The sequence below is a fragment of the Pseudomonas sp. 8O genome (genome assembly GCF_902506495.1).
Classification (GTDB): domain Bacteria; phylum Pseudomonadota; class Gammaproteobacteria; order Pseudomonadales; family Pseudomonadaceae; genus Aquipseudomonas; species Aquipseudomonas chaetocerotis.
Genome location: NZ_LR733264.1, coordinates 1,715,956 through 1,773,626, shown reverse-complemented (window position 1 = coordinate 1,773,626; position 57,671 = coordinate 1,715,956). Strand labels below are relative to the sequence as shown.

The 57,671-nt window shown below is 62.6% G+C and carries 50 protein-coding genes and 2 pseudogenes (2 of these 52 only partly in view); 22 read left to right on the top strand and 30 right to left on the bottom strand.

Features of this window, described 5'->3' with window-relative positions; translation table 11 throughout:
- A protein-coding gene (locus tag GV002_RS10900; protein ID WP_160018337.1) for a hybrid sensor histidine kinase/response regulator crosses the window boundary here: on the top strand, positions 1–1,129 show its 3' portion. The gene continues 620 nt to the left of window position 1, outside the view; only the last 1,129 of its 1,749 coding nucleotides appear in the window; the start codon falls outside the window, past its left edge; the stop codon is at positions 1,127–1,129.
- Here the strand turns inward: GV002_RS10900 and GV002_RS10895 are convergent, their stop codons facing one another.
- The 4 genes from GV002_RS10895 to GV002_RS10880 form a co-directional block, all read right to left on the bottom strand.
- Positions 1,130–1,741, bottom strand: a complete 612-nt coding sequence (locus GV002_RS10895) for a response regulator transcription factor (RefSeq protein WP_160018335.1) — start codon at positions 1,739–1,741, stop codon at positions 1,130–1,132.
- 63 nt (positions 1,742–1,804) lie between these two features.
- Positions 1,805–3,064, bottom strand: coding sequence for an OmpP1/FadL family transporter (locus GV002_RS10890; protein WP_160018333.1), 1,260 nt, complete (start codon positions 3,062–3,064; stop codon positions 1,805–1,807).
- Positions 3,065–3,214: 150 nt separating this feature from the next.
- A complete protein-coding gene (locus tag GV002_RS10885) occupies positions 3,215–3,694 on the bottom strand; it encodes a hypothetical protein (protein ID WP_160018331.1) in 480 nt (159 codons plus the stop codon).
- Positions 3,695–3,894: 200 nt separating this feature from the next.
- The gene (locus GV002_RS10880; RefSeq protein ID WP_160018329.1) at positions 3,895–4,749 is read right to left on the bottom strand and encodes a sulfurtransferase; all 855 of its coding nucleotides are present in this window, start codon (positions 4,747–4,749) and stop codon (positions 3,895–3,897) included.
- A 324-nt stretch (positions 4,750–5,073) separates the two neighbouring features.
- Between GV002_RS10880 and gdhA the strand changes: the two genes are divergently transcribed.
- Complete coding sequence (gdhA, locus tag GV002_RS10875; protein ID WP_160018327.1) at positions 5,074–6,411, top strand: NADP-specific glutamate dehydrogenase; 1,338 nt, start codon at positions 5,074–5,076, stop codon at positions 6,409–6,411.
- Between the two features lie 173 nt (positions 6,412–6,584).
- Positions 6,585–7,265 carry a spermidine synthase gene (locus GV002_RS10870; RefSeq protein WP_160018325.1) on the top strand — a complete coding sequence of 227 codons (681 nt, stop codon included), beginning with the start codon at positions 6,585–6,587 and terminating at the stop codon, positions 7,263–7,265.
- Between the two features lie 42 nt (positions 7,266–7,307).
- On the opposite strand, the gene GV002_RS10865 is transcribed toward GV002_RS10870, so the two are convergent.
- Positions 7,308–8,369: an SMP-30/gluconolactonase/LRE family protein gene (locus GV002_RS10865; RefSeq protein WP_160018926.1), complete on the bottom strand. Its 1,062-nt coding sequence runs from the start codon at positions 8,367–8,369 to the stop codon at positions 7,308–7,310.
- 131 nt (positions 8,370–8,500) lie between these two features.
- On the opposite strand from GV002_RS10865, the gene rnd reads away from it, so the two are divergent.
- The 8 genes from rnd to GV002_RS10825 all read left to right on the top strand — a co-directional run bounded on the left by rnd (position 8,501) and on the right by GV002_RS10825 (position 17,268).
- Positions 8,501–9,634, top strand: coding sequence for a ribonuclease D (gene rnd, locus GV002_RS10860; RefSeq protein ID WP_160018323.1), 1,134 nt, complete (start codon positions 8,501–8,503; stop codon positions 9,632–9,634).
- The gene (locus GV002_RS10855) at positions 9,631–9,924 is read left to right on the top strand and encodes a YcgL domain-containing protein (RefSeq protein WP_160018322.1); all 294 of its coding nucleotides are present in this window, start codon (positions 9,631–9,633) and stop codon (positions 9,922–9,924) included. Before rnd ends, GV002_RS10855 begins: the two co-directional genes overlap by 4 nt.
- Positions 9,925–10,119: 195 nt before the next feature.
- Positions 10,120–11,052 carry a D-2-hydroxyacid dehydrogenase gene (locus GV002_RS10850; RefSeq protein ID WP_160018320.1) on the top strand — a complete coding sequence of 311 codons (933 nt, stop codon included), beginning with the start codon at positions 10,120–10,122 and terminating at the stop codon, positions 11,050–11,052.
- Between the two features lie 183 nt (positions 11,053–11,235).
- Positions 11,236–11,685, top strand: a complete 450-nt coding sequence (locus tag GV002_RS10845) for a YcgN family cysteine cluster protein (RefSeq protein ID WP_017677444.1) — start codon at positions 11,236–11,238, stop codon at positions 11,683–11,685.
- 101 nt (positions 11,686–11,786) lie between these two features.
- Positions 11,787–13,013 carry a hypothetical protein gene (locus tag GV002_RS10840; RefSeq protein WP_160018318.1) on the top strand — a complete coding sequence of 409 codons (1,227 nt, stop codon included), beginning with the start codon at positions 11,787–11,789 and terminating at the stop codon, positions 13,011–13,013.
- 127 nt (positions 13,014–13,140) lie between these two features.
- Positions 13,141–13,665, top strand: a complete 525-nt coding sequence (locus GV002_RS10835; protein ID WP_160018316.1) for an RNA polymerase sigma factor — start codon at positions 13,141–13,143, stop codon at positions 13,663–13,665.
- Positions 13,662–14,612: a FecR family protein gene (locus GV002_RS10830; RefSeq protein ID WP_160018314.1), complete on the top strand. Its 951-nt coding sequence runs from the start codon at positions 13,662–13,664 to the stop codon at positions 14,610–14,612. The genes GV002_RS10835 and GV002_RS10830 overlap by 4 nt, the downstream gene beginning before the upstream one ends.
- A 97-nt stretch (positions 14,613–14,709) precedes the next feature.
- On the top strand, positions 14,710–17,268 hold the full coding sequence (locus tag GV002_RS10825; protein ID WP_160018312.1) for a TonB-dependent receptor: 2,559 nt from the start codon (positions 14,710–14,712) through the stop codon (positions 17,266–17,268).
- Between the two features lie 3 nt (positions 17,269–17,271).
- Here GV002_RS10825 and GV002_RS10820 read toward each other — a convergent pair whose 3' ends face one another.
- A complete protein-coding gene (locus tag GV002_RS10820) occupies positions 17,272–17,625 on the bottom strand; it encodes a YajD family HNH nuclease (protein WP_160018310.1) in 354 nt (117 codons plus the stop codon).
- Positions 17,626–17,697: 72 nt separating this feature from the next.
- Between GV002_RS10820 and GV002_RS10815 the strand changes: the two genes are divergently transcribed.
- Positions 17,698–18,015, top strand: a complete 318-nt coding sequence (locus tag GV002_RS10815) for a hypothetical protein (RefSeq protein ID WP_256667061.1) — start codon at positions 17,698–17,700, stop codon at positions 18,013–18,015.
- 70 nt (positions 18,016–18,085) lie between these two features.
- Here GV002_RS10815 and GV002_RS10810 read toward each other — a convergent pair whose 3' ends face one another.
- The gene (locus tag GV002_RS10810; protein WP_160018308.1) at positions 18,086–20,128 is read right to left on the bottom strand and encodes a S9 family peptidase; all 2,043 of its coding nucleotides are present in this window, start codon (positions 20,126–20,128) and stop codon (positions 18,086–18,088) included.
- A gap of 105 nt (positions 20,129–20,233) precedes the next feature.
- Between GV002_RS10810 and GV002_RS10805 the strand changes: the two genes are divergently transcribed.
- The 4 genes from GV002_RS10805 (at position 20,234) to GV002_RS10790 (ending at position 22,524) form a co-directional block, all read left to right on the top strand.
- The gene (locus GV002_RS10805; protein ID WP_160018306.1) at positions 20,234–20,707 is read left to right on the top strand and encodes an MFS transporter; all 474 of its coding nucleotides are present in this window, start codon (positions 20,234–20,236) and stop codon (positions 20,705–20,707) included.
- 63 nt (positions 20,708–20,770) lie between these two features.
- Positions 20,771–21,217, top strand: coding sequence for an HIT family protein (locus GV002_RS10800; protein ID WP_160018304.1), 447 nt, complete (start codon positions 20,771–20,773; stop codon positions 21,215–21,217).
- 4 nt (positions 21,218–21,221) lie between these two features.
- The gene (locus tag GV002_RS10795; protein ID WP_160018302.1) at positions 21,222–21,995 is read left to right on the top strand and encodes a class II glutamine amidotransferase; all 774 of its coding nucleotides are present in this window, start codon (positions 21,222–21,224) and stop codon (positions 21,993–21,995) included.
- Positions 21,996–21,999: 4 nt separating this feature from the next.
- On the top strand, positions 22,000–22,524 hold the full coding sequence (locus GV002_RS10790; RefSeq protein ID WP_160018300.1) for a DUF2937 family protein: 525 nt from the start codon (positions 22,000–22,002) through the stop codon (positions 22,522–22,524).
- A 37-nt stretch (positions 22,525–22,561) separates the two neighbouring features.
- Here GV002_RS10790 and GV002_RS10785 read toward each other — a convergent pair whose 3' ends face one another.
- Genes GV002_RS10785 through GV002_RS10775 form a run of 3 tightly spaced genes read right to left on the bottom strand, consistent with a single transcriptional unit; the run spans position 22,562 to position 26,999 of the window.
- The gene (locus GV002_RS10785; RefSeq protein WP_160018298.1) at positions 22,562–23,905 is read right to left on the bottom strand and encodes a TolC family outer membrane protein; all 1,344 of its coding nucleotides are present in this window, start codon (positions 23,903–23,905) and stop codon (positions 22,562–22,564) included.
- A 1-nt stretch (position 23,906) separates the two neighbouring features.
- Entirely contained in the window at positions 23,907–25,253 is a 1,347-nt protein-coding gene (locus tag GV002_RS10780) for an HlyD family type I secretion periplasmic adaptor subunit (protein ID WP_160018296.1), read from the bottom strand.
- Positions 25,254–25,259: 6 nt separating this feature from the next.
- A complete protein-coding gene (locus tag GV002_RS10775) occupies positions 25,260–26,999 on the bottom strand; it encodes a type I secretion system permease/ATPase (RefSeq protein ID WP_160018295.1) in 1,740 nt (579 codons plus the stop codon).
- Positions 27,000–27,667: 668 nt separating this feature from the next.
- Here GV002_RS10775 and GV002_RS10770 point away from each other — a divergent pair.
- Positions 27,668–36,856 (top strand): annotated as a pseudogene (locus tag GV002_RS10770) (peroxidase family protein); the annotation flags it as partial.
- 1 nt (position 36,857) lies between these two features.
- On the top strand, positions 36,858–38,132 hold a 1,275-nt coding region (locus tag GV002_RS10765; protein WP_160018924.1), incomplete at its 5' end, for an aspartate aminotransferase family protein.
- 133 nt (positions 38,133–38,265) lie between these two features.
- Here the strand turns inward: GV002_RS10765 and GV002_RS10760 are convergent.
- The 7 genes and pseudogenes from GV002_RS10760 to GV002_RS10730 all read right to left on the bottom strand — a co-directional run bounded on the left by GV002_RS10760 (position 38,266) and on the right by GV002_RS10730 (position 42,275).
- The gene (locus tag GV002_RS10760) at positions 38,266–39,282 is read right to left on the bottom strand and encodes an alpha/beta hydrolase (RefSeq protein ID WP_160018294.1); all 1,017 of its coding nucleotides are present in this window, start codon (positions 39,280–39,282) and stop codon (positions 38,266–38,268) included.
- Positions 39,283–39,318: 36 nt separating this feature from the next.
- Positions 39,319–39,579, bottom strand: a complete 261-nt coding sequence (locus GV002_RS10755; protein ID WP_160018293.1) for a DUF2790 domain-containing protein — start codon at positions 39,577–39,579, stop codon at positions 39,319–39,321.
- 60 nt (positions 39,580–39,639) lie between these two features.
- Positions 39,640–39,780: pseudogene (locus tag GV002_RS10750) on the bottom strand (organic hydroperoxide resistance protein); the annotation flags it as partial.
- Positions 39,781–40,161: 381 nt separating this feature from the next.
- A complete protein-coding gene (locus tag GV002_RS10745; protein ID WP_160018292.1) occupies positions 40,162–40,614 on the bottom strand; it encodes a MarR family winged helix-turn-helix transcriptional regulator in 453 nt (150 codons plus the stop codon).
- 60 nt (positions 40,615–40,674) lie between these two features.
- On the bottom strand, positions 40,675–40,992 hold the full coding sequence (locus GV002_RS10740) for an I78 family peptidase inhibitor (protein WP_160018291.1): 318 nt from the start codon (positions 40,990–40,992) through the stop codon (positions 40,675–40,677).
- 17 nt (positions 40,993–41,009) lie between these two features.
- The gene (locus GV002_RS10735; protein ID WP_160018290.1) at positions 41,010–41,660 is read right to left on the bottom strand and encodes a YceH family protein; all 651 of its coding nucleotides are present in this window, start codon (positions 41,658–41,660) and stop codon (positions 41,010–41,012) included.
- Between the two features lie 48 nt (positions 41,661–41,708).
- The gene (locus tag GV002_RS10730; RefSeq protein ID WP_160018289.1) at positions 41,709–42,275 is read right to left on the bottom strand and encodes a TetR/AcrR family transcriptional regulator; all 567 of its coding nucleotides are present in this window, start codon (positions 42,273–42,275) and stop codon (positions 41,709–41,711) included.
- A gap of 89 nt (positions 42,276–42,364) precedes the next feature.
- Here GV002_RS10730 and GV002_RS10725 point away from each other — a divergent pair, with 89 nt between their 5' ends.
- From GV002_RS10725 to GV002_RS10715, 3 genes are all read left to right on the top strand, one after another.
- Entirely contained in the window at positions 42,365–43,096 is a 732-nt protein-coding gene (locus GV002_RS10725) for an SDR family oxidoreductase (RefSeq protein ID WP_160018288.1), read from the top strand.
- A 43-nt stretch (positions 43,097–43,139) separates the two neighbouring features.
- Positions 43,140–43,733 (top strand): 2-hydroxychromene-2-carboxylate isomerase, encoded by a 594-nt coding sequence (locus tag GV002_RS10720; RefSeq protein ID WP_160018287.1) that lies wholly within the window; start codon positions 43,140–43,142, stop codon positions 43,731–43,733.
- A 68-nt stretch (positions 43,734–43,801) separates the two neighbouring features.
- A complete protein-coding gene (locus GV002_RS10715; protein ID WP_003243834.1) occupies positions 43,802–44,017 on the top strand; it encodes a DUF3820 family protein in 216 nt (71 codons plus the stop codon).
- Between the two features lie 153 nt (positions 44,018–44,170).
- Here the strand turns inward: GV002_RS10715 and GV002_RS10710 are convergent, their stop codons facing one another.
- The 7 genes from GV002_RS10710 to fnr form a co-directional block, all read right to left on the bottom strand.
- On the bottom strand, positions 44,171–44,419 hold the full coding sequence (locus tag GV002_RS10710; RefSeq protein WP_160018286.1) for a hypothetical protein: 249 nt from the start codon (positions 44,417–44,419) through the stop codon (positions 44,171–44,173).
- A gap of 248 nt (positions 44,420–44,667) precedes the next feature.
- Positions 44,668–45,552 carry an SDR family NAD(P)-dependent oxidoreductase gene (locus GV002_RS10705; RefSeq protein ID WP_160018285.1) on the bottom strand — a complete coding sequence of 295 codons (885 nt, stop codon included), beginning with the start codon at positions 45,550–45,552 and terminating at the stop codon, positions 44,668–44,670.
- Entirely contained in the window at positions 45,549–47,102 is a 1,554-nt protein-coding gene (locus tag GV002_RS10700; protein WP_160018284.1) for a flavin-containing monooxygenase, read from the bottom strand. The genes GV002_RS10705 and GV002_RS10700 overlap by 4 nt, the downstream gene beginning before the upstream one ends.
- Positions 47,103–47,158: 56 nt before the next feature.
- Complete coding sequence (locus GV002_RS10695) at positions 47,159–47,995, bottom strand: metal-dependent hydrolase (protein ID WP_160018283.1); 837 nt, start codon at positions 47,993–47,995, stop codon at positions 47,159–47,161.
- 237 nt (positions 47,996–48,232) lie between these two features.
- Positions 48,233–49,048, bottom strand: a complete 816-nt coding sequence (locus GV002_RS10690) for an ion transporter (protein WP_160018282.1) — start codon at positions 49,046–49,048, stop codon at positions 48,233–48,235.
- A gap of 84 nt (positions 49,049–49,132) precedes the next feature.
- Positions 49,133–49,681, bottom strand: coding sequence for an adenine phosphoribosyltransferase (locus GV002_RS10685; protein ID WP_160018281.1), 549 nt, complete (start codon positions 49,679–49,681; stop codon positions 49,133–49,135).
- A gap of 41 nt (positions 49,682–49,722) precedes the next feature.
- A complete protein-coding gene (fnr, locus tag GV002_RS10680) occupies positions 49,723–50,457 on the bottom strand; it encodes a fumarate/nitrate reduction transcriptional regulator Fnr (protein WP_061239107.1) in 735 nt (244 codons plus the stop codon).
- A gap of 153 nt (positions 50,458–50,610) precedes the next feature.
- Between fnr and GV002_RS10675 the strand changes: the two genes are divergently transcribed.
- A complete protein-coding gene (locus tag GV002_RS10675; RefSeq protein ID WP_160018280.1) occupies positions 50,611–51,054 on the top strand; it encodes a hypothetical protein in 444 nt (147 codons plus the stop codon).
- Positions 51,055–51,100: 46 nt separating this feature from the next.
- Here the strand turns inward: GV002_RS10675 and hemN are convergent, their stop codons facing one another.
- The 6 genes from hemN to ccoG form a co-directional block, all read right to left on the bottom strand.
- Positions 51,101–52,483 (bottom strand): oxygen-independent coproporphyrinogen III oxidase, encoded by a 1,383-nt coding sequence (gene hemN / locus GV002_RS10670; RefSeq protein ID WP_160018279.1) that lies wholly within the window; start codon positions 52,481–52,483, stop codon positions 51,101–51,103.
- A gap of 200 nt (positions 52,484–52,683) precedes the next feature.
- A complete protein-coding gene (locus tag GV002_RS10665) occupies positions 52,684–53,367 on the bottom strand; it encodes a sulfite exporter TauE/SafE family protein (protein ID WP_160018277.1) in 684 nt (227 codons plus the stop codon).
- A complete protein-coding gene (ccoS, locus tag GV002_RS10660; protein WP_160018275.1) occupies positions 53,360–53,566 on the bottom strand; it encodes a cbb3-type cytochrome oxidase assembly protein CcoS in 207 nt (68 codons plus the stop codon). The genes GV002_RS10665 and ccoS overlap by 8 nt, the downstream gene beginning before the upstream one ends.
- 74 nt (positions 53,567–53,640) lie before the next feature.
- Complete coding sequence (locus GV002_RS10655) at positions 53,641–56,049, bottom strand: heavy metal translocating P-type ATPase (protein ID WP_160018273.1); 2,409 nt, start codon at positions 56,047–56,049, stop codon at positions 53,641–53,643.
- An 8-nt stretch (positions 56,050–56,057) separates the two neighbouring features.
- Entirely contained in the window at positions 56,058–56,576 is a 519-nt protein-coding gene (locus GV002_RS10650; protein WP_160018271.1) for a FixH family protein, read from the bottom strand.
- Between the two features lie 13 nt (positions 56,577–56,589).
- Positions 56,590–57,671, bottom strand: partial view of a cytochrome c oxidase accessory protein CcoG gene (ccoG, locus tag GV002_RS10645; RefSeq protein ID WP_160018269.1) — the 3' portion only. 331 nt of this gene lie beyond the right edge of the window; 1,082 of the gene's 1,413 nt are visible here — the last part of the coding sequence; its start codon lies off the right edge, out of view; it ends in the stop codon at positions 56,590–56,592.

The following is a 57,671-nucleotide window of genomic DNA, read 5'->3' as shown; positions in this document are numbered from 1 at the left end:
CTTGCTCGACCTGGCGCGCCAGCGCGCCGAAGCCGATGACGCACGCAAGTTGCGCCTGCTGGCGGCTGCCAGTCACGACCTGCGTCAGCCGCTCAACGCCATGGGGTTGTACGCTGAACACCTGGTGGAGCAGGGCGGTGACCAGCAGACTCGGCGCATCAGCGCGCGTCTGGCCGCTTCGGTAGAGCAGCTGGGGCGTCTGTTGCAATCGTTGCTCGACTACACCCGCCTGACCTTGCCCGGTGGCGTGCAGGCCAGGCCCCATGCGTTCGCCCTGCGCCCATTGCTCGAGCGGTTGATTGTCGAAGTGGCCCCGGAGGCGCAGCAACAGGGGCTGCAACTTGAGCTGCACTGTGACGAGTGCGGGGTGTACAGCGATCCACTGCTGCTGGAGCGACTGCTGCGCAATCTGCTGAACAATGCGCTGCTACACGCACAGGCGCGGCACCTGAAGCTGAGTGCGCGGCGTGATGGCGACGAGATCGTGCTGGAGGTGGCGGACGATGGCCGCGGTCTCAGCGAGGCGGAGCAGGCGTTGGTGTTCGAGGAGTTTCGTCAGTTGGACAATCCCGGGCGCAATGCCGAGCGTGGGCTCGGTCTCGGCCTGGCCATCGTGCGGCAGCTGGCTGAGGTGCTGGAGCATCCCCTGCGGCTGCATTCCCGACCTGACGCCGGTGCGCGTTTCGTCCTGCGCCTGCCATTGGCTGAGGTATCGGCGCCGGCGTCACGTGTCGATGCTGCGCTGGCATTGCGCGGGCGCGTGCTGTTGCTCGAAGACGATGCCACCGGGCGCGAAGCAATGGCCGGCTTGCTGCGTCGCTGGGGTTGCCAGGTGCAGGTCTGCGCCGATCTGGCCGGTGCGCTGCAGGCGCTGCGTCAGGAGGTGCCGCAGTTGCTGATCAGCGACTATCGGTTAGCCGAGCGGGGCGACGGGCTGCAGGCCATCGAGCGACTGCGCGAGGCGGCAGGGCAGATGTTGCCGGCGTTGCTGATCACTGCTGATCTGAGCCCGGAACTGCATGAACGCTGTCTGCCGGCGCACGTCATTCCCCTGGGCAAGCCCTTGTTGCCGGCGCGTTTGCGTCAGGTGCTGGCCACTCAGTTGCAAGTGCGCCAGGCACTCAACTGATCACAGCCAGCCGCGCTGACGGGCGGCGCTGACGCAGGCGGTGCGGGTATGCACGGCGAAGGTTTCGAACAGTGCCTTGAGGTGAGTTTTCACCGTGTCTTCGGCCAGGCCCAGCTCGCGGCTGATGGCCTTGTTCGGCAAGCCTTCTGCCAATAACTGGAGAATCTCCAACTGCCTGGGCGTCAGCGGTGAGGCGCTGCTTGGCGCCGGCAGGGTTTCACCCAGCAAGACGCGGGTCACCGCCTGGCGCAGGGCGTTTCCATCGGAGCTCTTGGGGATGAAGCCGAGTGCGCCAGCGGCCAGCGCCGCTTGTGCCTCCAGCGCGGAATCACTGGCGCTGAGAATCGCCACCGGCGTGCTCTCACCGCGCGCCAGCCAGCGCTGCAGCAGCTCGATGCCAGGTTCGTCAGGCAGGCGCAGGTCGAGCAGGATCAGGTCGTAGCCATGCTGGCGTAGACACTGTTCTGCTTCTGCAGCGCTGTGCGCGGTGTGGATCTGCAGGTTCTGGCTCAGTGGCGACAAGGCCAGGGAAAGGCCGTCGAGGAAGATGCGGTGGTCGTCGACCAGCAGCAGGCGAAGATTGTCGGGCAGGGTAGTGCAGAGGGCAGTCATGACGTTCTCACGCGGCTTTTATTGTTGTTCTGCCGCGTGAGTTTAGCCAATGCCGCTTCTCGATTAGAAGCGGTAGCTGAGTGAAGCCCCCAGGCCGTGAGCGCTGTTCTTGTAGCGCGCACGGTAGGTGCCACGGGTAGCGCTGACGTGGTTCACGTCCACCGACTCTTCCTGCAGGTAGGAGTAGGCCACGTCGATGGTCATGTCCTGGTTGGGGCTCCAGCCGGCGCCGACGCTGAAGATGGTGCGGTCACCGGAGGGCACGCGCGGCGAGCGATCGACGTTGTTGGTCGGCGATTGGTCGATGGCGATACCGGTGCGCAGCGTCCACTGCGGGCTGACCTTGTACGACAGGCCGACCGCATGGGCCCAGGTGTCGTGCCAGTTCTGCTCTTCGACGATGGTGGAGAGGTTGGCCGGCAGCGTTGCAGAGTCGTTCTCCACGCGGATTTCCTTGAAGCGGCTCCAGCGCGTCCAGGTGCTGCCGACATACAGCGTCAGCGCATCGCTCAGATCGTGAGTGATGGACATGTCCACCGACTCGGGCGTGGTCAGGTCCAGGTTGGCGTCGTACTTGCCTGCGATGCCGGCCAGCGGCGACGCTTCGACACGGGTGTCGCCCTCCAGCTCGTACTTGACGCGCGAGTGGTAGGTCAGGCCGGCGCGGGTCTGTGGGGTGAACTCGTAGAGCACGCCGGCGTTGAAGCCGACCGCTACGTCATCACCCTTGACCTTCACCTTGCCATCGCCGAGCGGCGTGAACAGCGAGGAGGTCAGTTCCCCTTCGATGTGATTGAAGGTCGGGCCGAAACCCACCGACAGCTTGTCGTTGAAGCGATAGCTCAGGGTCGGCTGCACGGTGATCACCCGCACATAGCTCTTGTCGGCGTAGTAGCGGCCCTGAAAGCTGCTCTCGTAGTCGGTCATCAGGCCAAAGGGCACGTAGACGCCGATACCGAAGGCGACCTTGTCGTCCAGCGGTTTGACGTAGTAGCCCATGGGTACGCCAGTGGTCGGCACCATATCGCCGTCGTTGCCGCCGCTGATCGAGCCGGCCGGAGAGCGGGCACTGACTCGGTCGATATCGCTCTTGGCATGAATCGCCGCTGCCCCTGCATACACTTCTTCGCGCTTGAGGCGCGCCATGCCGGCGGGGTTGCCGAACACGGTGCTGGCGTCGTCGGCGGATGATGAGCGCCCGGCGAAGGAGGTGCCCATGCCGGAAATGCTCTGTTCGTTGAGGGCGAAGCCGCTGGCGAAACCATGGCTCGAGGTGGCGGTGATGGCGATGGCAAGACCGGTCTTGAGAAGACGTTTGCTCACGGGGAAGCTCCTGTGGTGAGGCGAGGGGGCGCACGCTACAGTTTTTCCTGACCCCTGCCAAGACGCTGAAGTTCCCGAAATAGAGCGGATTGTCGGACAATTGTTTTGATAATGCGTGGATTTTCCACGCTGATTTTTCTGACGATTCGGTCAGGCTACCTGGCTGACGGGCTCGACGCAGCGTTGCCAGGCATCGAGAAAGTCATCCTGACGAGCCTGTGGCTGAAAAACCTTGCACCAGATTCGGCCCAGGGCCAGCAGGTCGTCGGCGGCTGGCAACTCGAGTTTCTCGCTTTCGACCAGTAGCCAGGCAATGGCTGTGGCATAGCGCAGGTTGACCGTCAGCTCCACGTGTGGCGCTTCAAGAAAGGCGTGCTGGCTGGCGAGACCGCGCACACGGCTGGCAAGCTGCGGATCGAATGCCAGATGCTGGTCCCAGAGTATCTGGTGGCGCTGTTCGCTGATGCGATACAGGCCGTGACCTTGCGGGGTATCCAGCGCGCTGCCCAGTGCCGACTGACAGGCCGCAGCCCCCAGCAGCAGTGCTTCGGCCGTGGCGCTATGGCGTTCGAGATAGAGCAGGGTAGGGCGGATTACATGTTGGCTGAGATCGCAGGCGGCAATTCCCATGGCATCCTCGCAGAGGGTACCGGTGGGGCCGGGCGCATGGCAGCTTTTCTAGTGGTTTTTCGATAAAGGCCCCACCGGGAGCAGGGTTAGCCGCTCATTTTCAAGTCTAGTGCGATATTTCAGCCGTAAAGGACTGTTTTTAAATTGATTCCAGATCTGAGTTATTGGGCATATTTCGATTAGTGCTTAGAAACCACCGGTCAGTCGCCAGTGGCAATCGGCCGTGCCGGATCGGTGATCCACTCGCTCCAGGAACCGGCGTAGAGCGGTGCCAGCGGGTAACCAGCGAGGCTCATGGCGAACAGGTTGTGGCAGGCCGTGACACCGGAGCCGCAGTAAGCCACCAGATTGTTCACTGGGCGCTCGCCGCGCAGATCGTCGAAGCGCTCGCGCAGTGCCTCTGCCGGAAGGAAGCGGCCATCGGAACCCAGGTTGTCGGTGAATGCCGCGCACTGTGCGCCGGGAATGTGTCCGGCGATCGGGTCGAGCGGCTCGACCTCGCCACGAAAGCGCGGCAGTGCCCGCGCGTCGATCAGTGTCAGGTCCGGGTTGCCCAAACGCTGGGCCAGATGATCGGCAGTCAGCAGCAGGCTGTTGTCGGGGTGCGCGGAGAAGTCGCCGGTGGCGTTGTTCGGTGGCGCCATGGTCAGTTCCTGGCCGGCTTCACGCCAGGCTTTCAGGCCGCCATCGAGCAGGTACAGGCCCTCACGTTTGCCCAGCCATAGCAGCAACCACCAGGCGCGTGCGGCGAAGGCGCCAGGACCATCGTCGTACAGCACCACCTGGCTGTCCGCCCGCAGGCCGCAGCTGCGCAGGCGCTCGACCAGGGCGCTCGGGTCGGGCAGCGGATGACGACCGGTGACGCCCTTGACCACTGGCGCGGACAAGTCCTGTTCGAGATCGAGGAAATGCGCACCTGGAATATGTCCATCCAGGTAGCTGCGACGGCCATATGCCGGGTCTTCGAGGGCGAAGCGGCAGTCCAGGATCAGCAGGTTTTCCTGTCCCAGGCGTTGTTTAAGGTGTTCCGTGCTGATCAGTTGCGCGAGTGGCATGGTGCCTCCTGTTTCGTAGCCGGGTTTGCCGCATCATACCGCCTGGCCTGCTGTTCGATACTCCACCACCAAAGCGCCTTTTCAGCTCATTCGGCAGGGCTGTGGCGTCAGCGGTGCAAAGGCAATGGTCGATATTCGTGCGTTTGTGGCCATTATTTGGTGCGCCATGTAAATCGGGTGAATTCCGCCATAGAGGTCTTTCCAATCTTGGCATGTGGGCTGATGCACTAAAAAGTTTCATCAAGGCGACATTTTGATCTGTTTTGGTGCCTTGCTGCCTGCTAGAGTGCCGGCCACTTTATTTGCGTGGTGTCGAGGTGCCGCATGTCGTTGTCCGTCGATTCTTTCCTGGCGCGCCTGAAACAGCGCGACCCCGATCAGCCGGAATTCCACCAGGCGGTGGAGGAGGTGGTGCGCAGCTTGTGGCCCTTCCTCGAAGCCAATGCGCGTTATCGCGAGGCTGGCATTCTCGAGCGGATGGTCGAGCCGGAGCGCGCCATCCTGTTTCGCGTGCCATGGGTCGATGACCGTGGCCAGGTGCAGGTCAACCGCGGCTACCGCATCCAGATGAGCAGCGCCATCGGCCCATACAAGGGCGGTCTGCGCTTCCACCCCTCGGTGAACCTGGGCGTGCTCAAGTTTCTCGCCTTCGAGCAGGTATTCAAGAATTCGCTGACTTCGCTGCCCATGGGCGGCGGCAAGGGCGGTGCGGACTTCGACCCCAAGGGCAAGAGCGAAGGCGAGGTGATGCGCTTCTGCCAGTCTTTCATGACCGAACTGTATCGCCATATCGGCGCCGATCTGGACGTGCCGGCCGGTGATATCGGCGTTGGCGGTCGCGAGATCGGTTACCTGTTCGGCCAGTACAAGCGGCTGTCCAACCAGTTCACTTCGGTGCTGACCGGTAAGGGCCTGAGCTACGGCGGCAGCCTGATTCGCCCGGAAGCCACTGGCTATGGCTGCGTGTACTTCGCACAGGAGATGCTCAAGCGTATCGACCAGGGCTTCGAGGACAAGCGCGTGGCCATTTCCGGCTCCGGCAACGTCGCCCAATACGCCGCGCAGAAGGTTATTGAGCTGGGCGGTCGGGTGATCTCGATGTCCGACTCCGAAGGCACGCTGTATGCCGAGGGTGGTCTCAGCGACGAGCAATGGCAGTACCTGATGGAGCTGAAGAACGTGCGTCGCGGTCGTTTGCGCGAGATGGCCGAGCATTATGGCCTGCAGTTTCTCGCTGGGCAGCGCCCCTGGGGTCTGGCGTGCGATATCGCGTTGCCCTGCGCGACGCAGAACGAGCTGGACGGTCAGGACGCTCGCACACTGCTGAAGAATGGCTGCATCTGCGTGGCCGAAGGTGCCAACATGCCGTCGACTCTGGAGGCGGTGGACTTGTTCGTCGAGGCCGGCATCTGCTATGCACCAGGCAAGGCCTCCAACGCCGGTGGCGTCGCCACCAGCGGCCTGGAAATGAGCCAGAACGCCATGCGCCTGCACTGGAGCGCCGGCGAGGTGGACGAGCGTCTGCACGGCATCATGCAGAACATCCACCATGCCTGTGTGCACCACGGTGAAGAGAACGGCCGCATCAATTACGTCAAAGGCGCCAACATCGCCGGCTTCGTCAAGGTTGCCGATGCCATGCTGGCGCAAGGCGTGGTCTGATACCAGGCTCAAACTCTGACCTTGTAACGAGTTTGAAAAAGCATCGCTGTGGCCACGAAGCCCCGTTTGAGAACACGGGGCTTCGTCGTTTCTGGCGGGGCTGTGTTGCTCGAGCGATTCAGGCTCAGGCATGCTGCGTGCCCTCACGCTCGCTACACAGGCCTTCGCCCTGCATGAAACGTTTTGTCTTGCTCGACACCGCTCCGATCCCGGGTACGAATGGTGCGTTGAACCTCTTCGAATACGGCGAAGATTTCGTCATCAAGATCGCTGGCGGCGATGGCGGGCAACTGATGAATACTCGTATGCACGGCTCGGAAGATGCCCTGGCTGCGATTCCCTGCAAGCAGATTGCCGGCCGTCCGCAGGTGCGGGTCTTGATCGGTGGTCTGGGTATGGGCTTCACCTTGGCCTCGGCGCTGCAGCATCTGGGTGCGGATGCCGAGGTGGCGGTGGCCGAGCTGGTGCCCGGGGTGGTCGAGTGGAACCGTGGCCCGCTGGGGGCGAAGTCCGGTTATCCGTTGAATGACCCGCGTGCGTTGATCATCCAGGAGGACGTCGCCAAGGTATTGCAGGCCGCCGAGCAGTGCTACGACGCGATCATGCTGGATGTCGATAACGGCCCCGAAGGGCTGACCCAGAAGGGTAATGACTGGCTGTACAGCATGGACGGCCTGCGTCAGTGCGCCAAGGCGCTGAGGCCCAAGGGCATGCTGGCAGTGTGGTCGTCCAGCGCCGACCGGGCATTCTCGGAGAAGGTGCGCAAGGCCGGTTTCAAGGGCGAGGCGGTGCAGGTGTATGCCCATGGCAATCGGGGCACGCGGCACACCATCTGGATTGCCCAGAAGATCTGAGCCGGCTGCCCAGGTCGTGACTGACCTGGGCAACCGCGTTGCTCAGTGAATCTGCAGTTTACCGATGCGGTCGTTGTCCAGGCTGCCGAAGTACAGGTAGTCGCCTACCGGTTTCACCGAGGTCACCATGCGCAGGTGCGTACCGCTGGTGTCATGCAGGCTGCGGATGATCTCGCCGTTCTCGTTGAGGGCGATGGCGAAGCCGTAAGGGATTGCCTTTGGCCACAGCGCGCGCGGCAGCTTGGCCAGTTGCGCCTTGAGCCATGGGTGGCGATGGAGGAAGTCGGCGTCGGCCTTGCGCGGTGTCGGCAGCGCCACCCAGAAGGTACCGTTGCGGTCACCCTGCAGGTTGTCCGGCAGGCCGGGCAGGTTGTCGATGAAGATGTCGTGCTGGCCGGCCTTGTCGCCCTTGAGCCAGTAACGGGTGATGCGATAGCGATAGGTCTCGTTGACCAGCACGAAGTCCTCGTTCGCTGACAGCGCCACGCCGTTGGCGAAATACAGGTCTTTCAGCAACACACGGGTCTCGCCGCTGGCTGGGTTGTAGCTGAGCAGGCGCCCATGGGGGCGGGCCTCGAGCAGGTCGAGCAGGTAGTCCGGCTGTTCGAAGCGTGACGAGGCGTCGCTGAAGTAGATGGTGCCGTCGCTGGCGATGTCCAGGTCGTCGGTGAAGGCGAAACGCAAACCTTCAGCTTCTGTGGTCAGCACCTTGATCGCGCCTTGCGGGTCGATGCTCAGCAGGCCCTTGTAGGCGTCGGCGACGATCAGGTTGCCACTGGCGTCGAAGTTCATGCCCAGCGGGCGGCCGCCGGTGTCGGCGAAGGTCTCCAGGCTGTCATCTTGCAGCACACGAACGATGCGGCCGTCATGCAGGCCGGCGTATACCCGGCCCTGGCTATCGACGGCGGTGTCTTCCGGTCCATGCACCTGGCCGCGTGCCAACAGCTCGGCCTTCATCAAGGTGTCGTTGGGCTCCAGTGCGCCAGTCATCGCCGGGGCGGGATCGGCATCCCAGGGCAGCGGATCGATCGGGCTGGGGGTGAGGGCCAGGTAGCTGGCCGCTGCGGCCAGCAGCATGACGATCAGGGCAAGCAGTTTCTTCAGCATTGTTGTTCTTCCGGGTCGAAGGTGGTGCGCGGCACAGATTACACAGTTCCCGCCATCGGCGGCAGGCCGCTGCCCCGTGCGATGGCGTGGGCATATATACTGCGCGTCATTCTAGACGGGAGAGCCGCGTGGCTAACGACATTCACTGGATTCTCGACGACGCCAGCCTGGCCGAGCATTGCGCCGCCTGGCAGGCGCTGCCCTTCGTCGCGCTGGACACCGAGTTCATGCGCGTCGACACCTTCTATCCCATCGCCGGGTTGCTGCAGGTCAGCGGTGGCGATGGCGCCTATCTGATCGACCCCTTGCGTATCAGCGACTGGCGGCCGTTCGCCGCGCTGCTCGAAGCGCCGAGCGTGGTCAAGGTGCTGCACTCGTGCAGTGAGGACCTGGAGGTCTTTCTCCGCCTGACCGGCAGCCTGCCGGCACCGCTGTTCGATACGCAGCTGGCGGCTGGTTACCTCAACCTCGGCTTCTCCATGGGCTACTCGCGCCTGGTGCAGGCCTTGCTCGATATCGAATTGCCCAAGGGCGAAACCCGCTCCGACTGGTTGCAGCGGCCGCTGTCCGAACTGCAGGTGCGCTACGCCGCCGAGGACGTGCTGCATCTCGTCGAGGTATACCACGCCCTGATGACTCGCCTGGCGCCGCAGAAGGTCGAGTGGATTCTGGCGGATGGTGCCGATCTGGTCGCCAATCTCGGGCGTGAAGTCGCGCCGGAAGACGCCTGGCGCGATGCCAAGCTGGCCTGGAAACTCTCGCGTCAGCAGCAGGCTGTGCTGCGCGCGCTGTGCGCCTGGCGTGAGCGCGAGGCGCGTGCGCGCAACCAGCCACGCAATCGCGTTTTGCGTGAGCATTCGTTGTGGCCGCTGGCACGTACCCAGCCAGATAACCTGGTGGCGCTGGCGCGTATCGAGGACATGCACCCGAAAACCGTGCGTCAGGATGGAGAGACGCTGCTGCAGCTGATTCGTGAGGCGGCCGCATTGCCGCCCGAGCAATGGCCCGAAGCCTTGCCCGAGCCGCTGCCAATCGAAGCCTCGGCCTTGCTGAAGAAGCTGCGCGCCGTCGGCCAGCGTGAGGGCGAGCGCCTGGATATCGTGCCCGAACTGATGCTGCGCAAGAAAACCCTGGAGGCTTTGCTGAAAAGCGGCTATCCCAATGGCCCTTATCAATTGCCCGACTCCCTGCGCGGCTGGCGCCGGGAGTTGATGGGGCAGGCGCTGCTTGACTGCCTGGCCGCTGAAGGAGAATCCGCGTGAAACGTATCTGCTCCATCTATAAAAGCCCGCGCAAGAACGAGATGTATCTCTACGTGCTCAAGGCCGATGCCCTGAAGCGTGTGCCTGAGGGGCTGCTCGCCGTTTTCGGACCGCCTGCGCACGCCTTCGATCTGGTGCTCAGCCCGGAGCGGCAGTTGTCTCGGGAAGACATCGCCACCGTGCTGGAAAACCTCGACAAGCAGGGCTATCACCTGCAGATGCCGCCTCCCGAGGAGGAGTACATTCAGCACCTGCCCGATGAACTGCTGCGCCGTAACGATCCGGTATGACAGGCCCTTGAAAAACGTAGGCGAGGCAGGCAAGACAAGGCAGAAACAGCCGAAAAAGCGCAGTTTACATGCTGTAAATGAGCATTTTGAGGCTGTTTTTAACGCAGTATTGCCAACGCACGACTGCATGGATGCAGGAGGTAGAGCGACGCAGGAAGCCAAAGCCGAGGTAGTTTTTCAACGGCCTGGTAAACCATGCGCCTGCTGATCGCCGAAGGGGCCCATGCGTTCTATGCCGAGCGCATTCGCAGCGCCTGCCCTGAACTGCAACTGGTCGCCGGCGCACAGCTGGAACAACTGCGTGCGCTAGCCGGCGACTGCGACCTGTGGCTGGGGCAGCCCGACCTGCTCGCGCCCTTGTTGCGCGACGGAGCGCGCCCGCAGTGGCTGCAGTCGACCTGGGCCGGTATCACGCCGCTGCTGGCGGAAGGACTGCCGCGTGACTACCGTCTGACCCGCGCCGTCGGCATCTTCGGTCAGGTGATGGCCGAATACGTGCTGGGGCATATGCTTGCGCATGAGCGGCGCCTGTTGGCCCGGCTGGCGGCGCAGGTCGAGCAGCGTTGGGATCACGGCTTGCCGCGCAGCCTGCGTGGGCGCCGGGTGCTGGTGGTAGGTTGCGGTGATATCGGTCAGGCCGTCGCCGATTTCCTCCAGCCCTTCGGCGTGGCGCTGCGTGGTGTCGCCAGCCAGGCGCGTGAGCAGGCGCCTTTTCTCGAAGTGGCGGCCATGGAGCAGCTACCTCATCTGGTCGCCTGGGCCGATTACGTGGTCAACCTGCTGCCGGACACGCCGGCAACACACGATCTGTACGATGCCCGGCTGCTTGCCCATTTCCGCCCAGAAGCGGTGCTGATCAATGCCGGGCGCGGTGTCGCCGTGGTCGATGCCGATCTGGTGGCCGCGCTCGAGCGCAATCAGTTGGCCGGCGCGGTGATCGACGTCTGTCGCGAAGAGCCGCTGCCGCCCGGTCATGCATTCTGGACAGCGCCGCGTCTGCTGCTCACCGGCCACAGCTCGGCGCCTACCGATCCGGCGCTTATGAGTGAGCTTTTCATCGACAACCTGGTGCGCTGGCAAACGGGAGAGCCGTTACGGGGTGAAGTGGATTTCGCCCGCGGTTATTGAGGCACTTGGCGGGTTGCACCCGCCCTAAGGGTGCAGGTCTGCAGGGCGGGTGCAACCCGCCAGCGGCGATGACCGGCTCGTACGATCAATCCCTGATGGCGCCGTTCGGCATGCGCTGCTTGGCCGGGGCTGGGCCTCAAGCTAGACTGCCGCGCTTTTTTCGCCTGAGTACATACTGCTGCCATGGCTGCTGACCTCGAACCCTTCTGGAAACGCAAGACCCTCGCCCAACTCGATCAGGGCGAGTGGGAATCGCTGTGCGACGGTTGTGGCCTGTGCTGCCTGCAGAAGCTCGAGGACGAAGACGACGGCGCCGTCTACTACACGCGCATCGCCTGCAAATTGCTGGACCTGCAGACCTGTCGCTGCAGCGATTACCCCAACCGGGTCAAACATGTGCCCGACTGCATTCAGCTTACCCCGGCGCAGGCCGATCAGTTCCAGTGGCTGCCGCCGACCTGTGCTTATCGCCTGGTCAGCGAAGGCAAGGACCTGCCGCATTGGCACCATCTGGTCAGCGGCGACCCTGACGCTGTGCACGCCGAACGCATCTCCCAGTCGGGGCGCATGCTCAGTGAGAACAGCGTGGCCGAAGACGACTGGGAAGATCATCTGATTTTCCGCGCGGGTTGATTGCCGCGCTGCTTCGTGGCAAATCTGTCCCCCGTCCATGGAATTTGCCCTGTGGCGCAGCTGTCATACGTTGCCACGCCCTGCATCAGGAGTTTTGCTCGATGTCTCTTCGCTTGCCGTTGTACGCGCCTCTGCTGCTGCTGAGCCTGCCGGCCTTCGCCGCCACGCAGAAGGTCGATCTGGATTACCGGGTGCGCTTTCTGCCCGAGAGTAATCAGGCGGAAGTCAGCATCACCCTGGAAAAAGGTGAGCGGGTGCGCAGCCTCGACTTCAATCTTGGCGAAGACGAACGTTTCAGTGATTTCGAGGCTGACGGCCAGTGGTCGCAGGAGGCTGCCGGGCGCGGCAAGTGGCAGCCGGGCGAGGGCAAGAGCGTACTGAGCTACCGCGTGCTGATCGACAGCGAACGCAAGCCAGGGCGTTACGACGCCAGGATGACCGACGACTGGGCACTGCTCAGGGGCGACGACCTGATTCCGGCGGCCAAGCTCGATCAGCAGGACAAGACCGAGCTGGTGGCGCGCCTGCAGTTCGATCTGCCCAAGGGCTGGAAGAGCGTCGAGACCGGCTGGCCGCGCATCGGCAAGAACCGCTTTCGCATCGACAACCCGCAGCGCAGGTTCGACCGCCCGACCGGCTGGATGCTGGCTGGCAAGCTGGGTACCCGCCGTACTCGTCTGGGCGATACCGAAATTGCCATCTCCGCGCCAATCGGCGAGGGCATGCGGCGCATGGATATCATGACGTTCCTGACCTTCGTCTGGCCGCAGATGCAGCAGGTGTTCCCGCGTGATCCGGACAAACTGCTGATCGTCGGCGCTGGCGATCCGATGTGGCGTGGCGGCCTGTCGGCGGCCAATTCCTACTACATGCACGCCGACCGTCCATTGGTCAGCGAGAACGGCACCAGCTCGCTGGTACACGAACTGGTGCACGTATTCGGCCGCATCTATGGTCGCGAGCGCAGTGACTGGATCGCCGAAGGCCTGGCCGAGTACTACGCCATCGAATTGATGCGCCGCGCGGGCGGTATCAGCGAAGACCGCTATCAGAAGATCCGCGAGCAGCTGATTCGCTGGAGCAAACCGGTCAACAGCCTGCGTACCGACAATGCCAGCGGCGCTGTCACTGCGCGTGCGGTGCTGCTGTTGCAGGAGCTGGACCGGGAAATCCGGCAGAAGACCAAGGACAAGGGCAACTTGTCGCTGGACGACGTCACCCGTGGGCTGATGCGTCTGGACAAGGTCAGCACCCAGGACTTCATCGACATCACCGAGAATGTCATCGGTGGTCCTTCGAATACCTTGGATACGCGGCTGCTGCGATGAGTTGACTTGCATATGAAAACCACTGTTAAATGATATTTATTATCATTAATTGGCGCCTTCGGGCGCCTTTTGCAGTCAGGTGGTCTCGTGCAGGCAGTCTGTGGCACCTTGCCCGGTGGTGCCGTCCATGGATGAGCAGTTTCGCGGCACCTTCTCTTCCGTTTACCGCAGTGTTCATGCAGAGCTGACGCGTTTCTTTCGCAAGCGTCTGGAGAGTCAGGCCGATGCCGCTGATCTGGCTCAGGATGCGTTCGCCCAGTGGTTAGGCTGGCGTGATCGCAACGGGGTTGAACAGCCTCGCGCCTTCCTTTTTCATATTGCCCGCAACCTGTTGCGTGATCACTGGCGCCGCCAGCAACGTCAGGGGCAAATCGAGCCCTTGGAGGTGATTGCAGATACCGCAGCGCTACAGCCGAGCCCACTGGAGCGCCTCGATCAGCAGCAGCGGCTGCGACAATTGGCTCGGGCGTTGGAGGATCTGCCGCCCAGGCGACGCGAAGCTCTGATTCTTCACCGTTTCGAAGGCCTGTCACAAAGTCAGGTGGCGGCGCGTATGGGCATTTCCTTGAGCATGGTGGAGAAGCACATTGCCGCCGCCTTGTTGCATTGCAAGCAGCAGCTGGCACGTGAGACCGGGATGGATCAGCAATGAGCGAGAACCGAATCGATGTGATGCTGCCTGATGAGCAGGCGGCCACCTGGTTCGCCCGCCGCAGTGGTGACGCGTTCGATGCACAGGACGAGGTTCGCTTTCAGGCCTGGCTTGCGGCTGATCCTGCCAATGCCCAGGCTTTCGCCGATCTGCAGTTGCTTTGGCAGGACATGGCCCATCTGCCCAGGTCACAAGCTTGTGTGACTCGCCCGTTGCGCCGTCCGCGTTGGCGCTCGTTGGCCGTGGCAGCCTGCCTTGGATTGCTGGCCTTGCTGCCTGTCTGGCTGGATAGCCCGCAGGATGTGGAGCTCACCCGGGTCAGCAGTTCCACGGAGCCGCGCGAGGTGACCCTGGGTGATGGAAGCCATATTCATCTCAATCGCAACACCCGCCTGGAGGTTCGCCTGCTACCGGATCGACGCGAGGTCGAGCTTTTGCAGGGGCAGGCGTATTTCAGCGTGGCCAGGGATGAGCGGCGGCCCTTTCATGTGCAGGTCGGGGAGGGCAGCGTACAGGTGCTCGGAACGCGTTTCGATGTACGTCGTGGTAGCGAGCATCTGATCGTGACCGTGGAACAGGGGCGAGTCGCCCTGCATCCGCAGGAGGGTGCAGCGCTGACGGAGCTGCAGGCAGGAGATCGCGCGGTCTACGATCAGACTCGTGACGAACTGCTGCGTTCGCGGGTCGCCGAGGATGAGGTAGCCAGCTGGCGCTCGGGGCGTCTGATTTTTCAGCAATTGCCATTGGCGCAATTGCTGGATGAACTGTCGCAGTATCGTGCTGCTCCAGTCTCACTCGGTGATGCTTCTCTGGCCAATAGACAGGTTTCCGGTAGCGTTGACCTTGCGCGGCCTGATGATTTTCTTGCGGCGTTGCCAGTCATGTTGCCTGTAGCGCTCGAACGTTCGGGTGATGGCAGCATTCGAGTGGTGAAAGCGAAAAATTAAAAATATTTTCATTCGCATATGCGGGTTTTTATCATTTAACCGTCTCCCATTCCGACCACCTCATGCCGTGGTGGTGTCGTAAGCAGTGGAGATCTGGATGAAAACCCGCCTTTTGCCACATGACCGCAGATGCACACCTGCTGGTGCCGCACTGATGATCGGTTGCCTGATGAGCACGATCGTTCAGGCGCAGCCGCGTGACTTCGATCTTGCCGCTCAACCCATGGGTAGCGCGTTGACAGCCCTGGCCCGCCAAGGACAGCTGCAGATTTTTTTCGAGAGCGATCAGGTGCAAGGGCTGCAAGGACGTGCGCTGCGTGGGCACTACGAACCAGTAGAGGCGCTGCACCAGTTGCTGTCAGGCAGTGGTCTTGAATTGGTGGTAACCCCGGGTGGTTTCGTGGTGCGCCAGCAGGCCGTCACGGCGCGGGATGAAAATACCATCGAGCTGGGTTCGGTGAGCATCGTGGGTGATGGTCGTCACGTCGACTCCAGCAATGTCGGGCGTTCGACCTTGACCAGCAGGGAAATCGAGCAGCGCCAGGCTGATAATGTTCCCAGCCTGTTGCAGACCCTGCCAGGTGTGAGCATGGGGGGCTCGCCGAAACCGGGCGGCCAGACCATGAATATCTGGGGATTGGGTGATGCGGAGGATGTTCCCTTCACCCTGGATGGTGCGACCAAGAGCGGTTTCGAGCGCTATCAGCAGGGGACGGTGTTCATCGAGCCTGAGCTGATCAAAAGCATTGAGGTGGACAAGGGGCCTCACTCGGTATTTACCGGTAATGGTGGGTTTGGTGGCACCGTTCATATGGAGACCAAGGATGCACAGGACTTGCTGCAGGAAGGCCGCAACGCGGGTGCCATGCTCAAGTACGGCTATCACAGCAATGATCAGCAGAAGATATACAGCGGTGCGGTGTATGGTCGAACCGATGACGGCTTTGCAGATTCACTGCTCTATCTGACCGGGCGTGACGGACGGGATATCAAGCTCGCCGATACCATTGCTGACCCGGACAAGCGCTACCCGATCAATCCGCAGCGTTTGCCGAACACGGCCCAGGACCTGGATGCCGGCTTGTTCAAGCTCAACCTGCATCCTACCGAGGAACATGACTTCAACCTTTCCTGGTCGCGCTCGAAAAGCACGAGGTGGACGCCGTTTTCTTCTGCCAGTTACCCGACGCCTCCGACCCAGAGCAATATCAACCAGTACGGTTACGAGGGGGCGTTGCGTCGTTTCCTGGCCCACCGGGAAACCATCGACACGACATGGGCGAGCAAGTACCACTTCCAGCCACTGGATAACCCCTGGGTCGATTTGACCTTCAGCTATGCGCAGTCCAAGGTCGAGCAGGTCGACGAGCGTGAGCAAAATGCGTTCGTGCAGGTCGCAACCGGTGGGCGAAAAATGGATACCGTATACCGGGACAAGGTCGCCGAGTTGCGTAATACCAGTCGCTTCGACACGGGCGCACTTGCCCATGCACTGACCTTGGGTGGCGCATGGCGCAAGCACAACCGCGATACCCTGATGTCTATCGACACCAGCACCTACAACAATGCCAATTACAACTTCGGACGCTTTCAGCCGACCTTCATGCCTAGCGGCGAGCAATTGACGCACAGTTTCTACGTGCAGGATGCGATCGACTACGGCCCGCTGACGATTACGCCATCGATGCGTTTCGACAGTGTCCGCAATGAGGGTGAGCCCAATCTGGCTCCCGTCTATGACAACAGTGCCAGAGGGCATGATTACAGCAGCCAGAGCTACTCGGGCTGGTCTCCACGTCTTTCGTTATTCTGGCGTGCCACCGAGCAGCTGGGCTTCTTTGCCGATTACACGCAGACCTGGCGCGCTCCGCTGATCGATGAGCAGTACGAAGTGCAGAACAGTACGACTCGACCTGCAACCAGCCGCGATCTCGACCCCGAGCGAATCCATGCCTTGCGTTTCGGTAGCGTGGTCAACCTGGGTGATCTTCTGGTCGATGGCGACAGCCTGCAGGTCCGTACCACGTTGTTTCGTAACGAGATCAAGGACGAAATCTTCAAGAACGTGGGCGTCGGCTGTGCGGAACAGGCCGCTAGCGACGGTACTCTGTCGGGCAACTGCGGTGCCTACTTGCCTCAGGGTAACTATCGCAATATTGGCGACCTGACCATCGAGGGGTTCGAGGTCGAGAGCTTCTATGACAGCGCCCGTGTATTCGCTGCCTTGTCCTATTCGTGGATGAGCGGTGAGCATGAGGGGGCTTATACCAATCCGTGGGGGCCGGATGTCTGGGCGCGAGGTATTCAGCCTGCGAAATGGGTGGCTACTTTGGGCGTGAAAATTCCCGAGGCGGATATGCGGCTGGGTTGGCAGGGCGAGTTCGTGCGCAAGACCGACCGACTGCCCAGCGATAAATATTCCGGGGGTATGGGCAGTTCGGTAGGGGATACCTTTTACGATCACTTCGACAATGCCAGTTATGACACTCATCGAGTATTTGCCAGCTGGATACCCCTGCAGGCTGGCTTGAAAGGCACCGAGGTAAACTTCGTGGTGGACAATCTGTTCAATCGTTCCTATCAACCAGCACTCAGTGGTGATCGGGTCTATAGCCAGGGGCGCAATGCCAAGATCAGTGTCACGAGATTCTTCTGAGGCTCAGGACTTTTTCAGCAGATCGGCCAGCCCGGCCAGGCCCTTGTGCGTGACCTTGCTGCCAGCGCCTGCGCTGGCAGCTTCTTCCTTCTGGTAGTGCAGATCGACCTGGCGCTGGTGCTCGTTGTCGTGGCAGTACAGGCACAGCAACTCCCAGTTGGAGCCGTCCTCCGGGTTGTTGTCGTGGTTGTGGTCGCGGTGGTGCACGGTCAGCTCGCTCAGGCGCTTGCAGCTGAATTCGCGGCCGCAACGGCCGCAGATGTGCGGGTACATGCGCAGCGCCTTTTCCCTGTAGCTGGTTTCGCGGCGTTGCTGGGCTTCGGCGAGGATCTTGTCGAGCTTGCTGGTGGGGGTCATGAGGCAATTCACTGGAACGTTCGTGGGCAGGTGTTGCCAGAATAGAACGAAAGCCAGTCGAGCAGGAGAGCCATGATGCGTATCCCCATTCTTGTCACGATGATCCTGGCGTCCGGCCTCGCCACGCTGACCTGGGCGCAGCAGCCCATGCGCATGCCATCGGCGCCGGAGGCCGGCTCACCGGGTACGGCAACGCCGCAACCTTATGGCCAGCCCTCGACGGCAGTACCGATCAAGCGCCAGGGAACGGCGCCCCTTTTACCACCGCCACAAGGGCAGCCCCTGCCTGGGGCGATACCGCGACCCAACAGCGATCAGCCGATTCCGCAACTGGATGAGCAGATACGCCGCAACAGCCAGGAATTGGACGGGCAGCGCAAGCAGGACTGATCTGTAGGAGCGGCTTCAGCCGCGATGCCTGGGGAAATCGCGGCCGAAGCGGAATGCCGCCCAACTGCTTCTACGGGTGTGCTATCCCGAGCACACGGAACAGGAAGGCGTACTCCAGTGCCACATCCTTGATGCCCTGATAACGTCCACTCATGCCGCCATGGCCCGCGCCGAGGTCGGTCTTGAGCAGCAGCAGGTTGGCGTCGGTCTTGTCGCGGCGCAGTCTGGCCACCCACTTGGCCGCTTCCCAGTACTGCACGCGGCTGTCGTTGTAGCCTGCGACGGCGAGGATGGGCGGGTAAGCCTGGGCGCGTACGTTCTCGTAGGGCGCGTACGCCTTGATGCGCTCGAATACCTCGGGCTGGTTCGGGTCGCCCCATTCGTCGTATTCGGTGATGGTCAGCGGCAGGTCCGGGTTGAGCATGGTGTTGAGCACATCGACGAAAGGTACTTCGGCAATGGCAGCAGCGAACAGCTCGGGACGCTGGTTGAGCACGGCGCCGATCAGCAGGCCGCCGGCGCTGCCGCCGCTGATCGCCAGTTGCGCGGTGGTGGTCAGACCTTCGGCGATCAGGCGCTCGGCGCTGGCGATGAAGTCGTCGAAGCTGTTCTGTTTGTGCTCGAGCTTGCCGGCGCGGTACCAGGCTTCACCCATCTCGCCGCCGCCGCGTATGTGTGCGATGGCGAAGACGAAACCGCGATCCAGCAGGCTCAGGCGGGCGTGGGAGAACCAGGGGTCGAGGCTCGCACCGTAGGCGCCGTACCCATAGAGATAGAGGGGCGCCGGTTTGCCTGCGGCGAACACCTCGCGGCGCGCCACCAGGCTGATCGGTATCTGCGTGCCGTCAGTCGCAGTGGCCCAGAGGCGGCGGCTTTCGTAAGCGTCGGCATCGAACGGACCTTCCACCGGTGTCTGCTTGAGGACCTGCTGAGCGCCCGTGGCCAGTTCCAGTTGGCGCACTTGCGCGGGGCGGTTCAGCGCCTCGTAGCGCAGGCGGATCACCGGGCTGTGAAACTCCAGGCTGTCCTGTACGTAAAGGCTGTAGGCCGCATCCGGCAGTTGCACGCGATAGGCGTCAGCGCCCTGCGGCTGCACTTCGAGGATCGGCAAGCCGCCTTCGCGCAGGGCAAGGGTGAGCGCGCGCTGGTTCAGCGTGGCGCCCTCGAGCATCACCTGCGGGTCGTGAGCGCGAATCTGTTGCCAGTACGCGCGTTGCGGTTGCGCCTCGGTGGCGCGGTAGAGCGCGAAGTTGATGCCGCTCTGGTTGCTGCGGATCAGCCAGCACCACTGGCCGTCCAGCATGCCGTGATCGACATCGTACTCGTGGCCTTCCTCACGCGGTGCCAGGCAGTTGAAGTCGCCCTGCGGCTGCTGCGCGTCGAGCACCCAGACTTCGCTGGTGGTCTTGCTGCCCAGTTGCAGGATCAACTGGCGCTCGGAGCTTGAACGGTAGCAATGCAGGAAGAAGCGGCCATCTGCTTCTTCGAATACGACTTGGGCTGCAGCGTCGCCAAGGCGGTGACGGTAGAGCCTGTAGGGGCGGTGGGTGTCGTCCAGTTCGGTGAAGAACAGCGTCTGGCTGTCGCCCGCCCAGGTCATGCTGCCGTCGCAGTCGTCGAAGGGCAGTTCGCTGATCTGGCCGCTGTCCAGTTCCTTGACGAACAGGCGGTAGATTTCGTCGCCGCTGCTGTCGAGGCTGTAGGCCAGACGCTGCTGGTCAGGGCTGATGCTGAACGCGCCGACGGAAAGAAAACCGTCGCCGGCCAGCGCGTTGGGGTCGAGCAGCAACGCTTCGCTGGCTGCGTCGACCTCCAGCGAGCCATCGGCAGGGCGACGGCAACGATAGTGTCGCGGATATTCATCCCCGGCGGTGGTGCGCTGGTAGTAGAGGTAGTCGCCCCAGGGGGTCGGCAGCGACAGATCAGTCTCGCGAATGCGCCCCTTGATCTCCTCGAACAGCTGCTCGCGCAGGGCCTGTTGCGGCTCCAGCACGGTATCCAGGTAAGCGTTTTCTGCCTGCAGATGCGCCAGCACCTCGTCGCTGTCGCGGTTTTCCAGCCAGTGATAAGGGTCGTTGCCGGATTCCTGGCGGGCGATGGGGGCAGAGGACATGGCGTAGCTCCAGAGAACGAGAGGGCGACGGCAGGGGCGCCGCGCTGGGCAAAAGCCGCTATCATAAGCGCCCCTTTGCCAGACCTGCCACGCCGGCGCCTGCTTATGATGACTGAAAACGACTACCTCCTGGCCTGGGCGGCCTACGGGATTGCCGCCCTGGGTTGCCTGTTGGTGTGGATGCGCCTGACCAGCTGGATGTGGCGCTACCTGCGCGAGCCGCTGGCCGTGCTGATTGCCGTGCTGCTGTTCAGCCCGACCATCGTCGACCCGGTACGCGAGCTGTTCGCGCCCGCTCTCGCGGTCACCGCCATGGATGTATTGCTCAAGGTCGGCAACAACGCCTGGCGCGCGGTCGCCGATCTGGCCCTCTACAGCTTGATCGCGCTTGCCGTGTATCTGGTGTTCGTCGCTGTTCGCTGGCCCATCGAACGTTGGTGGAAAGGGCGCAAGAGCGAACAGGTATCCGAGCCTGACGAAGACCCGCGCACCCTGCGCGAACGCATGGAAGAGGACGACGACCTGCCTATTCGCGACTACGAGCGCGATCGCTCTGGCCGTGCGGAACCGCGTATTTGATCTGACCCCTTGCGCCTGCCGGCCCAGGCGTTCAGCATGATGGCCTTGTGCAAGGGAGGCCCGATGGATTGCGTGTTCTGTGGCATTGCCGAGCGACGGCTACCCGCTCATCGTCTGTATGAAGACGAAGATTTCATCGTGCTGCTGGACATCTTCCCGATGCGTCCGGCCCATGTGCTGATCGTCAGTCGTCTGCATGCGCCGTTTCTACGTGATCTGCCGCCAGCGGTTCGTGAGCGTCTGCTGGCCTTGTCCGCGCGCGTGGCCGCTGCACTGCGCGAGGCGGGTTACGGCAAGAACGGCATCAACCTGCTGATCAATGATGGTCCTGATTCCAATCAGCACGTTCCCCATCTTCATTTACACCTGATTCCGCGTCGGCCGGGTGACCTGCCGGCATTGCTCTGGCGACTGCTGGTGCGTTTTCTGCCAATGGGCCGCAAGGGCCTCGATGCGCGTCTGCAGGACGAAGCCGATCGTTTGCGTCTGATCCTCGGCAAGGAGAATTGATTCGATGTGCGAATTGCTCGGCATGAGCGCCAATGTACCCACCGATATCGTGTTCAGCTTTACCGGGCTGATGCAGCGTGGCGGCCGCACCGGGCCGCACCGCGATGGTTGGGGCATCGGCTTCTACGAGGGACGGGGCCTACGTCTGTTTCAGGACCCGCGGGCGAGCAGCGAGTCCGAGGTGGCGCAGCTGGTGCAGCGCTACCCGATCAAGAGCGAGGTGGTGATCGGCCATATCCGCCAGGCCAATGTCGGCAAGGTCAGCCTGGCCAACACTCACCCCTTCAGCCGCGAGTTGTGGGGGCGTAACTGGTGTTTCGCGCACAACGGCCAACTGGCTGGCCTGGAAGGCTCCACCACCTTCTACCGACCCGTCGGCGAAACCGACAGCGAGGCGGCGTTCTGCGATCTGCTCAACCGCGTGCGTCGCGCCTTTCCCGAGCCGGTATCGGTGGAAATGCTCCTGCCGGTGCTGGTGGCGGCCTGTGCCAGCTACCGCAAGCTCGGCGTGTTCAACTGCCTGCTCAGCGATGGTGACTGGTTGTTCAGCTTCTGTTCGACCAAGCTCGCGCATATCACCCGCCGCGCGCCGTTCGGCCCCGCGCAACTCAAGGACGCCGACCTGAAGGTGGATTTCCAGTCGCAAACCACGCCCAACGACGTGGTGACGGTGATCGCCACCGAACCTTTGACCGACAACGAACAATGGTCGCTGTACCAACCGGGTGAATGGCGCCTGTGGCGCCGCGGCGAATGCATCACTGACGGCAAGGCCTGATCCCATGCTTAGAAGTTACCTGCGTCTGACGCTGTTCGCTTTTGGCTTGTTGCTCGGCGTGCAGGTACCGGGCTTCGTCGATGACTATGCCAAGCGGGTCGAGGCTCATCGCCTGGAGTCGCAGCAGAGTCTCAAAGGCTTCCAGGAAACTGCGCGCAATTTCTTCAAGGGCGATATGGATGCGCTGGTCGCACACTATCGCGTCAGCGACGACCCGGTGATGCGCAGCGATGCCAATAGCGTGGCGCACCTGGTGCAGCGCTCAGCCTTGCTCGAACGCGAATGGCAGACTATGCAGGGGGCCTGGTACGCCCAGGCCTGGCACCTGGCGACCGGCGCGGATCATCAGCTGTTCGAGGAAACTCTGCAGGCATACCGTTATCAGGTGCTGTTCACCCCGGATGCGATTCTCTGGGGCGTGATCAGCGCGCTGCTGCTGGCCTGGCTGGCGGAGGTGCTGGTGGTGCTGTGCGGCTGGATGTTCGGCGCAGGGCAGACCAGGCGTGCGCAGCAGCGCCACTGGCGCTGAATACCCGGGCAAAACAGGTGATTGGTGAGTACGGCGCTCAGTAACCGAGTGCCAACTCCGGACCCAGGTAGGCATTGACCTGGAGGATATCGTCCTCGCCGAGCAGACCGACCGCTGCGGCCAGTTGCAGGCGTGCGAGCAGATAGCGAAGTTTGGCTTCGAGCAGATCACGACGGGCGATGAACACCTGTTCTTCGGCATTGAGTATGTCGACATTGGTACTGGAGCCTGCGAGAAACCCCTTGCGCGCCGAATCCTGCGCCCGCTCGCTGGAAATGACGGCCTGCTGCAGGGCGCGAATGCGCGCCTGGCCGCTCTGCACGCCACGGAACTCACGGGTTGTGGCGGAGAACACCTCCTCGCGGCTGGCATTGACTTCTTCCCCGGCCTGTTCACGGCTCGCGGTGGCCTGGCGCACCCGTGCACTGACCCCGCCGCCGGAGTAAAGCGGCATGGTGAATTCCAGGCCGATGGAGCTGTAGCGGTTGGTCTGGTTGATGGTGGAGAGCGAATCGCTCTCGCTGTCGGTATAGCCCAGTACCAGATCAAGCGTGGGCCAGTGGGCGCTGCTGGCGCGTTTGACCTCCTCTTCGGCGAGGCCGTGATTGAGTTGTCGCGCGCGCAGCGAGGGATTGTTCAATTGCGCCTTTTGTAGCCAGTCCTGCAGGTTGTCCGGTTGCAGCGGCGGGGTTGGAAAGTCCGCGTGCAGGGTGGAGAGCTGATCCAGGTTGTTGCCGAGCAACTCCTGCAGCAGGCGCAGGGCGACCACCAGATTGTCTTCGGCTTCGATCACACCGGCCTGCGCCAGGTCACGTCGGGCGGTGGCCTGGTCGACGTCGGTGATGGTGCCGTCGCCCAGGTCGAAGCGGCGCTTGGCAGCCGCTACCTGCTGCTCGAAAGCCTTGAGCTTGGCGCGCGAAAGGTCGATGGTCTCGCGTGTCAGCAACACATCGAAGTAGCGACTGGCCAGACGTACGGCAACGCTCTGCGTCTTGGCATCGAACACCGCTTCGCTATAGCTGGCGCGTTGCTTGCCCTGGCGGTACTCGACCATTTTCTGGCGGTTGTACAGCGGCTGACGCAATTGCACGCTGAGGTTTTCCGAGTCGTAGTCCAGATCGTTCTCGATGCGCTGGCCGAGTACATTCTGTTGCTCCTGGGTGCCGTCGACCTGGCTTTTGCTGGCCCTGGCCGTGACCTGCGGCAGCAGCCCGGCTCTGCCGATGGCGGGGTTTTCAAGACCAGCGGCACGTTCGTGGACGGCCGCACGATAGGTCGGGCCCTGCAGCTGCAGCAATTCCCAGGCCTGTAACAGGTCCATCGAGTGGGCGGGCAGGATTACCAGGCAGCAGAGGCCTGACAGGATCTGGCGTACGAGCATGTCATTGCTCCTTGAAGGCCCCGTCGATACGGTCAAGCATTGGCTTCATCAGGTAGCTCATCAGGTTGCGTTCACCGGTCTTGATCGTCACGGTGGCTGGCATGCCAGGGCGAATGCGATTGCTGCCCAGCTTGTCCATGCCTTCTGCGGTGACCTCGATCTCGGCCAGGTAGTAGGGCTGCTTGTTGGTCTCGTCGATAAGGCGATCGGCGGAAATCGTCAGCACGCGACCAGGAATGTTCGGCGTCTGCGCGTGGTTGAATGCGGGGAAGGCGATGTCTACCGGCAGTCCAGGTTGCATCTTGTCGATGGCCTGCACCGGCACCATGGCATCCACCTGCAGCGGCTCATTGGCCGGCACCACGTCCATGATCCGCGAGCCGGCCTGGATCACCCCGCCTATGGTGGAGGCGGACAACCCCAGCACCACGCCGTCGATGGGCGAGCGGATCACCGTGTTGGTGACTTCATAGTCCAGCGCTCGCAGGCGGTCGGCGAGGGCGGCGGCCTCTTTCTGCATATCGCTGAGCTGCGATTGCACTTCCTGCTGGTAATTCTGTTCAAGCTGGAGGATGCGCAGTTTGAGTTCGGAGATCTGGTTGCGCGTACGCCCTGTGTCGGCGATGTTCTGCGCCAGCGAGGCGCTCAGTTCGGCGGCGTTGCGTTCCAGTTCGAGCATGCGGTTGCGCGTCACATAGCCTTCCGCCGCGAGGCTGCGCACGCCGTCGAGCTCCTGGTTGAGCAGCCTGATCTGCGCGCTGCGCGAGTACTGGACCTGGCGCAGGCCCTTGAGCTGTTCCTCGGCGCCGAGGATGTTCTCGCGGAGAATCTCGGCTTCGCCGGTCAATGCCGTACGGCGGGTAGTGAACAGGCGCTGCTGCAGGGCGACGGAGGCATGCAGGCGTGGGTCGTCGGCGAACCGGCTGAGCAACTCAGGGTCGAACTCGACCTGTGCTGCGCCGTCGCGCTCGGCCTGCAGGCGACTTTTTACTGTGCTGACCACTATGTACTGCGCGCGGACCATGCCCTGCTCGGCGATGGCGCGGGTGGCGTCCAGTTCGATCAGCGGCTGGTTGCGTTGCACCAGATCACCCTCGCGCACCAGGATGGCGCCGACCGAGCCGCCGGTCAGGTGCTGGATGGTCTTGCGGTTGTCGGTGACGTTGACCGTGGCATTGGCCACCACTCCGGCATCCAGTGGCGCGAGAATGGCCCAGAGAATGAATCCGCCGAAGCCGGCGAGCACCAGCGACAAGCCCCAGCGACTGGGTTTGCCGTCGTCCATGTCAACTGTGCAGGGGCTATCCGTCAGTATCAGCCCCTTGCTTTCGAACTGCAGATCGGACATGACATGTCACTCCTTGGCCCGTACCGAGGCCAGGGTCGGCGCCCCTTTGCCGGTGGGGACCACGTTGGCCTGGCGCAACGCGGCGAATACCTCATCGCGGCTGCCGAAAATCTGTACAGCGCCTTCGCGCAGTACCAGAACCTTGTCCACCATGCTCAGCACGGTGGGGCGGTGGGAGATCAGCACCAGGGTCTTGCCGCGTTGCTTGAGGTCGAGCAGCGCTTGCAGCAGCGCCGCTTCGCCGACGTCGTCGAGGCTGGCGTTGGGCTCGTCGAGGACGATCAGCGAGGGCTCGCCATAGAGTGCGCGGGCCAGACCGATGCGCTGCTTCTGCCCACCAGACAACGAGCCACCGTCGGCGCTCAGGTGGGTGTCGTAGCCTTGCGGCAGGTGCAGGATCATCTCGTGCACGCCGGCCTGCCTGGCGGCCAGGATCACTGCCTCGCTGTCGATTGCGCCGAAGCGCGCGATGTTCTCGGCGACGCTGCCCTCGAACAGTTCGACGTCCTGCGGCAGGTAGCCGAGCCAGGGACCCAGTTCGGCCTTGTTCCATCGATAGATATCGGCGCCGTCCAGGCGCACCTTGCCGCCTTGCGCTTGCCAGACACCGACCAGCAGGCGTGCCAGGGTGGATTTGCCCGATGCCGAGGGCCCGATGATGCCCAGGGCCTCGCCGGGCGCCAGATTGAAGCTGACACCGCGCAGGATCGGCGTGGGCGAGCCCGGTGCGCTGGCGAAAGCGTTCTCCACGTGGAGCATGCCCAGCGGCTTGGGTAGCGGCATGGAGGGCTTGTGTGCAGGAAAGTCGGTCAGCAGCCCGGACAACCGGGCCCAGGCAGCGCGGCTGGAGAGCAGCTGCTTCCAGGCCGAGATCACCTGCTCCACTGGCGCCAGGGCACGACCGGAGAGGATCGAGCAGGCGATCATCATGCCTGGGGTGATCGTGCCCTGGATTGCCAGCAAGGCGCCGGCGCCCAGGATCAGCGACTGCAGGGTGACGCGCACGAAACGACTGGCCCCGGCGATGTAGGCCGCGCGGTCTGAGGCCAGGGTTTGCAGCTCGAGAATTTTCAGGTGGTTGCCGAACCAGCGCTGACGAATCGCCGGCAGCATGCCCATGGCTTCGATCACTTCGGCATTGCGCAGGTTGTTGTTGGCGAAACTGCCGGATACCAGCGAGGCCTGATTGGCCTCGGCCAGCGGCTTGCGGGTGCTGACTTCGGTCAGCCAGGCCAGGCTCACCAGCAGTAACGAGCCAATCAGGGTAATCAGGCCGAGCAGTGGGTGTACCAGGTAGATCACCAACAGGAAGATCGGGGTCCAGGGGGCGTCGAAGAAGGCGAACAGGCCGTTACCGGTGAGAAACTGGCGAACCTGCGAGAGATCCTGCAGCGCCTGTGCGGGGTTGCCGCCGGCGCGGCGCAGGTTGCGCTCGAAGGCGGCGCCGAAGATGCGCTTGTTGAGCATCATGTCGAGACGGTTGCCGACGCGGATCAGCACGCTCGAGCGCACCACCTCCAACAGCGCCATCAGTACATACAGACCGATCACCAGCACGGTGAGCATCAGCAGGGTGGTGATGTTGCTGCTGACCAGTGCGCGATCATAGACCTGCAGCATATAAACAGCCGGGGTCAGCATCAGCAGGTTGATCACCCCGCTGAAGGCGGCCAGTGCGTAGAAGGTACGGCGCAGGCGAAACAGCACCTCGGCCAGCTCGGAACGCGGGGACTGCGGGACGTCCATGGGACCCTCCGGCACTGCATGTTCGCTGGGTGTCCTGCTTGGGGTGACGGCATTTCGACGATTGATGCGCAGGACCGTCTAGTTAGAGACATTTTTTTGTCTTCTATGGTGTCGCCATGTAGGTATAGATGGAATTTTCGTCGATGTGCAAGGGATTTGAGTGCCTTATTTTTTTGATGCTTCGTTTTGTTTCATCAAAAAAATCTTTATTCAATAAATGCTTATACAGATGTGTCGTGATTGATGAGGCGACTGACGGTATCTTGACAATCCTATTGGCTAGGACTTAAGTCTAGTCGTGTGATCCAAGCCAAGAAGTCGACACGGCTCTCCTTGGCGAGCTCCTGCAAGGGGGTGATCACCATCGGAATCACGTTTTACCGGACGCCTGAGGCGTCTTTGCCAGGGCATTTCGCCGACCCGCAATTGCACGGGTCTCACACTGCCTGATTTCTGACGCTAGGTTTCGTGCCAGCGTGAGCATAGGGACATACCAAGCACTGATTTCACGCCGATCAGCCCAGCATGTCGGTGTGGCAGCGTTTGGCCTCTATCCCGGGAACGCTCTGACGATTGCGCGATGCGCAACGGACTGGGTGGGCTGCTTCTGTGCCAGGGATTCCTTCGACTTCGCGCATTCAGCCGCTGGGTATCCGAGGTGTAAGGAAATGGCCAATTTCATCAAGTCCGATCTCGAGTTCATCCTGCAGCAGATTTTCATTGCCGAGGCGCATGCTGCCGGGCAGAGCCTGAGTGAATTGCTGCCCAATTCCCAGGTGCCCTGGGGACTGCGTACAGTGGATGGCAGCTACAACAACCTGGTGGAGGGCCGTACCTTCTGGGGCGCCGCCGACCAGGAGTTCCTCCTGTTGCTGGACCAGCAGTTCCGCAATGACCAGGACGGCGACACCTTCGATATGAACGGCGGTGCGCCGGGCGGAGAGGTGACCAATACCGATTACGGCGCCACCGGCAATGTGGCCGATGCCGACCCGCGGATCATCTCCAACCTGATCGTCGACCAGACCATCAGCAATCCGGCGGCGGTGCAGGCTTTCATTGATATCGGGATGGGCATGCTGGCTGACGGTAGCCAGTTGGACCCGGATGGCAACCCCTATCCCGTTGGTACCGTACTGGATCTCGACGGAGTGGCGATCCCTGCCGGCCAATCGTTATTTATCCCCAACACTGCGCCGGACGAAGGGCTTTCGGCCGGCTTCAACACCTGGTTCACCTTCTTCGGCCAGTTTTTCGACCATGGCCTGGACCTCGTCAACAAGGGCAGTAACGGCTTCGTCTTCATTGCGCTGCAGCCGGACGACCCACTGTACAACCCGGCCACACCGCAGACCAACTTCATGGTGGTTACCCGTGCCAGCGTCGAGGTGGACGCGGACGGTAACCGTGTGCACGTCAACCAGACCACGCCGTTCGTCGACCAGAACCAGACCTACAGCTCGCACGCCTCGCACCAGGTGTTCCTGCGGGCCTATGTGCTGGTCGACGGCCAACCCATGGTCACCGGCAAACTGCTGACCAACCGCGATCTGGGCGGCGACGGTATTTTCGGCACCGAGGACGACGTGGAGCTTGGCGGTATGGCCACCTGGGGCGTGCTCAAGGCCCAGGCTCGTGACGTGCTGGGCATCGAACTGGACGATCAAGATGTCGGCCGGGTGCCGTTGTTGGCCACCGACCAGTACGGCAACTTCATCCCGGGCGCTAACGGCATGCCGCAACTGGTCACCGCCGGCGGCCTGGTCGAGGCCAGCCTGGCTGCGCCCGTGGACGCCTCCCTGGCGCTGAGCACCGGTCATGGTTTCCTCGACGATATCGCCCACTCGGCCAACCCGTTCAACAGCCAGACCGGCGCGCCGCTGGTGGCCGATGGCGATGATGTGGCCGGGGTCAACGATGGCCTGGCTGGCACCTATGACGACGAACTGCTCGACGCCCACTTCATGGCTGGCGACGGCCGGGTCAACGAGAACATCGGCCTGACCGCCGTGCACCATGTGTTCCACGCCGAGCACAATCGCCTGGTCGAACACACCAAGGACGTGGCCCTGCAGGCCGCCGCCGATGGCGACATCGCCTTTCTCAACCAGTGGCTGTTGCAGCCGGTCGGCGCGATTCCGGCCGATCTATCGACTCTGGTATGGAACGGCGAACGGTTGTTCCAGGCCGCCAAGTTCGGCACCGAGATGCAGTACCAGCACCTGGTGTTCGAGGAGTTCGCGCGCAAGGTGCAGCCATTGGTGGACGAGTTCCTCATCCCCAACGGTTACGATGCCAGCATCAACCCGGCGATCATGGCCGAGTTCGCTCACACCGTGTATCGCTTCGGGCACTCGATGCTGACCGAGACGGTCGATCGCTTCGATCCGACCTTCCAGAACGACAGTAGCATGGGGCTGATCGAGGCCTTCCTCAACCCGCTGGCCTTCGACGATAACGGCACGCTGTCGCCCGAAGAGGCTGCTGGCGCCATCGTCCGCGGCCTGACCCGGCAACTGGGCAACGAGATCGACGAGTTCGTCACCGGCGCCCTGCGCAGCAACCTGCTCGGCCTGCCGCTGGACCTGGCGGCGATCAATATCGCCCGCGGTCGCGACACTGGCGTGCCGTCACTGAACGAGGCGCGCGCCGAATTCTTCGCCATGACTGGCGATAGCCAGCTGCGTCCCTACACCAGTTGGCTGGACTTCGCCCTGCACCTGAAACATCCAGAGTCGCTGATCAACTTCATTGCCGCCTATGGCACACATGCCAGCATCACCGGGGTGACCTCGCTGGCGGCCAAGCGCGCTGCGGCCATGGATATCGTGCTCGGTGGCGGCGCGATCTCCGATGACGCGCGCATGGCCTTCCTCAACGGGCCGGCGGCCAGCACCGGGGTCAATGACATCGACTTCTGGATCGGCGGCCTGGCCGAGCAGATCATGCCCTTCGGCGGCATGCTCGGCTCCAGCTTCAACTTCGTCTTCGAGACGCAGATGGAGGCGCTGCAGAACGGTGACCGCTTCTACTACCTGGCGCGCCTGGATGGCCTCAACTTCCTCACCGAGATGGAGGACAACTCCTTCGCCAAGCTGGTGATGCGCCATACCGATGCGGTGCACCTGCCGGCGGATATCTTCTCCAGGCCGGGGCTGATCCTCGAAGTGAATCAGTCAGCGCAGTTCAACGACGGGCTCGGTAGCGCTGATCCGGTTGGCGACAACCCGCTGATCCCACTGGTTATCCGCGATAACCCGGAGACGCCGGAGGTCGACACCAACTACCTGCGTTACACCGGCGACGAGCACGTGGTGCTCGGCGGCACCGCAGATGACGACGTGATGATCGGCAGTATCGGCGACGACACCCTGTGGGGCGATGGCGGCAATGACCGCCTGGAAGGTGGCGACGGCAACGACGTGATCGAAGGTGGCGCGGGCGACGACATCATCACCGACAAAGGCGGTGACGATGTGCTCAAGGGTGGCGACGGCAACGATGTGATCCACGGCGGTAATGGTTTCAATCTGATCCTCGGCGGCCATGGCAACGACTTCATCATCACCGGTGAGGACGTTTCGGAGGTCTTCGCCGGCACTGGCAACGACTTCATCCTCGGTGCCAAGGGCAACCTGCAGACCGCCGGTAACGAGGGTGACGACTGGATCGAGATCGGCACCCAGGACGGCGCCCCCGGCGACAACCTCGAGCCGTTCTCCACCGATACCGTGAACGGCCATGACGTATTTATCGGCGGTCCCGGTTTCGACGAGGTGATAGGCGAGGGCGGCGATGACATCATGATCGGCTCCGAAGGCGCCGACCACTTCGACGGCAACTCCGGCTTCGACTGGGCGGTGTACAAGGACGATCAGGTCGGGGTGAAGGTCGACCTGATCGTCGATGACTTCGTCGAGCCGCCGGTGGCGCCATCCAATGCCGGTATCCTCGACCGCTTCGCCGAGGTGGAAGGCCTGTCCGGTTCGGCACATGCCGACATCCTGCGCGGCGACAACGCCGACGCAGCGCTGATCGCTCAGGCCGGTGCCCAGGGCAGTCTGCTGACTGCCGAGGGCATCGCCCGCATCACCAACCTGCAGCAGATGCTCACCGAGTTCTTCGGGGCGCCGCAGACCTCCTTCGGTAGCGGCAATATCATCCTCGGCGGTGGCGGCAGCGACGTGCTGGAAGGTCGCGGCGGCGACGACCTGATCGACGGTGATCGCTGGCTCAACGTGCGCATCAGCGTGCGCGAGAACAACGACGGTACGGGCGACGAGGTCGCGTCCTTCAACAGCATGAAAGACATGATCACGCTGATGCTCGACGGCGTTTACAACCCTGGGCAACTGGTGATCCAGCGCGAGATCCTCGATAGCGCCGATAGCTTCGACACCGCGCTTTACGGCGGGCCGCGCGAGAACTACACCGTGACCACGCTGGCCGGCATGACCATCGTCACCGACAACGTTGGCGACGAAGGTGCCGACCGCCTGCTCAATATCGAGCGCATCCAGTTCGCCGACAGCGCCTTGGTGCTGGTCGGCGGCCAGTTCGTCGAGGAAGTGGCGGGTACCGAACAGGGCGGCAACTTCTCGCCCACCGGCGCACTGCAGATTCTCGACGTCAATGGCGACCCCGTCGATGCCCCGGCCATGGGCCAACTGCTGCGGGTTTCCGCCGCAGGCGTCGGCGACGAGGACAATGGCAATGGTCTGATCAATGGCCGGCCGGTCAGCTATGTCTGGCAGTTCGAGGCGGATCCAGGCTCGGGCATCTTCCAGGATATCGTCGAAGAAGGCGGTGCGCGGCCGTCCACCCAGGATGGCGTCTCCTATCGCGTCAGCCCCAACCTGGACGGTCTGGCGATTCGCGTGATCGCCATTTACCAGGACGATAACGGCGTGCTGGAGCGGGTGGCCTCGGTGGCTACCGATCCGGTGGCGGGCGGTGAGCTGCCGCTGCCGCCGGCTCCGCTGCCGGTGGAAAGTGAGGTGGTCAGCCCCGGCAATGGCCTGCGGATGATTCGCTCCGACCTGCAGTTCATCCTCGACCAGATCATCATCGCCGAGCGCCATGCCGCCGGCGAGGAGCTGATGGACATCATCCCCAACTCGCGCCTGCCCTGGGGCCTGCGCACGGTGGATGGTACGTTCAACAACCTCGTCTCCGGGCAGGAGCACTTCGGTGCGGCAGATCAGCCGTTCCCGACCTCGACCACGCAGGACTTCATCAACGACCCCGATGGCGACACCATCGACTTCAATGGGCCGGGCATCCCGGGCGGTGAGTTCAGCAACGGCAACTATGCCTACGATCCGGCCGATGTGACCAATCCGAACGATCCCACCGCGCCCTGGAACGTGGTGGATGCCGATCCGCGGACCATCTCCAACCTGATCGTTGACCAGACCATCACCAATCCGGCAGCGGTACAGGCCTATGTCGATGCCGGCCTGGGCACTCTGGATGTCAACGGTGTGCTACTGGATCTCAATGGCCAGCCAATTCCGGAAGGTATGCCGCTGTTTATCCCCAACAGCGCGCCGGACGAAGGGCTGTCGGCCGGCTTCAACTCCTGGTTCACCCTGTTCGGCCAGTTCTTCGATCACGGCCTGGACCTGGTCAACAAGGGCGGCAACGGTACGGTGTTCATCCCGCTGCAGCCGGACGACCCGCTCTATGTCGAGGGCGGCTCGACCAACTTCATGGTGCTGACCCGGGCCACCAACCAGGCGGTGCTGGCGGGTACGGACGGTGTACTCGGCACGTCGGACGATGTGCATGTGCATGTCAACCAGACCACGCCATTCGTCGACCAGAACCAGACCTACACCTCGCATGCCTCGCATCAGGTGTTCCTGCGCGAGTACGCCATGACCGACGAGGGCCCGGTGGCCACCGGGCGCCTGCTCAACGGCGCCGATGGCGGCCTGCCGACCTGGGCCGAGGTCAAGGCCCAGGCGCTGGACATGCTGGGCATCGTGCTCACCGATGCCGATGTGGTGAACGTGCCGCTGCTGGCTACCGACCAGTACGGCAAGTTCATCCCCGGCCCCAACGGTTATCCGCAGTTCGTCACCGGCGGCGGTCTGGTTTCCGCTGGGCCGGGCGGGGTGGCAGTACCTTCTGACGTCGTGCGCACCAATCACGCCTTCCTCGACGATATTGCGCATAACGCCAACCCCATCAACAGTCAGACTGGCGCGATGAAGACCGCCGATGCTGACGGTATCGTTGGCCTGACCGATGATCTGGGTAATCCTGTGTCGTCCAATCTGTTCTTCGACGACGAGCTGCTCGATGCCCACTTCATCACCGGCGACGGCCGCGGCAACGAGAATATCGGCCTGACCGCCATCCACCATGTGTTCCACGCCGAGCATAACCGCGTGGTGACGCATACCAAGGATGTGGTGCTGGCCTCCAACGATATCGACTTCATCAACCAGTGGTTGCTGGAACCGGTCGATAGCCTGCCGGACAGCCCGGATGGGTTGGTGTGGAATGGCGAGCGACTGTTCCAGGCCGCGCGTTTCGCCACCGAGATGCAGTATCAGCACCTGGTGTTCGAGGAGTTCGCGCGCAAGGTGCAGCCGCAGGTGGACGTGTTCTTCAACGCCACCCAGGTGTACGACAGCACGTTGAATCCGGCAATCATGGCCGAGTTCGCCCACGTGGTGTACCGCTTCGGCCACTCGATGCTGACCGAGACGGTGGATCGCCTCGATCCGAACTTCGTCTCCAGCGAGCTGGGGCTGATCGAAGCATTCCTCAATCCACTGATGTTCAACCAACTGAACAATCCGGACTTCGATCCGCTGCAGCCGGTAGGGCCGGGTAATGAGCAATACATCAGCGTCTCGGCGGAAGAGGCCGCCGGCGCCCTGGCGCGCGGCATGACCCGGCAGTTGGGCAACGAGATCGACGAGTTCGTCACCGAGGCCCTGCGCAACAACCTGCTCGGCCTGCCGCTGGACCTGGCGGCGATCAATCTGGCACGCGGTCGCGAGACTGGGGTGCCGTCGCTCAATGCGGCGCGCCAGGAATTCTATGAAATGACCGGCGATAGCCAGCTGAACCCGTATACCAGCTGGATCGATTTCGCCATGAACCTCAAGCACCAGACCTCGCTGGTCAACTTCATCGCTTCCTACGGTACGCATGCCGCTCTGCAGGCACTCGATGTCGATACTCTGGCCGAGAAACGGGCGGTGGCCTTCGCCCTGGTATTTGGCGGCACGGCACTGATCGATGACGGTACGCCAGAGGGTCGCTTGTTCGACGCGGACGCCGAAGGCGTCGACCGCATGGCCTTCCTCAATGGCCCGGCGGCAACCACTGGGGTCAACGCGATCGACTTCTGGATCGGCGGCCTGGCCGAGAAGATCATGCCCTTCGGCGGCATGCTCGGCTCCAGCTTCAACTTCGTCTTCGAGACGCAGATGGAGGCGCTGCAGGATGCCGACCGCTTCTACTACCTGGAACGGCTGGCTGGCCTGAACATGCTCACCGAGATGGAGAACAACTTCTTCTCGCGCATGGTCATGGCCAACACCGACGCCACCCACCTGCCGGGGGATATCTTCTCCACGCCAGGCTTTATCCTCGAGGTGGACCAAACCAAGCAGTACACCGGCCTGGGCGACGATGGCCGTGCCGATCCAGAAAGCGACAACCCGCTGCTACCAGAGGTGATGCGCGGACCGAACTTCCTGCAGTACAACGGCGGCGAGCATGTGGTGCTCGGTGGTACGGACGGCAATGACACCCTGGTGGGCGGTATCGGCGACGACACCCTGTGGGGCGACGCTGGCAATGATCGACTGGAGGGCGGCTTCGGCAACGACTTCCTCATGGGCGGGGCCGGCGACGACATCATCACCGACATGGGCGGCGATGATGTGATCCGTGCCGGCGAAGGCAACGATGTGATCCATACGGGCAATGGCTTCGACCTGGTGATGGCCGGCCATGGCAAGGACTTCGTAATCTCCGGCGAGGACGGCACGGAGATCTTCGGTGGGCCGGGTGACGACTTCATCCTCGGCACCCGCGGCAACGAGGCGCAGTTCGGTAACGAAGGCAACGACTGGCTGGAGCTGGGCGGCCCCGACGGCAACGGCGGCGACAACTTCAACGAGTTTGGCCTGGACGACGTGATCGGCCACGACGTGTTCATCGGTGAGTTCGGCATCATCGACCGCATGGACGGCGAAGGTGGTGATGACATCATGTTCGGCAACGGCGGCGAGGGTGACCGCTACGTTGGCGGCTCCGGCTTCGACTGGGCGGGCTTCCGCGACGACCCGTTCGGGGTCAACGTGGACTTCCGTCTGCGCGCCTTCGACGAAACGCCGGTGGCACCGTCCGATGTGTCGGTGCTGGCGCGCTTCGAGTTCATGGAAGGGCTGTCGGGTTCGCAGCATGCCGACATCCTCAACGGCGACGACCGTGACGCCACGGCCATTGCGCTATCTGGCGCCTACGGCAGCGTGCTGAGCGACGACTACATGGACATGGTCGACGGCTTGCGGGCGTTCATCAACCAACTGGCCGATCCATTGACCAGCTTCGGTGAGGTCACTTCCTTTGGCGCGGGCAATATCATCCTCGGCGGCAATGGCAGCGACCTGATCGCCGGTAACGGCGGTGACGACCTGATCGACGGTGACATGTGGCTCAACGTGCGCATCAGCGTGCGTGCGAACAACGATGGTACCGGCGCAGAGATCGCCAGCTTCAACAGCATGGTGCCGATGATCCCGTTGATGCTCAACGGCACCTACAACCCGGGACAACTGGTCATCGTCCGCGAGCTGATGTCAGGCACGGTCGACCCGGACGACCTCGGGCAGTCATTCGATACGGCGGTCTACTCGGGGTTGATGTCCGAGTATGAAGTGCTCGAGTGGGGCGACGGCCTGTTCGGTGTACGCCACGTTGGCCTGGATGGTTTGGACAACGATGGTGACGGCCTCCTCGATGTGGTCGGTGCCGATGGTGCGGACATGATCCGCAATATCGAGCGCATCCAGTTCAACGACCAGGTCATGGTGCTGGTCGAAGGGCGCAACGCCGAGGTGGAAGGTGCGCTGCGCATCAGCGATGGCTCGCCCAGCGTCGGCCAGGTGCTCAGCGTATCGGCCGGGCTGGTGCGCGACGCCGACAACATCGGCGTCGGTAATCCGAATGGCGCCATCACCGGCCCCATCAGCTACTACTGGCAAGTGGACCCCGAGGGCGACGGCACCTTCGAAGATATCGTGACGGAAAACATCGGCGGCGAAGCTGCCCGTGCCACCGGCCCGAACTTCACCGTGACGCCTGAGTTCGAGGGGTTGGCCCTGCGCGTCAAGGCGATCTACAAGGACGCGCACGACGTGCTGGAAACCGTGTTCTCGGCGCCGACCAGTTTGGTCGCGCAAGGTGGCGATCCGAACGATCTGCCGGTGGGCAGCGTGCTGCTGAGCAGCATGACGCCGACACTGGGGCAACCGTTGACGGCAATCAATGCCTTTACCGATGCCGACGGGCTCGCCAGCGTGCAGTTCTCTTACCAATGGCAGGCCGGCGCGGGCGGCAACTTCGTCAATATCGCCGGCGCTACCGGGTCGAGCTTTACCCCGACCGTAGCCCAGGCCGGGCAGCAGATCCGGGTGATGGTCCGCTACACCGATAACGGCAATACCCTGGAGTCGCTGACTTCGGCGGCGACTGCGGTGCTGGCTGGAATCATGGTCATGACGACGTTCGGCGGAACCCTGACCGGCACGTCGGGGGCCGAAGTCATGCTGGGTAGCGACGGGGATGACATTCTCCATGGCATGGGTGGGGACGATACGTTGGAGGGTNCCGCGCATCATCACTGAAGCAAAGGGTGTGCACCTGTGGGACAGCGAGGGCAACAAGATCCTCGATGGCATGGCCGGTCTGTGGTGCGTGGCCGTCGGCTATGGCCGCGAGGAACTGGTCGAAGCCGCCAGCGCGCAGATGCGTCAATTGCCGTTCTACAACACCTTCTTCCAGACTGCCCACCCGCCGGTGCTGGAGCTGGCCCATGCCATCTCCCAGCTGGCGCCGGCCGGCATGAACCACGTGTTCTTCACCGGTTCGGGCTCGGAGGGTAACGACACCATGCTGCGCCTGGTGCGCCACTACTGGGCGTGCAAGGGCCTGCCGAACAAGAAGATCATCATCGGCCGCGACAACGGCTACCACGGCTCCACCGTGGCCGGTGCCAGCCTCGGCGGTATGAAATTCATGCACGAGCAGGGCGACTTGCCGATCCCGGGCATCGCGCATATCCCGCAGCCATACTGGTTCGGCGAGGGTGGCGAGCAATCGCCGGAAGCATTTGGCATCTGGGCCGCTGACCAGTTGGAGAAGAAGATTCTCGAACTGGGTGTGGACAATGTGGCGGCCTTTATCGCCGAGCCGATCCAGGGCGCTGGCGGCGTGATCATCCCGCCGGAGACCTACTGGCCGCGCATCAAGGAAATCCTCGGCAAGTACGACATCCTGTTTGTCGCCGATGAAGTGATCTGCGGTTTCGGCCGTACTGGCGAGTGGTTCGGCAGCCAGTACTACGACCTCAAGCCTGACCTGATGACCATCGCCAAGGGCCTCACCAGCGGCTACGTGCCGATGGGCGGGCTGATCGTCAACGACAAGGTGTTCGAGGTGATCGAAGCGCATGGCGACTTCAACCACGGTTTCACTTATTCCGGCCACCCGGTGGCGGCAGCGGTGGGCTTGGAGAACCTGCGCATTCTCAAGGACGAAGGCATCGTCGAACGGGTGAAGGCAGAAACGGCACCGTATTTGCAGCGTCGTCTACGTGAACTGGCGGATCATCCGCTGGTAGGCGAGGTGCGCGGTGTCGGGATGTTGGGTGCCATCGAGTTGGTACAGGACAAGGCGACGCGCAAACGTTATCCGGGTGACAAGGCGGTAGGCATGATCTGCCGCGGCCACTGCTTTAATAATGGTCTGATCATGCGCGCCGTGGGCGACACCATGATCATCGCGCCGCCACTGGTGATCAGCCTGGCGGAAGTGGATGAACTGGTGGAGAAAGCACGCAAGTGCCTGGATCTGACCTGGGAGCAGGTGCGCAGCGCTGTGTAAGCCCGCTGTACCGTGGGAGGGGCTTTAGCCGCGACAGGAAACACTTGCGGCTAGAGCGCAATGCCCCCAGCCGCTTTTACAAAAGCAAAACCCCGCGACCGGCGAAGGTGGCGGGGTTTCGTTTTTCAGCCGCTTACTTGAGGCTGTTCTTCAACGTTTGTGCTGCCTGATCCATGGCGGAGCGTACCGCCGGGACTTCGGACACCACATTGAGCAGGCCGTAGTCGTGGATCATGCCGTTGTAGCGTACGGCAGTCACCGGCACACCGGCGGCGTTCAGGCGGCGAGCGTAGGCTTCGCCTTCATCGCGCAGCACGTCCATCTCGGCGGTCTGCACGAGAGCCGGTGGCAGGCCTTGCAGCTGCTCCAGGCTGGCGCGCAGCGGCGAGGCATGGATCTCGTTACGCTGCTTCGGGTCAGTGGTGTAGTTGTCCCAGAACCATTCCATCATGCCGCGGGTCAGGAAGTGGCCTTCGGCGAACTGGTTGTAGGAGCCGTTGTTGAAGTTGGCGTCGGTCACCGGCCATAGCAGCACCTGGGCGCGCAGTTTCGGCGTACCGGCTTCCTTGGCCTTGATGGCGACCACGGCGGCCATGTTGCCGCCGACGCTATTGCCGGCCACGGCCAGACGCGAGCCGTCGACACCGATCTGGCTGCCGTTATCGGCGACCCACTTCGTGGCGGCATAGGCCTGGTTGATGGCGGTCGGGTACTTGGCTTCCGGCGACGGCGTGTAGTCGACGTAAATCGCGGCTGCGCCAGAACCTACTACCAAGTCACGGATCAGGCGTTCGTGGGTCGGATAATCACCCAGTACCCAGCCACCGCCGTGGAAGAACATGAAGCCCGGCAGAATGCCGCGAGCACCTTCAGGGCGTACCACCTTTAGGGTGAGCGACTGGCCATTGACCTGGATCACCTTGGTGTCCACGACGATGCCGGACAGGTCCACCTTGACACTGGCCTGAGCACCTACCAGTACGGCGCGGGCGTCTTTCGGCGAGAGGGTTTCCAGCGGCTGACCGCCACCGGCTGCCAGGGCATCGAGGAAGCCTTGGGTGTTGCGCTCCACGCCGGGGCTGCCGGCAGCGAAGCTGCTGTTGATGGCCAGGGCGAGCAGCCCGGCAGTCAGAGTGCGAGAAATGTTCATGGTCAAGCTCCTGTCGATCAGTTGGGCTGCTGGTTTTCAGTTTTGGTTGGTGCAAACGCTGGAGAGTTGTTCGTAGCTGAGAACTTCCACGTCACCCGCGCTGTTTCGGTAGGTCATCGTCGCCGTGACCACTTCGCACTGCGGGCTGTTGGGCACGTCGATGGAAATCACCTTGGCGATATCCAGGTTCTGGCCATAGCGGTAGGGCGTGGCCTCGGCACTGTGGGCGAGGCTGGTGAGCGACGCGCTGAGCGCGAGAGTAGTCAGGGCGGTGGCGAACAGGGTGCGGGTTTTCATGGGGGTTCTCCTCTTGGGGCCCGCGCTCGGGCGATGGCCGCGAGCGCTGGCTGCCAGCTGTCAGACGATGGTCAAGGTGACGTCGATGTTGCCGCGGGTGGCGTTGGAGTACGGGCAGACGATGTGCGCGCGATCCACCAGGGTTTGTGCGGCTTCTTGGGTCAGGCCGGGCAGGCTGATGCGCAGTTCCACTTCGATGCCGCGCGGTACAGAACGTTTTCGATAGTCATGGCATTGATCCTTGTCGGTGGGGTGGTGATGGATTGGCTTGCTAATCTTTTGTGCGCTAACCGTTTCCATGGAGCGAACTATATTGCGCAAAACATTAGTGCACAAGATAAATAAATGGAAGATTTGGTTATATGTGTTTGCTTTTCAGGAATAAGTAGGCGCGGCAAGGGTTGTGGCCATGCTTTGCAGCAGATTTTGTAGGTGATTTGCCAGATTCAGAGCGAATCGAGGCTCAGGATGAGCCAGTGAGCGAGGTGTGAATAGACGATGGAGGCCGTTGAGCACGGTGTGAACAGGGTTTCGCCTAGCAGGGGGATAGCGAGAGCAGGCGATGGCTGGCATCGCCTGGGGTCAGAGAGCGTCTTGCAGGTGGCTGCGCAGTTCGATCAGGTCGCCACGCAGCTTGCCCAGCTGTTCCATGTTCAACGCAGAAGCCTTGAGGATGCAGGCAGGCAATGCTTTGGCTTGTTCGTGCAGGGCGCGACCTTTGTCGGTCAGGTACAGCTGCACCACGCGCTCGTCCTGACTGCTGCGCTGGCGTTGCAGCAGGCCTTCGCTTTCCAGGCGCTTGAGTAAAGGCGTCAGCGAGCCGGGGTCGGTCAGCATGCGCGCGCTGATCTCACTGACGGTGATGCCCTCGTTTTCCCACAGCACCAGCATGGCCAGATACTGCGGATAGGTGAGACCGAGCGCCTGCAGCAGGGGCTTGTAGGTCTTGGTCATCATCAGCGAGGTGGAATAGAGGGCGAAGCACAGCTGGTTGTCCAGCATCAGCTCGGCGCAGGGTTCCACTTGGGAAGTCATGGCATTGGCCTGTGCAAAGGGGATGGCAGTGATGCGGGGCAACCCGCACCACCGGTGACATCAGCCGCAGGATACGCGGGTGATCACTCGCTGATCGTCAACGTTGAGGTTAAGGCGTTGACCATTGTATTCCAAGGTCACAACGCTGTTTGGCGTGAGAATGCGAGCAGTGCTCGCTCCAGCTTGCTGGCGTGCCTGTTCGAGCAGTTCGGGTGTCGCGGTCTGGCCTTTGAAATGCTCCACAGCGGACGAAGTGCAGCTGTCCGGTGCAGGGCCGTTCGGCGCGGCTGCGGGTGCCGGCTTCTCAGTGGTGCTGCTGCAACCGGCTGCGAGCAGGGTGGCGCCTAGGATGAGGCAGATACGAGTTTTGAAATTCAATGCATGAGCTCCTTGGGTTATTGCGCGCCTTCCAGGCGCGCCAGACGTTCTTCGAGGGCGGCGATGCGCGCATCGAGTTCGACCAGTCTATCTTCACTAGGTGCCGCAGCCTCCCCGCGAACAGCAGGGCGGCTGGCCAGCAGGCTTTCCAGATCTGCAGATTCGCCCAGCAGATGCATGTAGCGATCCTCGCGCTGACCACTCTGGCGCGGCAGCAGTAGCGCCAGACCTCGACCGATAAGACGCTCCAGCTGATGCTGGACCTCCGCGACATCGTCGAAATCGTGCATGCGATTGCTGCGCGTGAGCAGCTCATTGAGCGTCTGCGGGCCGCGCAACAGCAGCAGGCCGAGCAGTACAGTCTGTGGTTTGACCAACTCCAGCTGCTTGTCGCAACGCTGTTCCCAGCGGTCGGCACGGCTGCCCATCACCAGGTGCACCAGCTTGCGACCTTCCAGGCTGCGCAAGTAGCGCCCGACTTCACCGGTTTCCAGGTTCATCAAGGGTTCGCGACTGGTTTTCTGGTTGCAGGCTAGTTGCACGGCATTGAGCGTCAGCGGATAGGTTTCCGGCGTGGTCAGCTGCTTTTCGATCAGGCAGCCGAGGATGCGCACCTCGACGGCGTGCAGCGGGGTTTCACCAACCAGCGGGGAAGGGGTGTGCGACATGGATCAATCCTGGCAGAAAGAACCCGCATAGGTTAACGGCATCCGCGCTCAGCTGACAGGCTTCAATGTGTGTTCGAGCATGTCCAGGCTGGCGCCGAGCACCTGCTGGCGCGATTCCTGGCTGGCCATCATGCGCGCCAGCAGCAGGCTGCCCAGGCATTGCGCGAGAATCGTCCAGGCCAGTTGCGGGTCACCGATGATCTCGGCCCAGGTGCTCTGCAACTGCAGGATCTGCTGCTCGGTACGCAGCCGGACGCGTTCATCGGCACGGGCGATCTCCGCACCCAGGCTCGGTAGTACACAGCCTTTGTCCGGCTGCTCGACATGCGCCAGGCTGAGATAGGCTGTCAGGCAGCGTTGCAGCTTGTCACGCCCGGCGTCACCCGGTTCGCCGCCAAGCCGGCTCAGGCTGTTGCGCAGTTCACGTTCGATCAGTTCGGCGAACAAGTCGTCCTTGCTCGGGAAGTGGCTGTAGAAAGCCGCGCCAGTCAGGCCAATGGTGTTCATCAACGCATCGACACCGGTCACGGCAAAACCTTGCTCTTTGGCAATGGCGCCACTGCTGGCGAGCAGGCGCTCGCGGGTTTCGGCCTTGTGTTCGGCGGAATAGCGCATGGGTGACAACGTTCTATGCTGGGTTGACCTGTCCGAGAGCATAGCATAACGTTCGTTCAGCTAACGACCGTTAGTTAATGGAGGAAGCCATGCACGAGAACAAGAAAGTCGCGTTGATCATTGGGGCTGGTGATGCCACCGGCGGCGCCATCGCCCGGCGTTTTGCCCGTGAGGGGTATGTCGCCTGCGTCACCCGGCGCAGCCTGGATAAGCTGCAACCGCTGCTGGAGGAAATTCGCGGCGAAGGCGGTGAGGCGCACGGTTTTGCTTCCGATGCACGGCGCGAGGAGCAGGTGGCTGAACTGGTCGAGAGCATCGAGCGTGACATCGGGCCGATCGAGGTGATGGTGTTCAATATCGGCGCCAACGTGCCTTGCAGCATCCTCGATGAAACTGCACGCAAGTACTTCAAGATCTGGGAAATGGCCTGCTTCTCAGGCTTTCTCACCAGTCAGGCGGTGGCCAGGCGAATGGTCGCCCGTGGCCGTGGCACCATCCTGTTTACCGGCGCGACCGCGGGTCTGCGTGGCGCCGCCGGATTTGCCGCTTTCGCCGGGGCCAAGCACGGTATCCGGGCGCTGGCGCAGAGCATGGCGCGTGAGCTGGGGCCGTTGAATGTCCATGTAGCCCATGTGGTGGTTGATGGTGCCATCGATACCGCCTTTATTCGCGACAGCTTTCCCGAGCTCTACGCCAAGAAGGATCAGGATGGCATTCTCGATCCCGAGCACATTGCCGACAGCTATTGGTTTTTGCATGCACAGCCGCGCGACGCCTGGACCTTCGAGCTGGATCTGCGGCCGTGGATGGAGCGCTGGTAATCTGTGCTGAGCCCATAATCACAATAACGAGCGAGTGAAACTGATGAGCAAGACGGTGGAGTTCTTCTTCGATCTGGGCAGCCCGGCGTCCTACCTGGCCTATACCCAGCTGCCTGATCTGTGTCGCGTCGCAGGCGCTGAGCTGGTGTATCGGCCGATGCTGCTCGGCGGCGTGTTCCAGGCCACTGGCAACGCCTCACCGGCGATGATTCCGGCCAAGGGCCGTTACATGATTCGCGACCTGGCGCGCTTTGCCGAGCGTTACGGCGTGCCGATGCGCTTCAATCCGCATTTTCCGATCAATACCCTGACGCTGATGCGCCTGCTGGTGGCGGTGCAGATGCATCAGTCGGAACGTTTCGACGATGCCTTGCAGGCGCTGTTCCGGGCAATCTGGGTCGACGGGGTGAACATGGGGGATCCGGCCAAGGTGGCAGGTGTGCTGGTTGCCGCTGGTTTCGACGTGGCCGTCCTGCAGGTGCAGATCGCTGAACCGGCAGTGAAGGACGCGCTCAAGGCGACTACCGAGGAGGCGGTCAAGCGCGGCGTATTTGGCGCGCCGACCTGCTTTGTCGGCGGCGAGATGTTCTTCGGTCAGGATCGCCTGGATTTCGTTCGCGAAGCACTTCGCGGCTAGGTGCTTTTCGTCCAGGGCCTGATGCCTGGCACAATGGCCGGATCATTTTCCGGCCATTCGAGTAACCGATGAACCCCGAAGCGCTGAAACTCCTGGTGACCCGCCGTATGCCTTACGGCAAGTACAAAGATCGACTGATCGCCGATCTGCCGGGCCACTACCTCAACTGGTTCGCCCGCACGGGTTTTCCCAAGGGCGAGCTGGGTCAGCTGCTCGCGCTGATGCAGGAGATCGACCACAACGGCCTCAAACCGTTGCTCGATCCGTTGCGCGACCGTTCGTAGCCCGGATGCAATCCGGGGACAATTTTCGATCTCTCCCGGATTCCATCCGGGTCACGACTCGTAGGGCGCGTCACGCGCACCGCCCCTGCACGTTGCCAAAGTAGCCAGTGCAGGCCATCGGTGCGCACGGCGCACCCTACGTCTGAGTTGGCCTCAATGCCAACTGCGGCCATGATCCAGCTTCTGGTCCACCAGCCATTTGCCATGGGCGATGGACGCGTGCTGGGCCTTGTTCAGGTCATCCATGAAGGCGTAATCCACCGGCAAGGTCTGGCGTTTGCTGGTGTTGCCGTTGGGATCGGTAATCTGGCAACCGCCAGCCCAGGGTGTCGGCAGGCCGGGGTGTTCCATGACACAGGCGTGGATGGTGTGGTCACGGTGGGTGCAGGTAAGCGCGCTCATGAGGCCACCTCGTGGATCAAGGCGCCGCTCTCGGTGTCGACGCTACACCGAGGTTCCAGCTGGGAGCCGGTGGCGGCGCCGCGTGGATGAGTGATGCGTCTGCCTCCCAACCTTAGCGCAAATGCTGGCGAACCGAATGTTGGCCGACAAACGTGCCACTTTTCTCGCGTTGTCGCCCGCGCCCACCCTGATTCTCGAGGCTCTGGGCATTGTGCGTACCAAGGGCATGCAACCAGCATCGGTGCGCCCTAGGATATCTCGCGCACCCCGTCCGTGCGCCGTGCTTTGGGCGCGAAGCGGGCAGCCAGGCGCATCGACAGTGTGACCAGGCGTTGGTACAGCGCCGGCATGCTGCGTTGCATCCAGTCCAGGGCATGGGCATCGGCGCCGATAAGGATGCGCCGCTTGTTGGCCAGCACTCCATTTACGATGACCTTCGCCGCCTGTTCCGGCGTGGTGCGCAGCAACTGGTCGTTGAATTGCTGGCGCGCCTGCTCGGCTTCCTGGCCGGTGACCTTGGCCAGGCTGCCGTTCATCCGCGCGGTCTTGGCGATGTTGGTGCGGATGCCGCCGGGGTGCACGCAACTGGCGGAAACGCCGCAGGCGGCCATGTCCAGTTCCTGGCGAAGCGACTCGGTAAAGCCGCGCACGGCGAACTTGCTGGCGTTGTAAGCGCTCATGCCGGGCTGGGAGAACAGGCCGAAGACGCTGGAGACGTTGACCACATGGCCCTGGCCCGCCGCCTTGAGGTACGGCAGGAAGGCTTTGGTACCGTTAACCACGCCCCAGAAGTTGATGCTCATGATCCATTCGTAATCGGCGTAGGCGTTGCCTTCCACGGTGCCGCCCTGAGCCACGCCGGCATTGTTGAAGATGGCGTTGACTCGGCCGAACTCGCTGACGATCTGCTCGGCCCAGGCCTCGACGGCAGCACGGTCGGCAACGTCGACCTGCTGCTGGCTGACGCTGACGCCGAGCTTGCGCGCCTGTTCGGCGGTTTCCTTGAGGCCCTCGACGTTGATGTCGGACAGCGCCAGGTGGCAACCCTGGCGCGCCAGGTGACAGGCGAGGGCACGGCCGATACCTGAGCCGGCGCCGGTGATGGCGGCTACTTTGTTCTCGAAGGATTTCATGCGCTGACCTCCTGCGCGTCGAGGCTGATGGCACTGCTCTGCGCCGGGTGAGCGGCGTGCTGGCGGCTGAAGTGGTAGGCATGCGGATCGAAGTGGCGGGTCAGCATGCGATAGCGCCAGGTGAAACCTGGCCACACCGTGCAGTTGCGCCCGCTGACCGGATGCAGGTACCAGCTCATGCAGCCGCCGGCGTTCCATACGGTGTTGCCGAGAGTGCCCTGGATCTTCTTATTGAAGGCGTCCTGCGCCTCGCGCTTGGGCTCCAGGCTCTGCAGCCGGCCCTCTTCGAGTTGCTTGAGGGCGCCGAGCACATAGGTGATCTGCGACTCGATCATGTAAACCATGGAGTTATGGCCCAGGCCGGTGTTCGGGCCCATGAGGAAGAACAGATTGGGAAAGCCGGCAGTCATGGTGCCCTTGTAGGCTTCCGGGCCCTCGGGCCAGGTGTCGAGCAGGTCTACACCGCCACGGCCGAACACCGTGCCGCGTGGTAGCGGGTCGCTCGGGGTGAAGCCGGTGCCGAAGATGATGGCATCGATTTCGCGCTCCTGGCCGTCGACGCTGCGCACGCCGCTGGGCAGGATTTCGGCGATACCGTTGGTGATCACCTCGACGTTGGCCTGAGTCAGCGCCGGGTAGTAATCGTTGGAGATCAGCACGCGCTTGCAGCCCATGGTGTAGTCCGGGGTGACCTTGGCGCGCAGCAGCGGGTCCTTGATCTGCTTCTTGATATACAGCTTGGCGATACCCTGGGCCATGCGCAGCAGGCGCGGGGCGAAGGCGAAGGCTATCACTCGGCTTTCGAGAATGCCGTACAGCGCGCCGCGCCAGAGCTTCTGCGCCAGCGGGAAGCGCCTGAAGCGCATGCGCTCGCCATCGCGGATGGCACGATCGGGCTTGGGCATGATCCACGGCGCGGTGCGCTGGTAAAGATCGAGCCGCGCGACCTGCTGCTGGATCTGCGGCACGAACTGGATGGCCGATGCGCCAGTGCCGATTACCGCCACGCGCTTGCCGGTCAGGTCATAGTCGTGGTTCCACTGTTGCGAGTGGAAGACCTCGCCAGTGAAATGCTCCAGACCCTTGAGCTTGGGAATCGAGGGCGTCGACAGGGCGCCCATGCCGGAGATCACGAATTGCGCGCTGTACTGGTTGCCGGCGCGGTCCTGCAGATGCCAAAGCTCGGCGTGCTCATCCCAGCGCATCTGCCCCACTTCTGTGTCCAGCAGGGTCTTGTCCTGCAGGCGGTACTTCTCCCAGCAACCTTCCAGGTACGCCTTGATTTCCGGCTGCCTGGCGAACATTCGCGTCCAGTTCGGGTTGGGCTCGAAGGAGAAGGAATATAGATGCGATTGCACGTCGCAGCCGCAGCCCGGGTAGTTGTTGACGCGCCAGGTGCCGCCGACACCTGCTTCCTTTTCGAACAGCAGGAAGTCCTGCTCGCCCTGTTGCTTGAGGCGAATGGCCATACCGAGGCCGGAGAAGCCGCTGCCGAGGATGGCGATCTTGCATCGGCGGACAGCGCTAGGGGGTGACACGGGCGCATTCATGACCGAACTCCTGCTTGTCGTTCTTGTTGGTGTCTACATCTGTACGTCAAGAGGCTTCAGCTGCTGAAACCGAGGCGCTCGCGCCAGCGATTTTCCAGCTTGTCGGTGTCGTGATCCCTGGGGTGGAAGCCTGGGCGGTAGTAGTCCAGATACGGACCGAGCAGCCTGGTGAAGAAGCCATTACGTGGGCCGAACAGCTTCTTCAGGCCGAAGCCCCAGCTGCGCCAGTTGAACAGTTGCTCGTCCTTGCGCAGCAGGTGAATCTGGAACCAGCCGATCACGCCGAGGAACATCAGGGTGGTCAGCATCATCACCAGCGTACGGGTGAAGTAGCCGCCGTAGACCTTCTGGTAGACGTCGTAGCACACGGCCTTGTGCTCGTTTTCCTCGATGGCGTGCCACATCCACAGTTGATAGAGCTTCGGGTCGTTCATCTGGGTGGTGAGGTCCTCACGGTTGAGTAACTGCTCGGCCATGGTCGCGGTGAAGTGCTCAAGGGCGCATGTCGCTGCCAGGCGTTGCTTCTTGGTGCTGAAGCGGGTCGTCCATTCGAGCAATACCTTGATGCGCAGCTCGAGGCGCTCCAGGTCGATATCGTGCTCGTTGGCGTAGTCGTTATAGGCCGCATGCTCCTTGGAGTGCATGGCCTCCTGACCGATGAAGGCGCTGATGTCTTTTTTCAGCTGCGGCTCGCTGACCTGGTCGCGTACGGCGCGCACGCTGTCGACGAAGAACTTCTCACCGTAGGGGAACAGCGACGACAGGTTGTTCATGAAATGGCTCATGAACGGGTCGTCGTAGAACCAGTATTTCGGTGTATCGCTGAAACTGAAGTCCATGCGACGCACCGGAAAGCTGGATTTGGGCTGGGGGAGTGGAGTACTGGCGCTCATCGTTCGAGTCCTCTTCTGGGGCGTTGGTGCTCCCGATTGTTGTGCGGCTTGGGCTGGCAGCACTCGGTGCCGAAGGTGGTTAATCTCGACAGACCAACTGTGTCATTGAACGATGTAACTATCGGGCGTGCGGGCGCTGAGCGCCGCCAACTTAAGGCGGGTCTGATGGGCAGATATCAGGGGGGAAGGTGCGCAACCCGCAGCGCCAGAAGCGGCGGATTGCGCTGACGGCGGGGCTTACGGCGTGTTACGGCGCAGCTCGGCCACTTCGCTGCGCAGTGCGCGCAGCTCGTCGAGAATCGCCTGTGCGCGAGCTGCTGCGGCCTGCTCCTCGGCATCTGGCTCATGGGTGCTCTGCATCGCGTTGACGATAACGGCGATGAACAGGTTGAGCATCATGAATGTCGCGACGAGGATATAGGGCACGAAGAACAGCCAGGCCAGCGGATGTTCTTCCATCACCGGGCGCACGATGCCCATCGACCAGCTTTCCAGGGTCATCACCTGGAACAGGGTGTAGAGGCTGGCGCCGATGTTACCGAACCATTCGGGGAAGCTTTCACCGAACAGTTGGGTGGCCATTACCGCGGCGACGTAGAACACCAACCCCATCAGCATGACGATGCTGCCCATGCCAGGCAGCGAAGCGAGCAGTGCCTGCACTACCTTGCGCATGCTCGGATTGATCGACACCAGTCGCAGTACCCGTAGCACGCGCAAGGCACGCAGAACGGCGAAGGGGCCGCTGGCCGGTACCAGGGCGATGCCGACCACCAGGCAATCGAATACGGCCCAGGGATCGCGCAGCAGGCCGATGCCGCGCGCGACGAAGCGCAGCGCCAGCTCGATGACGAAGCAGGCGAGGATGAAGGTATCGAGGATCAGCAGTGGCGCGCCCCATTCGGCCATGATCGACGGTGAGGTCTGCAGGCCGAGAATGACGGCATTGATGATGATCAGCAGGGTGATCAGGCGTTGTACGGGCGTGCCGTCGATGACAGCGCCCAGGCGCTGGCGCCAATCGCTGGATGGATTCAGTTCGAGTTCGTGCATGGGAGTCTGGTCAAGGTAATCGGTGATGCCGGGCACTGCCCGGCTTGATCAACAACCCACTTGCGGGTTGGCAGGTGCTTCGGCTCAATGATCGTCGAGCGCGAAGGCCGTCAGCGTGAAGGTGGGGATGCCGGCGTCCTGCAGTTTCTGCGAGCCGCCCAGCTCAGGCAGGTCGATGATCGCGGCGGCCTCGAAGACCGCTGCGCGCATGCGTCGCACCAGGTTGGCAGCAGCGATCAGGGTGCCGCCGGTGGCGATAAGGTCATCGAAGATCAGCACCGAATCGCCTTCACAGAGACTGTCGCTGTGCACTTCGAGGAAGGCTTCGCCATATTCGGTCTGGTAGCCCTCACTGAGCACGTCAGCCGGCAGTTTGCCCTGCTTGCGAAACAGCACCAGGGGTTTGTTGAGTTCGTAGGCGATGATCGAGCCGATCAGGAAGCCGCGCGCATCCATGACACCGATATGGCTGAACTCGGCTTCCACGTAACGCTGGATGAAACTGTCGGCGACCATGCGCAGGGCGCGCGGCGACTGGAACAGTGGGGTGATGTCGCGAAAGATGACGCCCGGCTTGGGGAAGTCCGGTACCGGGCGGATCAGGGTCTTGATGCTGAATTCGTCAAAGATCATCGTGGGTCCTAATGCGTTGAGCCCGCGAATACCTTGCGAACTCAAACGTCGAGATTACCGCCAGCCAGAGCACACAGCTCGATCGGGTCGAGAATGTGTACTTCCTTGCCTTCGGCTTCGAGCAGCTTGTTCTGTTGGAAGCGGGTAAATACGCGAGACACCGTCTCTACCGCAAGACCCAAATAGTTACCAATTTCGTTGCGCGACATGGCCAGGCGGAACTGGTTGGCCGAGAAGCCGCGTGCGCGGAAGCGGGCGGAGAGATTGACCAGGAAGGTGGCGATACGTTCGTCGGCGGTTTTCTTCGACAGCAACAGCATCATCTGCTGATCGTCGCGGATTTCACGGCTCATGATACGCATCAGCTGGCGGCGCAGCTGTGGTAGCTGCAGGGCCAGGTCGTCGAGGCGTTCGAAGGGAATTTCGCAAACCGAAGTGGTTTCCAGCGCCTGTGCGGAAACCGGATAGCGCTCGCCGTCGACGCCAGACAGGCCGACCAGCTCGCTGGGCAGATGGAAGCCGGTGATCTGCTCCTCACCGCCATCGCTCAGGCTGAAGGTCTTCAGCGCACCGGAGCGTACGGCGAATACGGAACCGAAGGTATCACCCTGGCGGAACAGGAATTCGCCCTTCTTCAGCGGACGGCCGCGTTTGACGATGTCGTCGAGCGCGTCCATGTCTTCCATGTTCAACGAAATGGGCAGGCACAAGGCAGCCAGGCTGCAATCCTTGCAATGGGCTTGATGCTGCTTGTGCAGCTTGATGCTCTCGGACATCGTTGGGCTTCCCGGATATACACGCAATGTTCGTAAGGGTACCGCAGGGCTTGGGTGGCGGCCAGTCATATAAAGGCTGACCGAGCGCTCAAGTTTAGCCGCAGGGTGCCGATTCAGATTGTAGAACCATAGTCCAACGCAGGGAGCAGCGCGATGCGCATACCATCAAGTGGGCCGCTGAGTAATCTTGCCCAGGGCGTTCAGCGACAATTTATCGCAGTCGAGCGGACCCCCGAGGAGGTGCGCGAGGGGCTCCGTGTGAATCTGTCCGAGTTAGGCAAGAGCATGTCGGCCAAGTCCGACAAGAACGAGGACATCGATAACAGCGATCTGCCCAAGGCGATCAAGGACCTGCTCAAGATGATCCGCGAGTTGCGTGCGCAGATCGTCGAGAAGCAGGCGCAGATCGAGGCGATCATGAGCGATCAGAGCCTCGATGCGGAAACCCGGCGCCAGCAGCTTGAAGGGCTGCAGACCGAGTTGGCGTCGCTCAACAGCGCATTGACTGCGGCCAATGCCAATCTGATCAAGCTGATGCGTGATAACGACTTGTCGAGTGAGCAGATGCAAACCGCTGCCACGTTGGCGATGGGTTGATCCGGCGCCAGTGACGGAGTCCGTCACTGGCGCCGGCTGCTCATGTTCAGATCACCCGGGAGAAACGCTGGCGTACCTGATCGTTGAGATAGCGGTCGAACAGCATGCACAGCGAGCGCACCAGCAGACGCCCGGCCGGGCGCACCTGAATCCCTTCAGTACCCAGCTCGATCAAACCGTCGCGGTCGAGTTGCTGAAGCTCAGGCCAAAGCGCCGCGAAGTAGTCGCGGAACACCACGGCATGGGCCTGTTCGATGTCAGCGAAACGCAGCTCGAAGTGGCAGATCAACTGCTGGATGACGGCGCGGCGCAGACGGTCGTCGGCATTGCAGTGCAAGCCACGGCGCGTCGCCAACTGGCCGTTGCCCAGGGTCTGCTGATAGTTGGCGATATCGCTGTCGTTCTGGCTGTACAGGTCGCCAATCTGGCTGATGGCGGAGACGCCCAGGCCAATCAGGTCGCAGTGGCCGTGGGTGGTATAGCCCTGGAAATTACGCTGCAGCGTGCCTTCTTCCTGGGCGATGGCCAATTCGTCATCAGGCAGGGCGAAGTGATCCATGCCGATGTAGCGATACCCGGCGCGGGTCAGTTGCTCGATGCTGCTCTGCAGCATGGCCAGCTTGCCGGTCGGGCTTGGCAGGTCGTCGGAGCTGATGCGGCGTTGCGGCATGAAGCGTTCCGGCAGGTGCGCGTAGTTGAACAGCGACAGGCGATCCGGTTGCAGGGCGATGACCTCGGCCACGGTGCGGGCGAAGCGCTCTGGCGTCTGCTTGGGCAGGCCGTAGATCAGGTCGATGTTCACCGAGCGGAACTGCAGGGTACGCGCTGCCTCGACGATGGCGCGGGTTTCTTCCAGGGTCTGCAGGCGGTTGACCGCGCGCTGCACCTCGGGGTCGAGATCCTGCACGCCGATGCTGACGCGATTGAAGCCCAGTTCACGCAGCAGGCCCATGGTCGACCAGTCGGCCTCGCGTGGGTCGATCTCGATGCTGTAATCGCCTGAGTCGTCATCCAGCAGGTTGAAGTGCTGGCGCAAGTGCTGCATCAGCCGCCGCAGCTCGTCGTGGCTGAGGAAGGTCGGCGTGCCGCCACCGAAATGCAGCTGTTCGATTGGCTGGTTGCGATCGATGTGGCGGCTGATGATCTCGATTTCCCGCTCGAGTTTTTCCAGATAGGGCAGGGCACGGCCGCGGTCCTTGGTGATGACCTTGTTGCAGGCGCAGTAGTAGCAGATGTGCGCGCAGAACGGCACGTGCACGTAGAGCGACAGCGGGCGCTGTGCCTTGCGGCTGTCGCGCAGCGCATGCAGCAGATCGAACGGGCCGATATCGTCGTGAAACTGTACGGCGGTCGGGTAAGAGGTGTAGCGCGGGCCGGCGAGATCGTAGCGGCGGATCAGGTCGGCATCCCACTGGATGGCGTCGAGCATGGGAAATAATCCTGGACAGGCTGTGCGGCCAGTCTAGGGATGCGCCTGGGCGGCGGCCTTGACCTGAATCAAAGGCGCGTTGAGCGCCGCAGGTGTTGTCGTTGCGTAGCCCGGATGCAATCCGGGTATGTTTAGCGTCTTGCTCCCGGATTACATCCGGGCTAGGTCTGCTCGTGCTTTTGCTTTTGCGTGCCGCTGCTCTAGTGCCCCATCAGCCAGTGCTGGTGGGGGCCGGGTAGGGTCCAGATGCCAAACAGAATGACCAGCAGGCCGCCAGCCATGCGCACGCCGCGCTTGCGCAGCAGGGTGGTGATGCGCTCGGCGGCCAGCCCGGTGGCCAGCAGTACCGGCCAGGTGCCCAGGCCGAACGCCAGCATCAGCAGGGCGCTGTTGACTGCATTGCCCTGGCTGGACGCCCACAGCAGGGTGCTGTAGACCAGCCCGCACGGTAGCCAGCCCCACAACCCACCCAGAACCAGGGCGCGCGGCAGGCTGCTGACCGGCATGAAGCGCCGTGTCAGCGGCTGGATATGCCGCCACAGGCCGCGGCCCAGTGCTTCGATGCGTGTTAGCCCGCTCCACCAGCCGGCCAGATAAAGACCCATGGCAATCAGCAGCAAGGCAGCCATTGTGCGCATTGCCACTTCGGCTTTGCTGCCGGCAATGGCCCAGCCGGCCAGGCCCAGGAGCAAGCCCGCCAGGCTGTAGCTGAGAATGCGCCCGAGGTTGTAAGCCAGCAGCAGTTGCAGACGCCGGCCGCGTTGCTCGGGCGGAATCGCCAGAGTCAGCGCGCCCATCAGGCCGCCGCACATGCCGAGGCAATGGCCGCCGCCGAGCAGGCCGAGAATCAGTGCAGACACCAGCAGTGGTGCCAGCTCAAGCATCAGGTTTGTCCTGCTTGTTGTGTTCTTCGGCCTGCTCGACGCCAGCCTTGTGCAGCGGATCTTCGTCGTCGAACAAAATGCTGTGCGCTGGGCCGTCGAGATCGTCGTACTGACCGCTGTCCACCGCCCAGAAGAACAGCCAGATGGCGAAGCCGACCAGGCCGATGGCAACGGGGATCAGGATATAGAGGGCGGACATGCGGTCTCCATGGTGGCATCTGAGTAGGAGTGAGCTCTGCCCGAGAACCGCTTCTTCGCGAGCAGAGCTCGCTCCTACGTGTTCGGGGTGCTGCTGAGGCGCAGGGCGTTGAGCACCACCAGCAGCGAGCTCAGGGACATGCCCACGGCTGCCCAGATCGGCGTGATCCAGCCCAGAGCGGCGAAGGGCAGTACCAGGCCATTGTACAGCGTCGCCCAGGCAAGGTTCTCGATGATGATGCGGCGCGTGCGCTTGGCCAGTTTCAGGCCATCGACCAGGCTGCTCAGACGGTTCGACAGCAACACGGCGTCGGCGCTGGTTTTCGCCAGGTCGGACGCCGAACCCATGGCCACGCTGATATCGGCAGCGGCCAATACCGGTACGTCGTTGACGCCATCGCCGAGCATCAGCACGCGACGCCCTTCGCTGTGTAGCTGCTTTAGCACCGCCAGCTTGGCATCCGGTGTCAGGCCTCCCTGAGCGTCGTCGATGCCCAGTTGGCGCGCGACTTCGCCCACCATCGGCGAGCTGTCGCCAGACAGCAGGTGAATGTTCCAGCCGCGCGCGCGCGCAGCGGCGATCAGATCGGGAGCATCTTCGCGCAGGCGGTCGTCGAGGACGAACCAGGCCAGCGGCCCCTGGTCATCGCCCAGCAGCAGCCACTGGCCATGCTCGCTGGCAATCGGCGGCACGGCCTTGCCGCTCAGGGCGCAGACGAAACTGGCCTCGCCAATGCGCAGCAGGCGGTCATCGACCAGGCCCTGCAGGCCCTGTCCCGGATGACTATCGACGGATTGCGCAGCGCGAGGTGCCTGGCTGAACGCGCGAGCGATGGGGTGTTCCGAGCGGTTCTCCAGCGCGGCAGCCAGGGCCAGGCAACTGCCTTCGTCAAGATTGCGCAGCGGGTGGATGGCCTTGAGCGTCAGGCGGCCTTCGGTCAGCGTACCGGTCTTGTCCAGCACCAGGGTGTCGATCTGGTTGAGCCCTTCGAGCACATGGCCACGCGTCAGCAGCATGCCCAGTTTGTGCAGGGTGCCGGTAGCGGTGGTCAGGGCGGTCGGTGTAGCCAGGGCCAGGGCGCAGGGGCAGGTGGCCACGAGCAGGGCGAGCACGACCCAGAAAGCACGGCCGGAGTCGATCTCCCACCAGGCGAAGCCGACCACGGCGGCAGCTACCAGGATAAACAGCAGGAACCATTGTGAAACGCGGTCGGCGATTTCTGCCAGGCGCGGTTTTTCGCTCTGCGCTCGGTCCAGCAGGCGCACGATGGCGGACAGGCGAGTGGCATCACCGAGTGCTTGTACTTCGACGGTCAGCGGACCTTCGACATTCAGTGTGCCGGCGGTGACGCTGTCGCCGATGCCGCGTGGCAGTGGCAGGTACTCGCCGGTAAGTAGCGATTCGTCGACACTGGATTGGCCAGCGAGGATGCGACCGTCGGCGGGAATCAGCGAGCCTGGCTGCACCAGCACCTGCTCACCTTCTCGTAATTCGCTGAGCAGGATGCGCTGGCTCTGGCCGTCTGCGTCCAGGCGCAGGCAGGAGGCCGGCAGCAGCTTGACCAGTTGCGCGGTAGCAGCTGCCGTGCGTTCTCGCGCACGGCGCTCCAGGTAGCGGCCGGCGAGCAGGAATAGCGCGAACATGCCGACTGCGTCGAAATACAGCTCGCCCTGGCCGGTGATGGTCGACCAGATGCCGGCGACGTATGCACCGCCGATGGCCAGCGAGACCGAAACGTCCATGGTCAGGTGGCGGGTACGCAGGTCGCGCAGGGCGCCGCGGAAGAACTGGCCGCAGCAATAGAAGACGATGGGCGTGGTGAGGAGCAGGCTGGTCCAGCGCAGGATCTTGTCCAGCTCTGGTGACAGGTCGATGTTGAATTCCGGCCAGGTGGCCATGGTCGCCATCATCACCTGCATCCACAGCAGTCCGGCCACGCCCAGCTCGCGCATGCGCCGGCGGTTTTCCGCGGCCATGCGCTCGGCGGCCTCGTCGGCGCGCCAGGGATGGGCGGCGTAACCGATGCGGCGCAGTTCGGCAAGCAGCTTGCTCAGGGCGATCTGGCTGTCCTGCCAGCGTACCTGCAGGCGGTGGTTGGACAGGTTCAGGTGCGCTTCGGCCACACCCGCTACGCCGCGCAGGTGCTTCTCGATCAGCCAGCCGCAGGCAGCGCAGCTGATGCCTTCGATCAGCAACTGGGTTTCGCTCAGTTCGCCCTCGTGCTGGACGAAGGGCTGCTGCACATCGCTGCGGTCATACAGCGCCAGTTCGTCCGGCAGGGCGGCGGGCAGTGCCTGTGGGTTGGCCGCGTTCTCGCTGCGATGGCTGTAGTAATGCTCCAGGCCACCGGCGACGATGGCTTCGGCCACGGCCTGACAGCCGGGGCAGCACATTTCACGGGTCTGGCCGAGCACGTTGGCACGGAACTGGCTGCCGGCGGGAACCGGCAGGCCACAGTGATAGCAGGGAATAGGGACGGGCATTGGCTGGGTCAGTAGGAGGGATTGTCACCGATCATGATGGTCTGGCCACCGGTGATGTTCTCTTCCTCGAACAGACGCCAGTTCTGGCTGCCTTCCTGGCCGAGCAGCTCGACGAAGCGACGACCGCTGACTTCATCGACCATTTGCCCACGGTACTGGCCGTCAGCCGCCGGTTGCAGGATCACGCGGCGGTCGCGTTCCGGCTGGGTCGGCGAGATCAGGTTGAGCACGATCTGCTGCGGTCTGCTGTTGCCCTCCAGCGCCAGGGTGGCGACACCGGTGGTGTTGTCCAGCACCAGCTCGCCATGCAATTGCAGGCGCTCGGCCAATTTTTCGCGCTCCAGCGACTGGTTGATGCCCTTGCCGACATCGTAGTAGTCGTCGGAGATCAGCCCTGGCGGGTTCTTGGTGGCGATGGTGAGCAGGGTCAGGCCCTGCACCACCGAGTAGCCCAGCAGGAACAGGATGAACCAGGGCCAGAACTGCTTGTACCAGGGTTTGACTGGCGATGGGGTTTGCTCGGTCATGCGTTTTCCGTTGTCAGCGGACGCTTGGGCCAATGAAGCGGCTGTCGGCGTCGTTCTTGATACTGGGGTCGTCCGCGGATTGTACGTGGAAGACGATATTGTTGGCGCTCGACGGCAGCTTCTCCGGTGCGATGGACAGCTCGACCGGGAAGGAATACACCTCGCCAGCCAGGGCCCGCACTTCGCGCTTGCCTTCGTAGACCAGGCCGTCGAGGCCGTCGGCGCTGATCACGTAGGTCATGTCGCGCTGCGCCTTGTTCATGATCTTCAGGGTATAGACGTTCTCGATATGGCCGCGCTCGTTCTCACGGAACAGCACACGATCCTTGAGTACATCCAGCTCCACCAGCGGGCGATTGGCCACGGCCCAGGCGAACAGGCCGATCATGGCGACCAGCGCGACAGCGTAGCCGATCAGGCGCGGGCGCAGCAGGTGGGTCTTGCGCCCGGACAGGTTGTGTTCAGTGGTGTAGCTGATCAGCCCCTTGGGATAGTTCATCTTGTCCATGATGTCGTCGCAGGCGTCGATGCAGGCGGCGCAGCCGATGCACTCGATCTGCAGGCCATCGCGAATATCGATGCCGGTGGGGCAGACCTGCACGCACATCTTGCAATCGATGCAGTCGCCGAGGCCCTGCGCCTTGTAATCGGCGTCCTTCTTGCGAGGGCCGCGTGATTCGCCACGGCGCGGGTCGTAGGAGACGATCAGGGTGTCCTGGTCGAACATCACACTCTGGAAGCGCGCATAGGGGCACATGTAGATGCACACCTGCTCGCGCAGGTAGCCGGCGTTGCCGTAGGTGGCGAGGGTGAAGAAGCCGATCCAGAAATAGGCCCAGCCGCTGGCTTCACCGGTGAAGATCTCGATGACCAGTTCGCGAATCGGCGTGAAGTAACCGACGAAGGTGATCGCGGTCAGTAGCGATACGACCACCCAGATGCCGTGCTTGGCCAGCTTGCGTCCAAGCTTCTTGCCGCTCATGGACTGTTTGTCCAGTTTCATGCGCTGGTTACGGTCGCCCTCGGTGACTTTTTCCGCCCACATGAATACCCAGGTGAACACGCTCTGCGGGCAGGTATAACCGCACCAGACGC

Coding starts and splice junctions, on each gene's coding strand:
- GV002_RS10725 (WP_160018288.1), top strand. CDS start 42,365: ATGCACGAGAACAAGAAAGTCGCGTTGATCATTGGGGCTGGTGATGCC.
- GV002_RS10810 (WP_160018308.1), bottom strand. CDS start 20,128: ATGTCCTCTGCCCCCATCGCCCGCCAGGAATCCGGCAACGACCCTTAT.
- GV002_RS10850 (WP_160018320.1), top strand. CDS start 10,120: ATGCGCCTGCTGATCGCCGAAGGGGCCCATGCGTTCTATGCCGAGCGC.
- GV002_RS10715 (WP_003243834.1), top strand. CDS start 43,802: ATGAACCCCGAAGCGCTGAAACTCCTGGTGACCCGCCGTATGCCTTAC.
- fnr (WP_061239107.1), bottom strand. CDS start 50,457: ATGTCCGAGAGCATCAAGCTGCACAAGCAGCATCAAGCCCATTGCAAG.
- GV002_RS10665 (WP_160018277.1), bottom strand. CDS start 53,367: ATGCTTGAGCTGGCACCACTGCTGGTGTCTGCACTGATTCTCGGCCTG.
- GV002_RS10655 (WP_160018273.1), bottom strand. CDS start 56,049: ATGCCCGTCCCTATTCCCTGCTATCACTGTGGCCTGCCGGTTCCCGCC.
- GV002_RS10815 (WP_256667061.1), top strand. CDS start 17,698: ATGATGCGTATCCCCATTCTTGTCACGATGATCCTGGCGTCCGGCCTC.
- GV002_RS10880 (WP_160018329.1), bottom strand. CDS start 4,749: ATGCCACTCGCGCAACTGATCAGCACGGAACACCTTAAACAACGCCTG.
- GV002_RS10735 (WP_160018290.1), bottom strand. CDS start 41,660: ATGTCGCACACCCCTTCCCCGCTGGTTGGTGAAACCCCGCTGCACGCC.
- GV002_RS10870 (WP_160018325.1), top strand. CDS start 6,585: ATGAAACGTTTTGTCTTGCTCGACACCGCTCCGATCCCGGGTACGAAT.
- GV002_RS10760 (WP_160018294.1), bottom strand. CDS start 39,282: ATGAACATTTCTCGCACTCTGACTGCCGGGCTGCTCGCCCTGGCCATC.
- GV002_RS10885 (WP_160018331.1), bottom strand. CDS start 3,694: ATGGGAATTGCCGCCTGCGATCTCAGCCAACATGTAATCCGCCCTACC.
- GV002_RS10650 (WP_160018271.1), bottom strand. CDS start 56,576: ATGACCGAGCAAACCCCATCGCCAGTCAAACCCTGGTACAAGCAGTTC.
- GV002_RS10830 (WP_160018314.1), top strand. CDS start 13,662: ATGAGCGAGAACCGAATCGATGTGATGCTGCCTGATGAGCAGGCGGCC.
- GV002_RS10790 (WP_160018300.1), top strand. CDS start 22,000: ATGCTTAGAAGTTACCTGCGTCTGACGCTGTTCGCTTTTGGCTTGTTG.
- GV002_RS10820 (WP_160018310.1), bottom strand. CDS start 17,625: ATGACCCCCACCAGCAAGCTCGACAAGATCCTCGCCGAAGCCCAGCAA.
- GV002_RS10895 (WP_160018335.1), bottom strand. CDS start 1,741: ATGACTGCCCTCTGCACTACCCTGCCCGACAATCTTCGCCTGCTGCTG.
- GV002_RS10710 (WP_160018286.1), bottom strand. CDS start 44,419: ATGAGCGCGCTTACCTGCACCCACCGTGACCACACCATCCACGCCTGT.
- GV002_RS10780 (WP_160018296.1), bottom strand. CDS start 25,253: ATGTCCGATCTGCAGTTCGAAAGCAAGGGGCTGATACTGACGGATAGC.
- GV002_RS10785 (WP_160018298.1), bottom strand. CDS start 23,905: ATGCTCGTACGCCAGATCCTGTCAGGCCTCTGCTGCCTGGTAATCCTG.
- GV002_RS10685 (WP_160018281.1), bottom strand. CDS start 49,681: ATGATCTTTGACGAATTCAGCATCAAGACCCTGATCCGCCCGGTACCG.
- GV002_RS10805 (WP_160018306.1), top strand. CDS start 20,234: ATGATGACTGAAAACGACTACCTCCTGGCCTGGGCGGCCTACGGGATT.
- GV002_RS10835 (WP_160018316.1), top strand. CDS start 13,141: ATGGATGAGCAGTTTCGCGGCACCTTCTCTTCCGTTTACCGCAGTGTT.
- GV002_RS10730 (WP_160018289.1), bottom strand. CDS start 42,275: ATGCGCTATTCCGCCGAACACAAGGCCGAAACCCGCGAGCGCCTGCTC.
- GV002_RS10800 (WP_160018304.1), top strand. CDS start 20,771: ATGGATTGCGTGTTCTGTGGCATTGCCGAGCGACGGCTACCCGCTCAT.
- GV002_RS10700 (WP_160018284.1), bottom strand. CDS start 47,102: ATGAATGCGCCCGTGTCACCCCCTAGCGCTGTCCGCCGATGCAAGATC.
- GV002_RS10755 (WP_160018293.1), bottom strand. CDS start 39,579: ATGAAAACCCGCACCCTGTTCGCCACCGCCCTGACTACTCTCGCGCTC.
- GV002_RS10690 (WP_160018282.1), bottom strand. CDS start 49,048: ATGCACGAACTCGAACTGAATCCATCCAGCGATTGGCGCCAGCGCCTG.
- GV002_RS10745 (WP_160018292.1), bottom strand. CDS start 40,614: ATGACTTCCCAAGTGGAACCCTGCGCCGAGCTGATGCTGGACAACCAG.
- GV002_RS10840 (WP_160018318.1), top strand. CDS start 11,787: ATGTCTCTTCGCTTGCCGTTGTACGCGCCTCTGCTGCTGCTGAGCCTG.
- GV002_RS10675 (WP_160018280.1), top strand. CDS start 50,611: ATGCGCATACCATCAAGTGGGCCGCTGAGTAATCTTGCCCAGGGCGTT.
- GV002_RS10775 (WP_160018295.1), bottom strand. CDS start 26,999: ATGGACGTCCCGCAGTCCCCGCGTTCCGAGCTGGCCGAGGTGCTGTTT.
- GV002_RS10845 (WP_017677444.1), top strand. CDS start 11,236: ATGGCTGCTGACCTCGAACCCTTCTGGAAACGCAAGACCCTCGCCCAA.
- GV002_RS10720 (WP_160018287.1), top strand. CDS start 43,140: ATGAGCAAGACGGTGGAGTTCTTCTTCGATCTGGGCAGCCCGGCGTCC.
- GV002_RS10825 (WP_160018312.1), top strand. CDS start 14,710: ATGAAAACCCGCCTTTTGCCACATGACCGCAGATGCACACCTGCTGGT.
- GV002_RS10705 (WP_160018285.1), bottom strand. CDS start 45,552: ATGAAATCCTTCGAGAACAAAGTAGCCGCCATCACCGGCGCCGGCTCA.
- gdhA (WP_160018327.1), top strand. CDS start 5,074: ATGTCGTTGTCCGTCGATTCTTTCCTGGCGCGCCTGAAACAGCGCGAC.
- hemN (WP_160018279.1), bottom strand. CDS start 52,483: ATGCTCGACGCCATCCAGTGGGATGCCGACCTGATCCGCCGCTACGAT.
- GV002_RS10695 (WP_160018283.1), bottom strand. CDS start 47,995: ATGAGCGCCAGTACTCCACTCCCCCAGCCCAAATCCAGCTTTCCGGTG.
- ccoS (WP_160018275.1), bottom strand. CDS start 53,566: ATGTCCGCCCTCTATATCCTGATCCCCGTTGCCATCGGCCTGGTCGGC.
- GV002_RS10795 (WP_160018302.1), top strand. CDS start 21,222: ATGTGCGAATTGCTCGGCATGAGCGCCAATGTACCCACCGATATCGTG.